Annotated in this window: 54 protein-coding genes and 1 pseudogene (2 of these 55 cut by a window edge); 35 read left to right on the top strand and 20 right to left on the bottom strand. The window is 73.1% G+C overall.

All coding sequences use genetic code 11. The features are described from left to right. The 3 genes from ACIHCL_RS01265 to ACIHCL_RS01255 all read left to right on the top strand — a co-directional run. Positions 1-569: the 3' portion of an ABC transporter ATP-binding protein gene (locus tag ACIHCL_RS01265; protein ID WP_399857083.1), read on the top strand. Its footprint begins 406 nt before the window's first position; the window shows 569 of its 975 coding nt (coding positions 407-975); its start codon lies off the left edge, out of view; the stop codon is at positions 567-569. Positions 570-735: 166 nt separating this feature from the next. After that, entirely contained in the window at positions 736-1,488 is a 753-nt protein-coding gene (locus tag ACIHCL_RS01260; protein WP_399857081.1) for an ABC transporter permease, read from the top strand. Positions 1,489-1,522: 34 nt separating this feature from the next. Beyond that, positions 1,523-2,254, top strand: coding sequence for an ABC transporter permease (locus ACIHCL_RS01255; protein WP_399855499.1), 732 nt, complete (start codon positions 1,523-1,525; stop codon positions 2,252-2,254). A gap of 158 nt (positions 2,255-2,412) precedes the next feature. Here the strand turns inward: ACIHCL_RS01255 and ybaK are convergent, their stop codons facing one another. The 4 genes from ybaK to ACIHCL_RS01235 all read right to left on the bottom strand — a co-directional run bounded on the left by ybaK (position 2,413) and on the right by ACIHCL_RS01235 (position 6,636). Next, a complete protein-coding gene (ybaK, locus tag ACIHCL_RS01250; protein WP_399855497.1) occupies positions 2,413-2,913 on the bottom strand; it encodes a Cys-tRNA(Pro) deacylase in 501 nt (166 codons plus the stop codon). 53 nt (positions 2,914-2,966) lie between these two features. Further along, the gene (locus ACIHCL_RS01245; protein ID WP_399855495.1) at positions 2,967-3,710 is read right to left on the bottom strand and encodes an LON peptidase substrate-binding domain-containing protein; all 744 of its coding nucleotides are present in this window, start codon (positions 3,708-3,710) and stop codon (positions 2,967-2,969) included. Between the two features lie 5 nt (positions 3,711-3,715). After that, entirely contained in the window at positions 3,716-4,750 is a 1,035-nt protein-coding gene (locus ACIHCL_RS01240) for a hypothetical protein (protein WP_399855492.1), read from the bottom strand. Positions 4,751-5,037: 287 nt separating this feature from the next. Beyond that, the gene (locus tag ACIHCL_RS01235) at positions 5,038-6,636 is read right to left on the bottom strand and encodes an oxidoreductase (protein ID WP_399855490.1); all 1,599 of its coding nucleotides are present in this window, start codon (positions 6,634-6,636) and stop codon (positions 5,038-5,040) included. Positions 6,637-6,812: 176 nt separating this feature from the next. On the opposite strand from ACIHCL_RS01235, the gene hisD reads away from it, so the two are divergent. Genes hisD through hisF form a run of 8 tightly spaced genes read left to right on the top strand, consistent with a single transcriptional unit; the run spans position 6,813 to position 12,609 of the window. Then, positions 6,813-8,135 (top strand): histidinol dehydrogenase, encoded by a 1,323-nt coding sequence (gene hisD / locus ACIHCL_RS01230; protein WP_399855487.1) that lies wholly within the window; start codon positions 6,813-6,815, stop codon positions 8,133-8,135. After that, positions 8,132-9,310, top strand: a complete 1,179-nt coding sequence (locus ACIHCL_RS01225) for a histidinol-phosphate transaminase (protein WP_399855485.1) — start codon at positions 8,132-8,134, stop codon at positions 9,308-9,310. The genes hisD and ACIHCL_RS01225 overlap by 4 nt, the downstream gene beginning before the upstream one ends. Beyond that, the gene (gene hisB, locus ACIHCL_RS01220; RefSeq protein ID WP_399855482.1) at positions 9,307-9,909 is read left to right on the top strand and encodes an imidazoleglycerol-phosphate dehydratase HisB; all 603 of its coding nucleotides are present in this window, start codon (positions 9,307-9,309) and stop codon (positions 9,907-9,909) included. Before ACIHCL_RS01225 ends, hisB begins: the two co-directional genes overlap by 4 nt. Next, entirely contained in the window at positions 9,906-10,073 is a 168-nt protein-coding gene (locus ACIHCL_RS01215; protein ID WP_399855480.1) for a hypothetical protein, read from the top strand. The genes hisB and ACIHCL_RS01215 overlap by 4 nt, the downstream gene beginning before the upstream one ends. A 10-nt stretch (positions 10,074-10,083) precedes the next feature. Beyond that, positions 10,084-10,737, top strand: a complete 654-nt coding sequence (gene hisH, locus ACIHCL_RS01210; RefSeq protein ID WP_399855477.1) for an imidazole glycerol phosphate synthase subunit HisH — start codon at positions 10,084-10,086, stop codon at positions 10,735-10,737. Next, complete coding sequence (gene priA, locus ACIHCL_RS01205) at positions 10,737-11,462, top strand: bifunctional 1-(5-phosphoribosyl)-5-((5-phosphoribosylamino)methylideneamino)imidazole-4-carboxamide isomerase/phosphoribosylanthranilate isomerase PriA (protein WP_399855474.1); 726 nt, start codon at positions 10,737-10,739, stop codon at positions 11,460-11,462. Before hisH ends, priA begins: the two co-directional genes overlap by 1 nt. Next, positions 11,459-11,857, top strand: coding sequence for a RidA family protein (locus tag ACIHCL_RS01200; protein WP_399855472.1), 399 nt, complete (start codon positions 11,459-11,461; stop codon positions 11,855-11,857). Before priA ends, ACIHCL_RS01200 begins: the two co-directional genes overlap by 4 nt. Continuing rightward, positions 11,854-12,609 (top strand): imidazole glycerol phosphate synthase subunit HisF, encoded by a 756-nt coding sequence (gene hisF, locus ACIHCL_RS01195; RefSeq protein ID WP_399855470.1) that lies wholly within the window; start codon positions 11,854-11,856, stop codon positions 12,607-12,609. Before ACIHCL_RS01200 ends, hisF begins: the two co-directional genes overlap by 4 nt. An 88-nt stretch (positions 12,610-12,697) precedes the next feature. On the opposite strand, the gene ACIHCL_RS01190 is transcribed toward hisF, so the two are convergent. Next, positions 12,698-13,330, bottom strand: coding sequence for a TIGR03085 family metal-binding protein (locus ACIHCL_RS01190; RefSeq protein WP_399855467.1), 633 nt, complete (start codon positions 13,328-13,330; stop codon positions 12,698-12,700). 84 nt (positions 13,331-13,414) lie between these two features. On the opposite strand from ACIHCL_RS01190, the gene hisI reads away from it, so the two are divergent. The 11 genes from hisI (at position 13,415) to lgt (ending at position 22,882) form a co-directional block, all read left to right on the top strand. Continuing rightward, a complete protein-coding gene (hisI, locus tag ACIHCL_RS01185; RefSeq protein ID WP_399855464.1) occupies positions 13,415-13,798 on the top strand; it encodes a phosphoribosyl-AMP cyclohydrolase in 384 nt (127 codons plus the stop codon). Between the two features lie 11 nt (positions 13,799-13,809). Continuing rightward, complete coding sequence (locus ACIHCL_RS01180) at positions 13,810-15,303, top strand: anthranilate synthase component I (protein ID WP_399855462.1); 1,494 nt, start codon at positions 13,810-13,812, stop codon at positions 15,301-15,303. Positions 15,304-15,387: 84 nt separating this feature from the next. Further along, positions 15,388-16,035 (top strand): TIGR02234 family membrane protein, encoded by a 648-nt coding sequence (locus ACIHCL_RS01175; protein ID WP_399855459.1) that lies wholly within the window; start codon positions 15,388-15,390, stop codon positions 16,033-16,035. Positions 16,036-16,330: 295 nt separating this feature from the next. After that, positions 16,331-16,579: an HGxxPAAW family protein gene (locus ACIHCL_RS01170; RefSeq protein ID WP_399855456.1), complete on the top strand. Its 249-nt coding sequence runs from the start codon at positions 16,331-16,333 to the stop codon at positions 16,577-16,579. An 80-nt stretch (positions 16,580-16,659) separates the two neighbouring features. After that, positions 16,660-17,175 carry a DUF2752 domain-containing protein gene (locus tag ACIHCL_RS01165; RefSeq protein ID WP_399855454.1) on the top strand — a complete coding sequence of 172 codons (516 nt, stop codon included), beginning with the start codon at positions 16,660-16,662 and terminating at the stop codon, positions 17,173-17,175. A 114-nt stretch (positions 17,176-17,289) separates the two neighbouring features. Then, on the top strand, positions 17,290-18,099 hold the full coding sequence (gene trpC, locus ACIHCL_RS01160; RefSeq protein WP_399855452.1) for an indole-3-glycerol phosphate synthase TrpC: 810 nt from the start codon (positions 17,290-17,292) through the stop codon (positions 18,097-18,099). Positions 18,100-18,107: 8 nt separating this feature from the next. Continuing rightward, positions 18,108-18,374, top strand: a complete 267-nt coding sequence (trpM, locus tag ACIHCL_RS01155; protein WP_399855449.1) for a tryptophan biosynthesis modulator TrpM — start codon at positions 18,108-18,110, stop codon at positions 18,372-18,374. 132 nt (positions 18,375-18,506) lie between these two features. After that, positions 18,507-19,787 (top strand): tryptophan synthase subunit beta, encoded by a 1,281-nt coding sequence (trpB, locus tag ACIHCL_RS01150; RefSeq protein ID WP_399855446.1) that lies wholly within the window; start codon positions 18,507-18,509, stop codon positions 19,785-19,787. Continuing rightward, positions 19,784-20,596, top strand: a complete 813-nt coding sequence (gene trpA, locus ACIHCL_RS01145; RefSeq protein WP_399855441.1) for a tryptophan synthase subunit alpha — start codon at positions 19,784-19,786, stop codon at positions 20,594-20,596. Before trpB ends, trpA begins: the two co-directional genes overlap by 4 nt. 114 nt (positions 20,597-20,710) lie before the next feature. Next, complete coding sequence (locus tag ACIHCL_RS01140) at positions 20,711-21,691, top strand: thioredoxin domain-containing protein (protein WP_399855439.1); 981 nt, start codon at positions 20,711-20,713, stop codon at positions 21,689-21,691. Positions 21,692-21,916: 225 nt separating this feature from the next. Next, entirely contained in the window at positions 21,917-22,882 is a 966-nt protein-coding gene (gene lgt, locus ACIHCL_RS01135; protein ID WP_399855435.1) for a prolipoprotein diacylglyceryl transferase, read from the top strand. Positions 22,883-23,011: 129 nt separating this feature from the next. Here lgt and rbsK read toward each other — a convergent pair whose 3' ends face one another. The 3 genes and pseudogenes from rbsK to ACIHCL_RS01120 form a co-directional block, all read right to left on the bottom strand. Beyond that, on the bottom strand, positions 23,012-23,896 hold the full coding sequence (gene rbsK, locus ACIHCL_RS01130) for a ribokinase (RefSeq protein ID WP_399855432.1): 885 nt from the start codon (positions 23,894-23,896) through the stop codon (positions 23,012-23,014). 78 nt (positions 23,897-23,974) lie between these two features. Then, a complete protein-coding gene (locus ACIHCL_RS01125) occupies positions 23,975-25,216 on the bottom strand; it encodes an ADP-ribosylglycohydrolase family protein (protein WP_399857079.1) in 1,242 nt (413 codons plus the stop codon). Positions 25,217-25,660: 444 nt separating this feature from the next. Further along, positions 25,661-26,761, bottom strand: a pseudogene (locus ACIHCL_RS01120) (ADP-ribosylglycohydrolase family protein); the annotation flags it as partial. Positions 26,762-27,023: 262 nt separating this feature from the next. Between ACIHCL_RS01120 and ACIHCL_RS01115 the strand changes: the two are divergent. The 3 genes from ACIHCL_RS01115 (at position 27,024) to ACIHCL_RS01105 (ending at position 34,526) form a co-directional block, all read left to right on the top strand. Next, on the top strand, positions 27,024-27,758 hold the full coding sequence (locus tag ACIHCL_RS01115) for a VIT1/CCC1 transporter family protein (RefSeq protein ID WP_399855430.1): 735 nt from the start codon (positions 27,024-27,026) through the stop codon (positions 27,756-27,758). Between the two features lie 653 nt (positions 27,759-28,411). Then, positions 28,412-33,004, top strand: coding sequence for a glutamate synthase large subunit (gltB, locus tag ACIHCL_RS01110; RefSeq protein ID WP_399855428.1), 4,593 nt, complete (start codon positions 28,412-28,414; stop codon positions 33,002-33,004). Further along, positions 32,997-34,526, top strand: a complete 1,530-nt coding sequence (locus ACIHCL_RS01105) for a glutamate synthase subunit beta (RefSeq protein ID WP_399855425.1) — start codon at positions 32,997-32,999, stop codon at positions 34,524-34,526. The genes gltB and ACIHCL_RS01105 overlap by 8 nt, the downstream gene beginning before the upstream one ends. Positions 34,527-34,706: 180 nt before the next feature. Here ACIHCL_RS01105 and ACIHCL_RS01100 read toward each other — a convergent pair whose 3' ends face one another. Then, the gene (locus tag ACIHCL_RS01100; protein WP_399855423.1) at positions 34,707-35,630 is read right to left on the bottom strand and encodes a rhomboid family intramembrane serine protease; all 924 of its coding nucleotides are present in this window, start codon (positions 35,628-35,630) and stop codon (positions 34,707-34,709) included. Between the two features lie 138 nt (positions 35,631-35,768). Between ACIHCL_RS01100 and ACIHCL_RS01095 the strand changes: the two genes are divergently transcribed. Both ACIHCL_RS01095 and ACIHCL_RS01090 read left to right on the top strand, forming a co-directional pair. After that, on the top strand, positions 35,769-36,515 hold the full coding sequence (locus ACIHCL_RS01095; RefSeq protein WP_399855421.1) for a vWA domain-containing protein: 747 nt from the start codon (positions 35,769-35,771) through the stop codon (positions 36,513-36,515). Positions 36,516-36,627: 112 nt separating this feature from the next. Further along, positions 36,628-37,143 carry a pyridoxamine 5'-phosphate oxidase family protein gene (locus ACIHCL_RS01090; protein WP_399855418.1) on the top strand — a complete coding sequence of 172 codons (516 nt, stop codon included), beginning with the start codon at positions 36,628-36,630 and terminating at the stop codon, positions 37,141-37,143. A 181-nt stretch (positions 37,144-37,324) separates the two neighbouring features. Here the strand turns inward: ACIHCL_RS01090 and ACIHCL_RS01085 are convergent, their stop codons facing one another. The 3 genes from ACIHCL_RS01085 to ACIHCL_RS01075 are packed head-to-tail and all read right to left on the bottom strand — an operon-like array spanning position 37,325 to position 40,415. Then, positions 37,325-38,320: an acyl-CoA dehydrogenase family protein gene (locus tag ACIHCL_RS01085; protein ID WP_399855413.1), complete on the bottom strand. Its 996-nt coding sequence runs from the start codon at positions 38,318-38,320 to the stop codon at positions 37,325-37,327. Continuing rightward, positions 38,320-39,465 (bottom strand): acyl-CoA dehydrogenase family protein, encoded by a 1,146-nt coding sequence (locus ACIHCL_RS01080; RefSeq protein ID WP_399855411.1) that lies wholly within the window; start codon positions 39,463-39,465, stop codon positions 38,320-38,322. Before ACIHCL_RS01080 ends, ACIHCL_RS01085 begins: the two co-directional genes overlap by 1 nt. Next, complete coding sequence (locus ACIHCL_RS01075; RefSeq protein ID WP_399855408.1) at positions 39,465-40,415, bottom strand: enoyl-CoA hydratase; 951 nt, start codon at positions 40,413-40,415, stop codon at positions 39,465-39,467. The genes ACIHCL_RS01080 and ACIHCL_RS01075 overlap by 1 nt, the downstream gene beginning before the upstream one ends. A 98-nt stretch (positions 40,416-40,513) precedes the next feature. Between ACIHCL_RS01075 and ACIHCL_RS01070 the strand changes: the two genes are divergently transcribed. The 4 genes from ACIHCL_RS01070 (at position 40,514) to ACIHCL_RS01055 (ending at position 43,709) form a co-directional block, all read left to right on the top strand. After that, positions 40,514-41,296 (top strand): SDR family oxidoreductase, encoded by a 783-nt coding sequence (locus ACIHCL_RS01070; protein WP_399855406.1) that lies wholly within the window; start codon positions 40,514-40,516, stop codon positions 41,294-41,296. Between the two features lie 63 nt (positions 41,297-41,359). Further along, on the top strand, positions 41,360-41,971 hold the full coding sequence (locus ACIHCL_RS01065; RefSeq protein ID WP_399855404.1) for a TetR/AcrR family transcriptional regulator: 612 nt from the start codon (positions 41,360-41,362) through the stop codon (positions 41,969-41,971). Between the two features lie 48 nt (positions 41,972-42,019). Then, positions 42,020-43,177: an acetyl-CoA C-acetyltransferase gene (locus ACIHCL_RS01060; RefSeq protein WP_399855401.1), complete on the top strand. Its 1,158-nt coding sequence runs from the start codon at positions 42,020-42,022 to the stop codon at positions 43,175-43,177. Positions 43,178-43,505: 328 nt separating this feature from the next. Continuing rightward, a complete protein-coding gene (locus tag ACIHCL_RS01055; RefSeq protein WP_399855398.1) occupies positions 43,506-43,709 on the top strand; it encodes a cold-shock protein in 204 nt (67 codons plus the stop codon). Between the two features lie 232 nt (positions 43,710-43,941). Here the strand turns inward: ACIHCL_RS01055 and ACIHCL_RS01050 are convergent, their stop codons facing one another. The 4 genes from ACIHCL_RS01050 to ACIHCL_RS01035 form a co-directional block, all read right to left on the bottom strand. Further along, positions 43,942-45,018 (bottom strand): NAD(P)H-dependent flavin oxidoreductase, encoded by a 1,077-nt coding sequence (locus tag ACIHCL_RS01050; RefSeq protein ID WP_399855396.1) that lies wholly within the window; start codon positions 45,016-45,018, stop codon positions 43,942-43,944. After that, positions 45,018-45,725 carry a CoA-transferase subunit beta gene (locus ACIHCL_RS01045; RefSeq protein ID WP_399857077.1) on the bottom strand — a complete coding sequence of 236 codons (708 nt, stop codon included), beginning with the start codon at positions 45,723-45,725 and terminating at the stop codon, positions 45,018-45,020. The genes ACIHCL_RS01050 and ACIHCL_RS01045 overlap by 1 nt, the downstream gene beginning before the upstream one ends. An 89-nt stretch (positions 45,726-45,814) precedes the next feature. After that, positions 45,815-46,669, bottom strand: coding sequence for a CoA transferase subunit A (locus tag ACIHCL_RS01040; protein ID WP_399857075.1), 855 nt, complete (start codon positions 46,667-46,669; stop codon positions 45,815-45,817). 125 nt (positions 46,670-46,794) lie between these two features. Further along, positions 46,795-47,544 carry an enoyl-CoA hydratase family protein gene (locus ACIHCL_RS01035; protein ID WP_399855393.1) on the bottom strand — a complete coding sequence of 250 codons (750 nt, stop codon included), beginning with the start codon at positions 47,542-47,544 and terminating at the stop codon, positions 46,795-46,797. Between the two features lie 100 nt (positions 47,545-47,644). Between ACIHCL_RS01035 and ACIHCL_RS01030 the strand changes: the two genes are divergently transcribed. Then, on the top strand, positions 47,645-48,610 hold the full coding sequence (locus ACIHCL_RS01030) for an SDR family oxidoreductase (protein ID WP_399855390.1): 966 nt from the start codon (positions 47,645-47,647) through the stop codon (positions 48,608-48,610). 127 nt (positions 48,611-48,737) lie between these two features. On the opposite strand, the gene ACIHCL_RS01025 is transcribed toward ACIHCL_RS01030, so the two are convergent. Then, the gene (locus ACIHCL_RS01025; protein ID WP_399855387.1) at positions 48,738-49,661 is read right to left on the bottom strand and encodes a hypothetical protein; all 924 of its coding nucleotides are present in this window, start codon (positions 49,659-49,661) and stop codon (positions 48,738-48,740) included. 331 nt (positions 49,662-49,992) lie between these two features. Here ACIHCL_RS01025 and ACIHCL_RS01020 point away from each other — a divergent pair, with 331 nt between their 5' ends. Then, on the top strand, positions 49,993-50,769 hold the full coding sequence (locus ACIHCL_RS01020) for a S1 family peptidase (protein WP_399855385.1): 777 nt from the start codon (positions 49,993-49,995) through the stop codon (positions 50,767-50,769). A 284-nt stretch (positions 50,770-51,053) separates the two neighbouring features. On the opposite strand, the gene ACIHCL_RS01015 is transcribed toward ACIHCL_RS01020, so the two are convergent. Beyond that, complete coding sequence (locus ACIHCL_RS01015) at positions 51,054-52,880, bottom strand: glycoside hydrolase family 35 protein (protein WP_399855383.1); 1,827 nt, start codon at positions 52,878-52,880, stop codon at positions 51,054-51,056. 391 nt (positions 52,881-53,271) lie between these two features. Here ACIHCL_RS01015 and ACIHCL_RS01010 point away from each other — a divergent pair, with 391 nt between their 5' ends. After that, positions 53,272-54,165 (top strand): helix-turn-helix domain-containing protein, encoded by an 894-nt coding sequence (locus tag ACIHCL_RS01010; RefSeq protein ID WP_399855381.1) that lies wholly within the window; start codon positions 53,272-53,274, stop codon positions 54,163-54,165. Between the two features lie 99 nt (positions 54,166-54,264). After that, the gene (locus ACIHCL_RS01005; protein WP_399855378.1) at positions 54,265-54,615 is read left to right on the top strand and encodes a chorismate mutase; all 351 of its coding nucleotides are present in this window, start codon (positions 54,265-54,267) and stop codon (positions 54,613-54,615) included. 55 nt (positions 54,616-54,670) lie between these two features. On the opposite strand, the gene ACIHCL_RS01000 is transcribed toward ACIHCL_RS01005, so the two are convergent. Together ACIHCL_RS01000 and ACIHCL_RS00995 are read right to left on the bottom strand one after the other, a co-directional pair. After that, positions 54,671-55,150, bottom strand: coding sequence for a GNAT family N-acetyltransferase (locus tag ACIHCL_RS01000; protein WP_399855375.1), 480 nt, complete (start codon positions 55,148-55,150; stop codon positions 54,671-54,673). A gap of 127 nt (positions 55,151-55,277) precedes the next feature. Further along, positions 55,278-56,417 carry the 3' portion of a long-chain fatty acid--CoA ligase gene (locus tag ACIHCL_RS00995; protein ID WP_399855373.1) on the bottom strand. 438 nt of this gene lie beyond the right edge of the window, so only the last 1,140 of its 1,578 coding nucleotides appear in the window; the start codon falls outside the window, past its right edge — the gene reads right to left on this strand; its stop codon occupies positions 55,278-55,280.

Genomic DNA, 56,417 nt, shown 5'->3' with positions numbered 1-56,417 from the left:
GGATCGCAGGGCGCCCGCTGAAGAAGCTCTCCGGCGGACAGCGGCGGCTCGCCTGCTTCGCCGCCGCGCTGGTCGGCGAGCGGCCCGTGCTCGTCCTGGACGAGCCGACCACCGGAATGGACCCCGTCGCGCGGCGCGCCGTCTGGGCCGCCGTGGACCGGCGCCGGGCCGAGCGCGGCACGACGGTCCTGCTGGTCACCCACAACGTCATCGAGGCGGAGACGGTCCTCGACCGGGTCGCGGTGATCGAACACGGCCGGGTCATCGCCTGCGACACGCCGAGCGGGCTCAAGGAACGCGTGGCCGGTGAGGTCCGGGTGGAGCTGATGTGGCGCGAACGGGCGCCGATGGACGTTCCCGAGGTGGCCGCGCTGCGCGCCTCGGCGCAGGAGTCCGGGCGGCGCTGGGTGCTGCGGCTCGGGCCCGACGAGGCACGCGCCGCGGTCGCCGCGGTGACCGGGGGCGCGGCGTTCGCCGCCCTCGACGACTTCACCCTGGCGACGCCCAGTCTGGAGGACGTCTACCTCGCGCTCGGCGGGGACGTGGCCAGGGGACTGGTGAAGGCGTGACCGGGGCGGCCGTGACGGGCGGGACGCCCGGGCACGCCCCCGTGGCCGGGCAGCGAGTGGACAGGAGCAGCGCCAGGTGACGAGCATCGTTCCCGCACAGGCGGTGACCGGGCCGGCCGGGCCCGCCGCCGACCGGGCCGGCGGTGGCCACGACGGGGCGGCCCCGGTGCCGCTCGCGCCGCGGGCCCGGCTGTTCCCCTCGCTCGCGGCCGTGTACCGCGCCCAGCTGTCCCGGGCCAGGGTGGCCCGGATCCCGCTGCTCTTCGTCGCGACGTTCCAGTCCATCGGGATCATGGTGCTGATGCGCGGGGTCGTCGACGGCGGCTCCGAGGCGCGGGCGGTGGTCGCCGGGTCCAGCGTCCTCGTGGTGGCGTTCGTCGCGCTCAACCTGCTCGCCCAGTACTTCGGGCAGTTGCGGGCCGGGGGCGGACTCGACCACTACGCCACCCTGCCGGTGCCGCCCGCCGCGGTGGTGCTGGGGGCGGCCGGGGCGTACGCCTCCTTCACCGTGCCCGGCACGATCGTCACCGCGGTGGCGGGCAGCGTGCTGTTCGGGCTTCCGCTGACGCATCTGTGGGTGCTCGTCGCCGTCATCCCGTTGTCCGGGGCGGCGCTCTCCGGGCTCGGCGCCGCGCTGGGGCTGCTCGCGCCCCGTCAGGAACTGGCCACGCTGCTCGGCCAACTGGGCATGTCGGCGGCGCTGCTGCTCGGCGTCCTGCCGGCCGAACGGCTGCCCGCACCGGTCGGCTGGGCGCGCGATCTGCTGCCGTCGACGTACGGGGTCGAGGCGCTCGCGCGGTCCTTCGACGCCCACCCGGACTGGGCCGCCATCGCCCTGGACCTCACCGTCTGCGCGGCCGTCGGCGTGCTCTCGCTGGCCGTGGCCACCTGGGCGTACCGCAGGGCGGCGGTCCGGTGAGGCGACGCACCGGGACGCCTGGCACCATGGCACGGTGACCGCACCCCTGACGCCGCCGCACCGGCCCTCGTCCGACGACCCCTGGCAGACCCCGCCGCAGTGGGACGGTCCCGGGGAAGAACGTTCCGGATCCACGCTCGCCGCGGGCGGGGCAAAGGACACCGGCCCGGAGCTGCTGCGTGCGGTGGTCGTCGCCCTGCTCGTGACCGTCTCCGGCGTCGGGCTCGGGGTCCTGTGGGTGTGGCTCGCGCCGAGGGTTCCGCTGATCTCCGACGGCACGGCCGTCTTCCTCCGGGACAGCGAGGGCGAGGAGGCGATCGGCGCCGACGGCACGTTCGTGCTGCTGGCCCTGGGCTTCGGGATCCTCTCCGCCGCGCTGGTCTTCTGGTTCCGGCGCCGGGGCGGCATCGCCGTGGTGGTGGCGCTCGCGGCGGGCGGGGTGCTGGGTTCCCTGCTGGCCTGGCGGCTCGGGGTGTGGCTCGGGCCGGAGCAGGACGTGGTCGCGCACGCGCGTGCGGTCGGCAGGGGGGTGGTCTTCGACGCGCCGCTCCAGCTGAGGACCGCGGCCGCGGCCTGGCTGGCCTGGCCGGTGGCGGCGATGGTGACGCATCTCGTGCTGACGGCGCTGTTCGGCCCGAGGGACCCGGAGCCGGAGTGGGGCACCTTCCCGGGGTGGGCGGCCGGCGGGCCGGTCCCGGGCGCGGAGCACGGGGCCCCCGGCCCCGGGACGTCCCCCGGCGGGAGCGCGCCGTCGGCCGGGTCGTAGGCCGCGTACGGCACCTCCGGACCGGCGCGCGGCCGGCACGGGTACCCGCCGGGCCACGGGGGCCGTCCGAGTACGTCCAGTACGAGGGTTTCCGGCCGGCACACCGAGAGCACGCACCGGACGCGCTCCTTGACGGGCAAACGTTGCCTGCCGCGGCACTAGCCGCGGCCGATCTCCGCGAACACCGCTCCCGTCAGCGACGCCAGATCATCGGGGGACAGCTCGACCTCCAGCCCGCGGCGGCCGGCCGAGACGCAGATCGTCGGGTGCGCCCGCGCCGACGCGTCCAGCACCGTGCGCAGCCGCTTGCGCTGGCCCAGCGGCGAGATGCCGCCCCGTACATAACCGGTGGTGCGTTCCGCCGCCGCCGGGTCGGCCATGGCGGCCCGTTTGCCGCCGACGGCGGTGGCCAGGGCTTTGAGGTCGAGGGAACCGGCCACCGGCACGACCGCGACGGTGAGGGTGCCGTCCACGTCGGCGACCAGGGTCTTGAAGACCCGGTCGGGGGAGACGCCCAGGGCCTCGGCCGCCTCCTCGCCGTAGGAGGGGGACGCCGGATCGTGTGCGTAGGAGTGCACGGTGAACGCCGCCCCCGCCGCGGTCAGCGCGACCGTGGCGGGGGTCCCGCCGGACTGCTGCTTCTTCGGTTTCTTCGCCACGGTGAGGGTTCCTCGGGGGTCGGTCCGCCGGCCGTACCGGGCCGGTCCGCCGGTCAGTTGGGGTGGGTCGGGGCGCGCGTCAGTTCCACGGCGGGCAGTGACGGGAGATGCCGTATGACGGCGGTCTCGGCGCGCAGCATCGTGAGTTCCTCACGCAGCCTGGTCGCGGTGTCGGGCGCCTGGAGCAGCCGCTGCTTCGTCGGGACGTCGAGCACGGCCGCCGCCGCGACGAGGTACGAGACGACCGAGGGGTCGTCGGGCAGCTCCGCCCCCGTCGTCAGGGACCGTCGGCTCGCCCCCGCCAGACGCTTCTGGTAGCCCCGGAACGCCCGCAGCACGCCCTCGGCGAGCGCGCCCGCCTCCTCGCCCGGCTTCTCGTCCAGTTCCCGGAGCTCCGCCGTCAGATAGGGGCCGCTCGCGTCGACGGAGAGCAGTTCCACCCGGGTGGTGCCGGTCGCGAGGACCTCGAAGGTGCCGTCCGCCCGTTCCCGGATCTTCGCCGCATCGGCGACGCAGCCCACCGGGTGGAAGGCCCGGATCGGGTCGGGGCCGAAGCCGTCCGCGGCGTCGCGGACGGCCCAGGCGCGCTCCGCCTCCGGCATCCCGGTGGCTGTCGGGGCGACCTCGTGGCCGTCCCGGATCGCGACGACCGCGAAACGGCGGGGCTCGTCCTCGTCGGTGCGGAGCAGTTCGCGCATCATGGCGCGATATCGCTCCTCGAAGACGTTCAGCGGCAGCACGAGGCCCGGGAAAAGCACCGCGTTGAGCGGGAACAGGGGCAGGCGAGCGGTGGTCACAGCGGTCAAGCGTAATGGCCGCGCGGACGGCCCCGGCGGGCCCGCCCCCGCAGGGGCGCCGTACCGGCCGCCCGGGCCCCCGCTTCCCGGCGCACTTCGAGGAACCGCCCCAGCGGGTCGTCGGAGACCGAGGCCCACGGGAACGACGTCGCATGGGGCCCGATCCGCCGGAACTGCTCCAGCGCCGCGTCCCAGCGGCCCCGGGCGGCCAGCACGAACGCCAGCAGGTTGCGGACCTCGGCGGGCCAGGGGTCGCCCGGCGCGAACGAGGCGGACAGGGTGATCGCCAGGTCCGCCGCCGCGTCGATCCGGTCCTCCGGCACCGAGGTGGTCCGTGTCCCGGGCCCCTCGGTCAGCAGGGCGTACGCCGCGCGCAGGGGCAGCGCCCGCACCAGCGAGCCGGGCAGCGCGTCCCCGGCGGCCCGCTCGGCGAAGTCGAAGCACTCGCGGTGCGAGCCGTGCCAGGCGTCGGAGAGGTACCGCAGGGCCGCGACGTGGCAGCCGTAGTGGTGCGAGGAGCGTCGCACCGCCTGCTCCCACAGCGCCTCGAAGGCGGTGTGCGCGGCCCGGGTGCCACGGGCGTGGTCGAGCGCGAGCCGCCATGGCACCGGATCGCGCGGATCGGCCTTTGCCGCCGCGGTGACCAGCGGTGTCACCTCGCGCAGCCGTTCGGCCCGTACGGGCGACTCCCAGGCCCTGCGGACCGCCACCTCGGCCTGGACCAGCAGCGCGTCGGGGTCGTGCGGGGCGGCGGCCAGCCACGCGGTCAGCCAGGCGTCGCGGTTGCGGGCGAACGCGACGATCCGGCCGAGGTACCGGTCGCGGTTCTCCCATTCGGCGCCGGACCGGGTGGCGGCGAGGAGTTCCGCCGCGGGCCCGTACGCCCCGAGGGCTGCGGCGACGAGCACGGGGGAGAGCCGCTCGTCGGGGGCGTCGAGCAGCACCGCGGCGTCGGCCATCAGCCCGGCGACCTCCTGGGGGAGGGCCGGGACGCGCGCGGTACGGAACAGGGAACGGAGGAGTGACATGGTGCGGACCATTGAAAAGCGCTGGTCGGGACGGCGCCAGTGGGGGGCTGTGAAGCTTTGGTGCCGAGTGGACGGGATGTGTCGGACGGGGCGCGAAGAAGTGCGGGGAGTGCGGGGAACGCGGGCGAGGAGCGCGGGGAGCCGGGGTGTTCCCGCCGCCCGGCCGGTGGCGCCCGGCGCCACCGGCCGGGCGACCGGACCTCTGGCCCGGCCGGCCCCGCCGACGCCCCCCGCTCCTTCGCGCTCGTGCGTCTTCCCGCGCCCCGGCCCGGCCCCGGCCGTCCGGCCCGGCGTACGGCTCAGCCCCGGCGCAGCAGCCGGGTGGCGCCGGTCGCGACCGTCGTGGCCAGGATCCAGCCCAGCAGGATCAGCACGGCCGACCCCCACTGCCAGCCGTCCTTCATCCGCCAGTAGCCGTCCTGGCCGAGGTTGATCACCGGGATCAGCAGATCGAGCGCGTACAACGCGGGGTTCCACTCCGGGTACTCGTCCTCCTTGATCGGTGCCGGGGCGTGCCGCGAGAAGGCCAGGGTCCCCGCCGCCCACAACACCGCCATCCACACCGCCGCCCGCCCCGGCCGGTAGCCGTACGCCACCGTCCAGTCCTGGAGGAAGCCCCAGAGCTTCGCGGCGAGCGGCAGCGTCTCGCGCCGCCGACGCTGCTTGGCCAGCAGCACCTCGCGGGCGTCGGCGTCCTCCCCGCAGCTGCGCAGCACCGCCGCCAGGCGCTCATAGGGCTCCGGCACGTACTCCGGGGTCGCGGCGGCCACCCACTCCAGGCGGCGGGCGAGCGGGAAGTGCCCGTACGGGACGAGGCTCTCGTACACGAACCCGCCCATCACCAGACCGCCGGGCCCCGGCCAGCTGGTCGACACGTCGATCAACGTGACCACGCGCGCGCCGTTCAGCACGACCCGGCCCTCCTCCGGCCGCTCCGCGTTGAACCGCAGCTCCGGGGTGACGATCCGGCGCAGCGACAACTCCTCGTGCCGGGCCAGCACGAACCGCGCCTTGTGCAGGTCGACCGCGTCCCCGAACCGCCCGTCGTCCAGTCGCACCCCGCCCCGGCACTCGAAGATCTGCGAACGCGTGCCGCGCGCCGGGGTCGGCGCCATGACGATGCCGTATGGGGGAGTGGTGCCCTGGATGCCGGTGTCGACGCTCACCCACGCCTCGCTCATGTACAGCGACCGCTCCACCGTGAGCTGCGGCGCGTTCAGCGCGCGCCGTCCCTCCCGGCCGCGCAGCCGGCTGCCGCGCAGGCTGAGCGAACCGCCCACTTTCGCCCCGCGCAGACTCAGCTCGCCCCGCGCCTCCACCAACTCCGCCTGGAGGTCCTGGGCGACCGCGAGACCGTCGCCGGCCAGCGCCCGCCCATGGCGGTCGGGGCCGATCTCGATCTGGTTGATCAGCAGGTCGGTGCCGATCTGGGCGTCGGTGAGCCTGATCCCGCGGCGGACCCGGCAACGGGGCAGATGCAGATCGCCCTCGGTCCGCAGCCGGGCCGCCTCCAGCCGGGGCAACGCGCAGCCGACGATCCGCAGTGTCGTGAAGTGGCATTCGGGGAACACCACCTCGTTCTCGAAGCGGCAGCCGGTCAGCTCGACATACGGCGCGACACGCCCGCCCGCCAGATCCAATGTGCCGGAGATCCGCACCCCGCGGAGCTTCAGCGCCGCGACCCGTCCGGGACGCGGCGGCGGCCCGGACAGCAGCAGCCGGGCGACGACACGCCCGTCCACACTCCGTTCCGGACCCCAGACGCACGGGGCGAACGGGTCGTCCCGCGCGGGGTCGCGGGCCCGCAGATCGTAGGTGCTGCCGTTCCGGAACGCCTGCCACATGCCCAGCTCCGCCGCGCTGAGACCGTCCGGGAAGTCGCCGTCATGCTCGGTCACGGGTGTTACCCCCTTCCGCTCGGAGCTGTTCTTCCCTCTGCGTGACGACGTGAACGCTATTCGTCAGCGGTGATGGCCGGGACGCGTATCAGCCGATGAAGCGGTGACGGGCGGGACACGTATCAGCCAGTGATACGGACAGCGGGACGGCGGGTGCGGTCTGCGAGAATTGCGATGTGATCTCTCGAATCGATCTGCGCGGCGACGCCCTCCCCGGGGGTCGAGCCCTGCGCGCCCTGCTGCCCCGTGCCGAGTTCGACGTGGAAGCCGCCCTGGAGAAGGTGCGGCCCATCTGCGAGGACGTGCATCATCGGGGCGACGCGGCGCTGATCGAGTACGCGGAGAGGTTCGACGGCGTGCGCCTGGACCGGGTGCGCGTCCCCGCCGCCGCGCTCACCGACGCCCTGGCCGGACTGGACCCGCTCGTCCGGGCGGCCCTGGAGGAGTCGATCGCGCGCGCCACCCGCGTCCACGCCGAGCAGCGCCGCGCCCCGCACGCGGTCCGGGTCGTGCCCGGCGGCACCGTCACCGAGAAGTGGGTGCCGGTGGAACGGGTCGGCCTCTACGCGCCCGGCGGCCGGTCCGTCTACCCCTCCTCCGTGATCATGAACGCCGTGCCCGCACAGCAGGCCGGCGTCGCCTCCGTCGCGCTGGCGTCCCCGCCGCAGAAGGAGTTCGGCGGCCTGCCGCACCCGACGATCCTCGCCGCCTGCGCCCTCCTCGGCATCGACGAGGTGTACGCGGCCGGCGGCGCCCAGGCCGTCGCGATGTTCGCGTACGGCACCGAGACCTGTGCGCCCGCCAACATGGTCACCGGCCCCGGCAACATCTGGGTCGCTGCGGCCAAGCGCCACTTCACGGGACGCATCGGCATCGACACCGAGGCCGGACCGACCGAGATCGCCGTCCTCGCCGACGACACCGCCGACCCGGTGCACGTCGCCTCCGACCTCATCAGCCAGGCCGAGCACGACCCGCTCGCGGCCGCCGTGCTCGTCACCGACTCCGAGGAGCTCGCGAACGCGGTCGCCAAGGAGCTGGAGCCGCAGATCGCCGCCACCAAGCACGTCGAGGACCGGATCGTCCCGGCCCTGAGCGGCAAGCAGTCCGCGATCGTCCTGGTCGACGGCCTCGACGAGGGACTGCGCGTGGTCGACGCGTACGGCGCCGAGCACCTGGAGATCCAGACCGCCGACGCCGCCGCCGTCGCGGAGCGCGTGAAGAACGCGGGCGCGATCTTCGTCGGCCCCTGGTCCCCGGTCTCGCTCGGCGACTACTGCGCGGGCTCCAACCACGTGCTGCCGACCGGCGGCTGCGCCTGCCACTCCTCCGGGCTCTCCGTGCAGTCCTTCCTGCGCGGCGTCCACGTCGTCGACTACTCGCGCGACGCCCTCGCCGACGTGGCGCACCACGTGGTCACGCTCGCCGAGGCCGAGGACCTGCCCGCCCACGGCGCGGCCGTCAAGGCCCGCTTCGGATGGAAGGTGCCGAACCGGTGAGCGCGTCCCCCGAACGTTCCGTACGCATCGACGACCTCCCCGTCCGGGACGAGCTGCGCGGCAAGTCCCCCTACGGGGCGCCGCAGCTCGACGTGCCCGTACGGCTGAACACCAACGAGAACCCCTACCCGCTGCCCGAGGCGCTCGTCGACCGGATCGCCGAACGCGTCCGCGAGGCCGCCCGCGACCTCAACCGCTACCCCGACCGGGACGCCGTCGAGCTGCGCACCCAGCTCGCCCGCTACCTCAGTCGGACCGCCGGGCACGAGGTCGGACCCGCCCACGTCTGGGCCGCCAACGGCTCCAACGAGGTGCTCCAGCAGCTCCTCCAGACCTTCGGCGGCCCCGGGCGCACCGCGATCGGCTTCGAGCCCTCGTACTCCATGCACGCCCTCATCGCCCGCGGCACCGGAACCGGCTGGATCTCCGGACCGCGCAACGAGGACTTCACCATCGACGTCGAGGCCGCCCGGAAGGAGATCGCCGAGCGTCGGCCCGACATCGTCTTCATCACCTCGCCCAACAACCCCACCGGCACCGCCGTCGACGCCGACACCGTCCTCGCCCTGTACGAGGCGGCCCAGGAGGCCAAGCCGTCGATGGTCGTCGTCGACGAGGCGTACGGCGAGTTCAGCCACCATCCCTCGCTGCTCCCGCTGATCGAGGGCCGACCGCACCTGGTGCTCTCACGCACCATGTCGAAGGCGTTCGGCGCCGCCGGGCTCCGCCTCGGCTACCTCGCCGCCGACCCGGCCGTCGTCGACGCGGTCCAGCTCGTGCGGCTGCCGTACCACCTGTCCTCCATCACACAGGCCACCGCCCTCGCCGCGCTGGAGCACACCGATACGCTGCTGGGGTACGTCGCCCAGCTCAAGAGCGAGCGGGACCGGATCGTCGAGGAGCTGCGTGCCAAGGGCTTCGAGGTCGTCGAATCGGACGCCAACTTCGTCCAGTTCGGCCGCTTCGCCGACAGCCACACCGCCTGGCGTTGGATCCTCGACCGGGGCGTCCTGGTCCGGGACAACGGCGTACCGGGATGGCTGCGGGTCTCCGCGGGCACCCCGGCCGAGAACGACGCGTTCCTCGACGCGGTCGACGGACTGCTCGACGGACCCGCGGCCGACGCACCCACGGCGTCGGCCGCACGTGAGATCAAGAAGGAGCACGACGCATGACCCGCGCGGGCCGCGTAGGCCGGGTGGAACGCACCACCAAGGAAACCTCGGTGCTCGTCGAGATCGACCTCGACGGCACCGGCACGGTCGACATCTCGACCGGTGTCGGCTTCTACGACCACATGCTCGATCAGCTCGGCCGGCACGGGCTCTTCGACCTCACGGTCAAGACCGAAGGCGACCTGCACATCGACACCCACCACACCATCGAGGACACCGCCCTCGCGCTCGGCGGCGCCTTCAAGCAGGCGCTCGGCGACAAGTCGGGCATCTACCGCTTCGGCAACTGCACCGTCCCGCTGGACGAGTCGCTCGCCCAGGTCACCGTGGACCTCTCCGGCCGCCCCTACCTGGTGCACACCGAGCCGGAGAACATGGCGCCCATGATCGGCACCTACGACACGACGATGACCCGGCACATCCTGGAGTCCTTCGTCGCCCAGGCGCAGATCGCCCTGCACGTCCACGTCCCGTACGGGCGCAACGCCCACCACATCGTGGAGTGCCAGTTCAAGGCACTGGCCCGCGCCCTGCGCTACGCCAGCGAGCGCGACCCGCGGGCCACCGGGATCATCCCCTCCACGAAGGGCGCGCTGTGACCGGTCTCAGCACCATATTGATCGTCGTCGGCCTGTTCCTGGCCGGCGGCGTCTATTCCTTCTCGAAGCAGAAGATGCCCAGGGGCGTCATCGTCCTGCTCGGGCTCGCGTCCGCGATGTGCCTGGTCGCGGGCGTCATGCGGATCCAGGGACTCTGGGACTGAGGTACGACCGGTGAACGACAGCAAGAAGAGCGGGAAGAAGGTCGTCGTCTTCGACTACGGCTTCGGCAACGTCCGGTCCGCCGAACGGGCCCTCGCCCGCGTCGGCGCGGACGTCGAGATCACCCGCGACTACGACGCGGCGATGAACGCCGACGGGCTGCTGGTGCCCGGCGTCGGCGCGTTCTCCGCCTGCATGGAGGGGCTGCGCAAGGCCCGCGGCGAATGGATCATCGGCCGCAGGCTGTCCGGCGGCCGGCCCGTCATGGGCATCTGCGTCGGGATGCAGATCCTCTTCGAACGCGGCATCGAGCACGGCGTGGAGGCCGCGGGGCTGGACGAGTGGCCCGGCACCGTCGGCCCGCTGAAGGCCCCGGTCGTGCCGCACATGGGCTGGAACACCGTGCGTCCCCCCGAGGACTCCCGACTGTTCGCCGGGCTCGACCCGGACGCCCGGTTCTACTTCGTGCACTCCTACGCCGTGCACGAGTGGACCCTGGAGGTCACCAACCCCAGGATCCCCGCGCCCCGGGTCACCTGGGCCACCCACGGCGAGCCGTTCGTCGCCGCCGTGGAGAACGGTGCCCTGTGGGCCACCCAGTTCCACCCCGAGAAGTCCGGCGATGCCGGCGCCCAGCTGCTGACCAACTGGATTGAGACGCTGTAATGCCGAAGCTTGAACTCCTCCCCGCCGTCGACGTCCGCGACGGCCAGGCCGTCCGCCTCGTCCACGGCGAGTCCGGTTCCGAGACCTCCTACGGCGACCCGCTGGAGGCGGCCCTCGCCTGGCAGCGGGCGGGCGCGGAATGGCTGCACCTCGTCGACCTGGACGCCGCGTTCGGCACCGGGGACAACCGGGAGCAGATCGCCGAGGTCGCCCGCTCCATGGACATCAAGGTCGAGCTCTCCGGCGGCATCCGCGACGACGCCTCGCTCGCCGCCGCCCTCGCCACCGGCTGCACCCGGGTTAACCTCGGCACCGCCGCCCTGGAGACCCCCGAATGGGTGGCCAAGGTCATCGCCGAGCACGGCGACAAGATCGCCGTCGGGCTCGACGTCCGCGGCACGACGCTGCGCGGCCGGGGCTGGACCCGGGACGGCGGCGACCTCTACGAGACACTGGCCCGCCTCGACTCCGAAGGCTGCGCCCGCTACGTCGTCACCGACATCGCCAAGGACGGCACCCTCCAGGGCCCCAACCTGGACCTCCTGAAGAACGTCTGCGCCGCCACCGACAAGCCCGTCGTCGCCTCCGGCGGCGTCTCCTCGCTCGACGACCTGCGCGCCCTCTCCACGCTCGTCCCGGACGGCGTCGAGGGCGCGATCGTGGGCAAGGCGCTGTACGCGAAGGCGTTCACCCTCGAAGAGGCGTTGAAGGTGGTCGCGGAATGACCGACTCCGTCAACCGCGTCTCCTCCGGCGCCCCCTGGGAGGAGCGGTTCGGCTACTCCCGCGCGGTCCAGCTGCCGAACGGGCTCGTCCTGGTCTCCGGCTGCACCTCCGTGGAGAACGGCCAGATCTCCCCGGGCGGCCCGTACGAGCAGACCGTCACCTCCTTCAAGGTCGCCTTCGACGCCCTGAAACAGCTCGGCCTGGGCCGCGAGGACGTCGTGCGCACCCGGATGTACGTCACCCACGCCCGGGACGTGGACGAGGTGGGCCGCGCCCACAAGGAGCTGTTCGACGACGTGCGCCCCGCCGCTTCGATGCTCATCGTGGCGGGCCTCGTGGACCCGAGCCTCGTCGTCGAGGTCGAGGTCGAGGCGTACCGGGGAGGCGGGCGATGAGCCTCGCGGTACGCGTCATCCCGTGCCTGGACGTGGACGCCGGCCGGGTCGTCAAGGGCGTCAACTTCCAGAACCTGCGCGACGCGGGCGACCCCGTCGAGATGGCCAAGCTGTACGACGCCGAGGGCGCCGACGAACTGACCTTCCTCGACATCACCGCATCCAGCGGCGACCGGGAGACCACCTACGACGTGGTGCGGCGCACCGCCGAACAGGTGTTCATCCCGCTCACGGTCGGCGGCGGCGTCCGCACCACCGACGACGTCGACAAGCTGCTGCGGGCCGGCGCGGACAAGGTCGGCGTCAACACCGCCGCGATCGGCCGCCCCGACCTCATCCGGGAGATCGCCGAGCGTTTCGGCAGCCAGGTCCTGGTGCTCTCCGTGGACGCCCGGCGCACGCCGACCGGAGGCTTCGAGGTGACCACGCACGGCGGGCGCCGGGGCACCGGCATCGACGCCGTCGAATGGGCGCACCGGGCCGCCGAACTGGGCGCGGGCGAGATCCTGCTCAACTCGATGGACGCCGACGGCACCAAGGACGGCTACGACACCGAGATGATCACGGCGGTCCGCGAGCACGTGACCGTCCCCGTCATCGCCTCCGGAGGCGCCGGCCGGCTCGCGGACTTCGCGCCGGCCATCGCCGCGGGGGCCGACGCGGTGCTCGCCGCGTCCGTCTTCCACTTCGGCGATCTGCGGATCTCCGAGGTCAAGGCGGCGCTCCGGGAGGCCGGACACCCGGTCCGCTGACCGCACCGGCAGCCCGTCGGTCCGCCGTACCGGCCGCGCATCGGCCGGTACGGCGGACCGGGCTCCCGAAGCCGATCCGCCGACGGGGCTACATGCCCAGCTCCGCCGTCCGCAGCCGGGACACCGCCTCCTGGTCGCCGTCGAGCCCCACCTCCGCCGCGTCCTGCCTGCCGAACGCGAAGAGCAGCAGCTCGCCCGGCTCGCCGGTCACCGTCACCACCGGGGCGCCCTTGTGCGCCACCACCGTCTGGCCGTCCGGACGGCGCAGCACCAGTCCCACCGGTGACCTGCGGCCCAGCATCCGCGCCGTCCGCTCGGTCCGTGACCACAGCAGATCGGCGAAGACCGGGTCCAGTTCGCGCCGCGACCAGTCCGGCTGGGCCCGGCGCACGTCCTCCGTGTGGACGTAGAACTCGACGGTGTTGGCGGCCTCGTCGATCTGCTTCAGACCGAACGGGGACATCTTCGGCGGCCCGGTGCGGATGAGCTGGATCAGCTCTTCGTACGGCTTCGCCGCGTACTCGGCCTGCACCCGTTCGAGCCGGTTCTTCAGAACGCCCAGCACCACACCTCCCGCCGCGTCCGGTCGGCGCTCCCGCACCACCACGTGGGCGGCCAGGTCCCGGGCCGTCCAGCCCCGGCACAGGGTGGGGGCCTCCGGTCCCGCCGCTTCCAACAGGTCGGCGAGCAGAAGCCGTTCACGCTTCGCATGGGTCGACATGTCCGCCAGCGTACGACCGCCGCGCCCGGTCCGCCCAGTGGACGGCGCACCGGGCCGACCCCGCGGCCACGGCACAATGGGCGCATGACCAGCGCCCCCGCCCCCGGCACCCCGGCACCGCAGAGCAACCTCGACCCGGCCATCGCCGCCCGTCTCAAGCGCGGCGCCGACGGGCTCTTCCCGGCCATCGCCCAGCAGTACGACACCGGCGAGGTGCTGATGCTCGGCTGGATGGACGACGAGGCCCTGCACCGCACCCTCACCACCGGACGCTGCACCTACTGGTCCCGCAGCCGCCGGGAGTACTGGGCCAAGGGCGACACCTCGGGCCACACCCAGACGGTCAAGTCCGTCGCCCTCGACTGCGACGCCGACACCGTCCTCGTCAAGGTCGACCAGAAGGGCGCCGCCTGCCACACCGGCGACCGCACCTGCTTCGACGCCGACGTCCTCCCACTGGCCCAGTAGGGTTCGGCGCCATGGATCTCGACACGTTCCGCAAACTGGCCATCGAACGGCGCGTCATCCCCGTCAGCCGCAGACTCCTCGCGGACGGCGACACCCCCGTCGGCCTCTACCGCAAACTCGCGGGCGGGCGCACCGGTACCTTCCTCCTGGAATCCGCGGAGAACGGCCGCACCTGGTCGCGCTACTCCTTCATCGGCGTACGCAGCGCCGCCACCCTCACCGCACGCGACGGGCGGGCGCACTGGCTGGGCACGCCGCCCGTCGGCGTCCCCGTCGACGGCGACCCGCTGGAGGCCCTGCGCGCCACCATCGAAGCCCTGCACACCCCCCGCGACCTGGTCGCGGACGCCGGACTGCCGCCGTTCACCGGAGGCATGGTCGGCTACCTCGGCTACGACGTGGTGCGCCGCCTGGAACGGATCGGCGACAGCACGACGGACGACCTCCGCCTCCCCGAGCTGACCATGCTGCTCACCTCGGACCTGGCCGTCCTCGACCACCGGGACGGCAGCGTGCTGCTGATCGCCAACGCGATCAACCACAACGACCTCGCCACCGGCGTCGACGAGGCGTACGCGGACGCCGTCGCACGCCTCGACGCCATGGAACGCGACCTCTCACGCCCCGTCGAGAACGCCCCCGCCGTCCTCCCGCCGTCCGAACTGCCCCCGTACACCGCGCGCTGGGGCGGCGAGTCGTACCAGGACGCCGTCGACGAGGTGAAGGAACGCATCAGGGCCGGCGAGGCGTTCCAGGTCGTCCCCTCCCAGCGCTTCGAGACCCCGTGCGCGGCGAGCGCGCTGGACGTCTACCGGGTGCTGCGCGCCACCAATCCGTCCCCGTACATGTACCTCCTCCGCTTCGACGGCTTCGATGTCGTGGGCTCCAGCCCGGAGGCCCTCGTCAAGGTGGAGGACGGGCAGGCCATGCTCCACCCGATCGCCGGGACCAGGCACCGCGGCGCCACCCCGCAGGAGGACCAGGCCCTCGCCGACGAGCTCCTCGCCGACCCGAAGGAGCGCGCCGAGCACCTCATGCTCGTCGACCTCGGCCGCAACGACCTGGGGCGGGTCTGCGAACCCGGCAGCGTCGAGGTCGTCGACTTCATGTCGATCGAGCGGTACTCGCACGTGATGCACATCGTCTCCACCGTCACGGGACGGGTCGCCGAGGGCCACACCGCCTTCGACGTGCTCACCGCCTGCTTCCCCGCGGGCACCCTCTCCGGAGCCCCCAAGCCCCGCGCCATGCAGATCATCGAAGAACTGGAACCGACCCGCCGCGGGCTGTACGGCGGCTGCGTCGGCTACCTCGACTTCGCCGGGGACTCCGACACCGCCATCGCCATCCGGACCGCGCTGCTCCGGGACGGCACCGCCTACGTCCAGGCCGGGGCGGGCGTCGTCGCCGACTCCGACCCGGTCGCCGAGGACACCGAGTGCCGCAACAAGGCCGCGGCCGTGCTCCGGGCCATCCACACCGCCAACCGCCTGCACGGCGCGTGAGGGGGTGACGGCCCTCGCCGCGGCGGGCGGGGGACCGGGGCAGCGGGACCCCGCGTCCGGCCGCGGACCGGGCCGTGAGGGATAGTGGGGTGCGTGAGCGCTGTCCCCGTACCCCAGCCCCAGGCCCGCACGGCCGCCGCACCCGGCGCCGCGGGAAGCCGCCGCAGCCTGGCCCTCGGCCTGATCCTCGGGGCGGCCGGCGCCGCCGTCGTCCTGCTCGCCTCCGGCCAGACCTGGGCCGAGGGCCGGGCGGCCGTCGGCGGCGGCTCCCTGCCCCTGACCGCCGACGGCCGGGACGTCACCGGCCTCCCGGCAGCCCTCGCCGTCGTCGGCCTGGCCGCCCTCGTCGCCGTCTTCGCCGTCCGCGGCGTCGGCCGGCTGGTCGTCGCCGGGCTGCTCGCCCTCAGCGGCCTCGGCGCCGCACTGAGCGCTTGCCTCGCCGCCTCCGACAGTGCCGCACTGGACGAGAAGGCCGCGCAGACCACCGGCGACACCTCGGCCACCGTCCAGGCCCTCGCCCACACGCCCTGGCCCTACGTCACCGCCGCGGGCGGCCTGCTGATCCTCCTCGCCGGACTGCTCGCCCTGCGCTACGGCCGGCTCTGGCCCGGCATGTCGGGACGGTACGAACGGAACGGCACCCCCCGCCCGCGCCGGGCCGCAACCCTGGACCCGGACCGGCCCGAGGATCTCTGGAAGGCCCTGGACCAGGGCGAGGACCCGACGCGCTAGGAAGGCGCCGGGGCCCCCGGCCGGATCAGTGAGCGGCGTCCGGCCCGTGCGGCCGCACGGCGCCGAAGCGGCCTCATGACGGAGCCATTAGGCTGTTTCGGCAACGCCGCGGAACGCGGGCCAAGAGCCGCGAGCCCGGCCGGACCTCCAGTACCCACCCGGGGCATGCCCCCAGCTCACGTCCTGTTTCCGCGTACGGGACAATGGGCCCGAGCTTTCTGCACAGCGGGACCAACAGCGCCACCAGCTTTGCGTACAGCGACACCAACAGCGCAACACCAACAAGGAGCAACTCATGGCGGGCAGCAGCCACGGACACACCCCGGCCGCCTGGACCGGTGTCATCATCTCCTTCTTCGGCTTCTGCGCCGGAGGCGTCTTCATGGTCGCCGCCAACCCGGTCGGCTTCTGGGCCAGCATCGGCGTCATCCTCCTCGGCGGGATCGTCGGCCTCGGGATGAAGATGGCGGGCCTCGGTACGCCGAAGGAGACGGCGGAGGTGGCTGCCGCCAGGGCGCGCGCCGCCGAGGCGCAGGTCTCCTGACGCACGCGCGATCCCCGCGCACACAAGGCGCGGCCCGGGAACGGGCTGCGCCTTTCCGCGTCAGCGGGGACAATCACCGGGTGGACGCATCGCCGACCCCCGCCGCCCCGCCGACGCGCGGCCCCGGCCCCGCCGGGGCCGGACGCCCGCCGACGCCCGTGCCCCCGTACCTCCCGCCGCCCCCCGCCTCCGGACCGGTCGCCCGACTGCGGCGGCTCGCCGCTCCGGTGGCCACCCTGGCCGTCGTCGTCGGGGCCTTCGGCTACGTCGGCGCCGTCGACCCCAACGAACCGGGCCACTACCCGGTCTGCCCGCTGCTCCGCCTCACCGGCCTGTACTGCCCCGGCTGCGGCGGGCTGCGCAGTGCCCACGCCTTCGCGCACGGCGACCTCGCCGCCGCCCTCGGGTCCAATGCGCTCGCCGTGGCCGGCTATGTGCTCTTCGCCGTCCTCTGGGTGGTCTGGACGGCCCGGGCCGTCCGGGGAAGGCCCATGGCCCTCGCCGCGCGCCCAGCCGTCTGGTGGGGGATCGGTGCCGTGCTGATCGTCTTCTCGGTGGTCCGGAACCTGCCGTTCGGATCGGCGCTGGCGCCCTGACCGTCCGGTCCGTGGGACGTCCACCGGCCGGATTCGGGCCCCGGCCCTCCTGCGGATAGCATTGACGTGGCTGATCCTGTTTCCTCATCACTCTCCCGAAAGGGGGCCGCTCGCGTGAGTGTGCTCGACGAGATCATCGACGGCGTACGAGCCGACCTCGCGGAGCGGCAGGCGCGGGTGGGCCTCGACGAGCTGAAGGAACGCGCGCGGCGCGCTCCCGCGGCCAAGGACGGAGCCGCCGCCCTGCGGGGCGAAGGCGTCAGCGTCATCTGCGAGGTGAAGCGCTCCAGCCCCTCCAAGGGGGCGCTCGCCGCGATCGCCGACCCCGCCGGGCTCGCCGCGGAGTACGAGGCGGGCGGCGCGTCCGTCATCTCGGTCCTCACCGAGCAGCGCCGGTTCGGCGGATCGCTCGCCGACCTGGAGGCCGTCCGCGCCAAGGTCGACATCCCGGTCCTGCGCAAGGACTTCATCGTCACCTCGTACCAGCTCTGGGAGGCCCGCGCCTACGGCGCCGACCTCGCCCTGCTGATCGTCGCAGCCCTCGACCAGGAGGCCCTGGTCTCCCTGATCGAGCGGGCCGAGTCCATCGGCCTGACGCCGCTCGTCGAGGTGCACGACGAGGAGGAGGCCGAGCGCGCCCTCGCCGCCGGGGCGAAGGTCATCGGCGTCAACGCGCGCAACCTGAAGGACCTCACGGTCGACCGCTCCACCTTCGAGCGCGTCGCCCCCGAGATCCCGGACCACATCGTCAAGATCGCCGAGTCCGGCGTCCGCGGCCCGCATGACCTGATCGCGTACGCCAACGCGGGCGCCGACGCGGTGCTCGTGGGCGAGTCCCTGGTCACCGGCCGTGACCCGCGCGGCGCCGTCGCCGACCTGGTCGCCGCGGGCGCCCACCCGGCGCTGCGGCACGGACGGGACTGACCGGGACCATGGCCGCCGACCGTCCCGAGCCGTCCCGCATCCAGGGCCCGTGCCCGGCCGGTGCCGGGGCTGCCCGGAGCCCGCGCGCGCGGTCCGCGCGCGGTCGCTGCCTGGCGGCCGGCTACCCCCAGCCGAGGCGCTGCGCGCCGCCCTTCTGGCACCGCGGCTGCCGCGCCCCCGCGCGCCGGGTGCACGGCCGTCGGGTGCGGTACGCGATCGGCGACGAGCCCGGCCAGGTCAACGGCATGCGATGGCGCCCGGGGACCGCGCCGTAGCGAGCCCCGGCCGCGTACCCGCACCACCTCTGTACGTATGACCGCACCGCCCGACCGCTCCAGGTCGCGGCGGCGTTCGGCTCGCGGCGCATACGGTGAACCCACCTGTTGCGATGTCGAGGAGCACGTCGGATGTCATCTGACTTCTTCATCCCGGACCCGGAGGGTCTGGTTCCCAGCGCCGAGGGGTACTTCGGCGCGTTCGGCGGCAAGTTCATCCCGGAGGCGCTGGTCGCCGCCGTGGACGAGGTCGCCGTCGAGTACGACAAGGCCAAGGCCGACCCGGCCTTCGCCGCAGAGCTCAACGCGCTGATGGTCGACTACACCGGCCGCCCCAGCGCGCTGACCGAGGTCCGGCGCTTCGCCGAGCACGCCGGCGGTGCCCGGATCTTCCTCAAGCGCGAGGACCTGAACCACACCGGCTCGCACAAGATCAACAACGTGCTGGGCCAGGCACTGCTCACCCGGCGCATGGGCAAGACCCGGGTGATCGCCGAGACCGGCGCCGGCCAGCACGGCGTCGCCACCGCGACCGCCTGCGCGCTCTTCGGGCTCGACTGCACCATCTACATGGGCGAGATCGACACCCGGCGGCAGGCCCTGAACGTGGCGCGGATGCGGATGCTCGGCGCCGAGGTCATCGCCGTGAAGTCCGGCTCCCGGACGCTCAAGGACGCCATCAACGAGGCGTTCCGCGACTGGGTCGCCAATGTGGACCACACGCACTACCTCTTCGGCACCGTCGCCGGACCGCACCCCTTCCCCACCATGGTCCGCGACTTCCACCGGGTCATCGGCGTCGAGGCGCGCCGTCAGATCCTGGAGCACACCGGCCGGCTGCCGGACGCCGCGGTCGCCTGCGTCGGAGGCGGTTCCAACGCCATCGGGCTCTTCCACGCCTTCATCCCGGACGCCCGTGTCCGGCTGATCGGCTGCGAGCCCGCGGGGCACGGAGTGGAGACCGGCGAGCACGCGGCGACCCTGACCGCGGGCGAGCCCGGCATCCTGCACGGCTCGCGCAGCTACGTCCTCCAGGACGACGAGGGCCAGATCACCGAGCCGTACTCCATCTCGGCCGGTCTGGACTACCCGGGCATCGGCCCGGAGCACGCGTATCTGAAGGACACCGGCCGCGGCGAGTACCGCGCGGTCACCGACGACGCCGCCATGCAGGCGCTGCGCCTCCTCTCCCGCACCGAGGGCATCATCCCGGCGATCGAGAGCGCCCACGCGCTGGCCGGGGCGCTGGAGGTCGGCAAGGAACTCGGCAAGGACGGTCTGCTCGTGGTCAATCTCTCCGGCCGCGGCGACAAGGACATGGACACGGCCGCCCGCTACTTCGGGCTGTACGACGAGACCGAGGGGGCCGCCGAGGCCGGTGCGGCCGACGGGGAAGAGGAGGTCGCGAAGTGAGCGGCAATGTGGAGTTGCTGAGTTCCACCCTCGCGCGGGCGAAGGCCGAGAACAGGGCGGCGCTCATCGCGTACCTCCCGGCGGGCTTCCCGACCGTCGACGGCGGGATCGCCGCGGCCAAGGAGGTCGTGGCGGGCGGCGCGGACATCGTCGAGGTGGGCCTGCCGCACAGCGACCCGGTCCTCGACGGCCCGGTCATCCAGACCGCCGACGACATCGCCCTGCGCGGCGGCGTCAGGATCGCGGACGTGATGCGCACGGTCCGCGAGGCGCACGAGGCGACCGGGGCCCCGATCCTCGTCATGACGTACTGGAACCCGATCGACCGGTACGGCGTGGAGCGCTTCACCGCCGAACTCGCCGAGGCGGGCGGCGCCGGGTGCATCCTGCCCGACCTGCCGGTCCAGGAGTCGGCGCTGTGGCGCGAGCACGCGGGCAAGCACGGTCTGGCGACCGTCTTCGTCGTCGCGCCCAGCAGCAAGGACGAGCGCCTGGCCACCATCACGGCGGCCGGTTCCGGCTTCGTCTACGCGGCCTCGCTGATGGGTGTCACCGGCACCCGTGAGTCCGTCGGCGAGCAGGCCCAGGACCTGGTCGAGCGCACCCGCGCCACCACGTCCCTCCCGGTCTGTGTGGGCCTCGGCGTCTCCAACGCCCGGCAGGCCGCCGAGGTCGCGGGCTTCGCCGACGGGGTGATCGTCGGCTCCGCCTTCGTCAAGTGCCTGCTCGACGCACCCGACGAGGAGGCGGGCCTGGCCGCGGTCCGCACGCTGGCGGGTGAACTCGCGGAGGGCGTGCGCAAGCGCTGAGTGAGGGTCCGGCCGCGAGGCCCGCGGCCGGATTTTCCGCATCGGGTGTCATCCGAACGAGTGGACCTGGACCGGGGAGGCGCGCGGGCGCCTCCCCGATTCGTTGCTGCGGGTGTGAGCGAGAAGAACGAACACGGAAAAAGGGCGGCGCGCGAACGGCTCGCCCGGCAGCGCGAGCGCGACAAGGCCAGAGAGCGCCGCAGGCGGTCGCTGATCGTCGGCGGGGCCGTGGTGGGTGTGCTGGGGCTGGCCGCCGTCGTCGGCGTGATCGCCGCGAACACGGGCGGCAAGGGGGAGAAGGGCAAGGCGGCGGGCCCCCTCGTCGCACCGTCCGGCGCCACCGGCAAGGACAGCCTGGCCATCCGGGTCGGCCCGGACGAGGCCCCGTCCACGATCACGATCTGGGAGGACTTCCGCTGCCCCGTCTGCGCCCAGCTCGAGAACGTGTTCCGGGACACCTTCCAGGAGCTGGAGCGAGCGGGCCGGATCAAGATCGACTACCACCTCGCCACGATCATCGACGGCAACCTCGGCGGCTCCGGGTCGCTGCGGGCGGCGAACGCCGCGGCCTGCGCGCAGGACTTCGGCAAGTTCGCCCCTTACCACGACGTGCTCTTCAGCAACCAGCCGCAGGAGGCCGTCGACGACTTCGCGGACAACGACAAGCTGATCGGCCTCGCGGGCAAGGTCCCGGACCTCGACACCCCGGCCTTCCGCAGCTGTGTGAACGACGGGAAGCACGACAGCTGGGTCCAGAAGTCGAACACGGCGTTCCGGAACAGTGGATTCAACGGCACGCCGACGGTGCTGCTCAACGGCGAGCCGATCTTCCCGAAGAAGGGGAACGAACCGATCACCGTGGCGAACCTGAAGAAGTGGGTCGCCGAGGCCGAGAAGAGCAAGAAGCCCGCCGCGGCACCGCCCGCACCCACCGCGCCGGGGTCCGCCGAGGCCACATCCACCGCGCCCGGGTCCGCCGCCACATCCACCGCGCCGGGCTTCGCCGAGGCCCCACCCGCCACACCGGGGTCCGCCCCGGCCGTGCCCACCACGCCCGAGTCCGCCGCGCTCACCCCCGCCCCGGCGGGGTCCTGACCGGCGCCCGACGACGGCCCGGGACCAGCCTTCGCTGCCCGGGCCGTGGGGGCCGATCGCCGTCCCGGAGCCGACTGGGAGAGCGGCCCGCGGAGGGCTCGGGCCACGAGGGGGACGGGCGCGCGGCGAGCGGGGCGCGAGAGGAATCGGCGGCGAGCCCGTTACGCAGACGTTGCCGGGTGGCTTGCCCCGGGCCCCACCCCGCAAGGTAGCGTCGACCCTGCCATGGACCTTGCCTACATCCCCAGCCCGTCGACCGGTGTGATCGATCTCGGTCCGATCCCGCTCCGCGGCTACGCGTTCTGCATCATCATCGGTGTCTTCGTCGCCGTCTGGTTCGGCAACAAGCGCTGGGTCGCCCGGGGCGGCCGTGCCGGTACCGTCGCCGACATCGCCGTCTGGGCGGTGCCCTTCGGCCTCGTCGGCGGCCGGCTCTACCACGTCATCACCGATTACCAGCTGTACTTCAGCGAGGGTGAGAACTGGGTCGACGCCTTCAAGATCTGGCAGGGCGGCCTCGGTATCTGGGGCGCGATCGCGCTCGGTGCCGTCGGCGCCTGGATCGGCTGCCGCCGCCGCGGCATCCCGCTTCCCGCCTGGGCGGACGCCCTCGCCCCCGGTATCGCCCTGGCCCAGGCGCTCGGCCGGTGGGGCAACTGGTTCAACCAGGAGCTGTACGGCCGGCCGACGGATGTGCCGTGGGCGCTGAAGATCAGCGAGGGCCCCAACCGCGTCGCCGGTACGTACCACCCGACGTTCCTCTACGAGTCGCTGTGGTGCATCGGCGTCGCCCTGCTGGTGATCTGGGCGGACCGTCGCTTCCGGCTCGGTCACGGCCGGGCGTTCGCCCTGTACGTCGCCGCGTACTGCGCGGGGCGCGGCTGGATCGAGTACATGCGGGTCGACGAGGCCCACCACATCCTGGGTCTGCGCCTGAACGTGTGGACCGCGCTGATCGTGTTCGTCCTGGCGGTGGTGTACATCGTGTTCTCGGCGAAGCTGCGACCGGGCCGCGAGGAGATCGTGGAGCCGGCGGCGGCCGAGGAGGCGGCGCAGGTCGATGCGACGAAGGCCGACGCGGCGCAGGACACGGCGATGCGGGCTGACGCGACGAAGGTCGACGCGGAGAAGGACACGGCGAAGAAGGCCGGGGAGAAGAAGGACACGGCGAAGAAGGCCGAGAACGCCTGAGCCCCGTGCATGGACGTGGGGCCCGGACCGTACACATACGGTCCGGGCCCCACGTCGTTCCCGCCCCGGCCCCCGCCCTCCTCGGCCAGTCCGGCACGCAGACCGGTCGGGGCGGCTGTGCGGGCGCGTTCATGCGGCGTTGATCTCGCTGCGGTACGGCATGGAGACCGACGCTCCCGGCCGCTGCACGCACAGTGCGGCGGCGGACGTCGCCCAGGCCAGTGCCTCGGGCACGGGCCGGTCCTCACCGAGCGCCACGGCCAGCGTGCCGACGAAGGTGTCCCCGGCGCCGGTGGTGTCGACGGCGGTGACCTCGGGTGCGGGCAGGACGACGGGGTCGGCGTCCCGGGCCGCGTACAGGCAGCCCTTCGCGCCGAGGGTGACGACGACCTCGGGGACCCGGCCGAGCAGGATCTGGGCCGCCGCGTGCGGGTCCGCGACCCCGGTCAGGGCGGACGCCTCGTGCTCGTTGGGGATCAACACATCGACGCAGGCAAGGAGTTCGGAGGGGAGCGGCTGCACGGGGGAGGGGGTGAGCAGGGTGCGCACGCCGTGTGCGCGGGCGGTGCGTGCTCCCTCCGCCACCACGGGAAGCGGCAGCTCCAGTTGGAGGAGCAGCAGGTCGGCGATGGCGATCGCGGCCCTCTCGCCGGGGCCGAGCGCGGTGACGGTGCCGTTGGCACCGGGGATCACCACGATGGAGTTGCCGCCCAGATCGTCGACGACGATGTGCGCGGTGCCGCTGGGGCCCTCGACGGTGTGCAACAGATCGGTGTCGATGCCCGCGTGCTCCAGCCCGCTCCGCAGCAGGGCGCCGTACGCGTCGTTCCCGACCGCGCCGATCATCGTCACGTCGCCGCCCGCGCGGGCGGCCGCGACGGCCTGGTTGGCGCCCTTGCCGCCGGGGACGGTGCGGAACTCCCGTCCCGTGACGGTCTCTCCGCGCCGGGGGGCCCGCGCGACGTAGGCGACGAGGTCCATGTTGGTGCTGCCGAGCACCGCGATGCCGGTCATGGGCGGTGTGCCTCCTCGGGGTCGGTCCGGTGGGTCGGCCCGGTGAGTGCGTCGTCGGCGGGCGTTCCCGTGGCGGGATCAGCGGTCGCGGGCGGCGTGCCTCCTGCTCCGGGCCCCGGGGCCGTCGCGACCGTGGTGGATCCCGGGGCGCTCGTGGCCGTCGTGGATCCCGGGAACGTCATGGGACTCGGGAACACCGGGAACGTCATGGGGGGATTGTCCACCCAGGGGCCCTGGTTCCGCGTCTGCCAGCAGCCCGGCGAGTTCGACGAGATCGGTCCCCGCGAGCCGGGGCAGCGCGCACCCGGCGAGGGTGCGGCACGCCTGGCGCCACCCGTCCGGCACGGCGTCGATGCCGCCGAGCACGCCGGTCAGCGCCCCGGCCAGGGCCGGGGCCGAGTCGGCCACCCGCGACAGGCAGGCCGCCGCCGGGACGGCCTCGGCGATCCGGCCGCGAGCGGCGGTGGCGAGGGCGAGGGCGACCGGGACGGTCTCGGCGGCGGCGACCCCGTAGCTGTAGACGTGGTCGACGATCTGGTGCTCCAGCACCGGCACGAGGGAGAACACGCCCGCCCCCTCGTCGACGAAGCCGCGGGCGATCCGCACGGCGTGTGCGGTGTTGCGGGCGATCTCCGTGCCGTCGGGGAGCTGGGCGAGCGCGGCGTCCACCATGTCGTCCACGTCCGCGCCGCCCAGCGCCCTGGCGATCGCGGCGGCCATGGCGCGGGCACCGTGCACCCCGTCGCCGTCCTGGGTGTAGCGCGCGTCGAACTCGGCGAGGTCGGCCGCCGCTGCCGGGTCCCCCGGGTGGGCGGCGGCGAGGACGGCGGCCCGCACACAGGCCGCGTCGTCGAAGTAGTGCGGGTTGTCATGGCCGGTGGCGGGCGGGCGCAGTCCGGCGGCGAGATTGCCGAGCCCGGCCCGCACGGAGATCCGGGCCCGCAGCGGGAGCACTGCCGACTCGACCTCGGGGGCGCGGGCGGCGGCTGCGGCGATCTCGGCCGCCAGCGCGTGCCACGCGGCGTCGACGGCATCGCGCAGCCGCCGCTCCCGGGACGGCCCGTGCGATGGTCCGGCCATCGAGGTGAGCACGGTCCCGGCGGCGAACGCCGCCCATTCGGCGTCGTCGGAGGGGCCGAGCCGCAGGGGCTCGGGCGGCTGGTTGAGCGCGATGGGGACGGGCAGCGTGGTCGTGGCGTTCTGTTCGGCGAAGGTGTCGAGCTCACGGGTGAGACGCCGGGTCCATTCGGGCATCCGGGCCGCCCGGTGGCGTGCGGCCGGCCAGCCCGCGGCGTCCCCGGCGGCGAGCCCGAGCAGCAGCCCCTCGACCCGGGCACGGTGCCCGGGTCGGCTCCCGGCACCGGGTTGGCTCCGCGTGAACGGGGGACGCCGCTCGTCGCGGGCGCCGCGCGGCGCTGTCGCAGGGGACCGGGGCGGGGGAGGGGGTGCGCCCGGGGGAGCGGCGCCGTCCGGAGCCGTGCCGGGGTGGCCCGCGGCGGGTGGCGTGCCGGGGCGGGCGGCGTTGTCCGTCGTTCCTCGGGTGGTGTCCCGTGCTGCGGCGGTCTGCTCGCCGGGAGTGCCGGGCGTGCTGGGCATGCCGGGTGTGCCGGGCGTGCGGAGAGTGCCAGGAGCGCCGGGCGTGCGGAGAGTGCTGGGCGTCGGCGGGGGTGTGTGCGGGAGGTGCGGGTCGGGGGTGGATGGGGTGGCCTGTGAGACGGCAGGGCCGGCCGCCACCCGCGGCCCGTCCGGAGGGGCGGCGCCGTCCGCCGTCGGCGTGCGGCCCGTGTGCCGTGCGCGGGCGCCCCGGCCCGAGCCCTCGCCCGGTGTCCCGTCCGTCGGGGTGAGCAGCTCCGCGATCTCCAGGACGTGGTGGCCCCGCATCGACGGCAGGCAGCTTCCCCGGACCGGGCCGATCGCCTCCGCCCAGTGCCGCGGGATCGCGGACGCCCCGTTCAGAGCACCGGCCAGGGCCCCCGCCACCGCGGCCGTGGTGTCCGCGTCCCGGCCCATGTTGACGGCCGTCAGCACCGCCGTACGGAAGTCTCCACGCGCCGCCGCGAACGCGCCGAAGGCCAGCCCGACCGCTTCGGGTGCCAGGTCCGTCCACGGGTAGCCGCCGACGACCACCGCGGAACGCACGGCGCGCTCCATGGCGAGCCGGTCGGGGTGGGCGCGCCGTGCGGCGGCCTCCGCGCGCCGCAGCGAGCGTGCCGTCCAGGAGTCCGCGGGGACGACGGACAGCGCGGCGGTGATCACCGCTCCGACCCCGGCACCCGTCATCGCGGCGGCCACCCCCGCGGCCACCGCCCGGCCCCCGTAGATGCCCTCCCCGTCGTGGCTGACCTGCCCGTCCACCGAGACCAGCCGCGCCGCCTCGTCCGGCCGGCCCGCCGCGAAGACACCGAAGGGTGCCGCCCGCATGGCCAGGCCGTCGCTCCAGGCGTGCCGGTGCTGGGCCGAGATCGGGGCGGCGAGGCCCCGGCGGAGGTTCTCCAGCGTGCCCCGTTCGCTGAACCCGGCGCCCCGGAACGACCCCTCGTCCAGGTCGGCGATCCACAGGTGCCAGGCCCGTTCCACGTGCGCGACGGTCAGCCCCGAACCGTGCCGGGCGAGCAGCAGCCCGGAGAAGATCGCGTACTCCGTGTCGTCCGTGCCCGCCGGATCGTCCCGCACGAAGCCCTCGATACGGCCCCAGCGGCGGCGGATCTCGGACGGCCGGAGGTTCTCCGCCGGTGCGCCCAGCGCGTCACCGACCGCGAGGCCGAGCAGCGAGCCGCGTGCCCGGTCCGCCAGACCGTCACGGGATTCCCCGCCCGGGGCGCCCCGGGCCCGCGTCCGCGCCGGACTTTCTGAAGACAACTCCATCGTGCGCCGAGCCTCCGCTCGTACCGGGCTGGTTCTGGTACTTGCTCGATCTGTGCCACATCAGGGATCGACAAAGGCCAATTTTCGGGACAAAAGGTCCGGTTGGATGAGAGGGTCCGGATAGCAAGGAAGGCCGTACTTACCTGGTCACACAGCGTGGTAAGTACGGCCTTCCTTGCTGGCGGGAGCCATTTTTCGTGCGTATTTTCGATGGTGCTGGGTGGGGCGGAGCGCGTGGATCCGCCACCGGAAGGGGAGAACCGTGGCCATCATCGAGACCGACGCCGTACTGCACGAGGCCCACCGTGACAACCACACCCACCGGGATGTGAACGGTGGCTGGCTGCGTCCTGCGGTCTTCGGCGCCATGGACGGTCTGGTCTCCAACCTCGCGCTGATGACCGGGGTCGCGGGTGGTGCCGTCTCCCAGCAGACCATCGTGATCACCGGCCTCGCCGGCCTCGCCGCGGGCGCGTTCTCCATGGCGGCCGGTGAGTACACCTCCGTCGCCTCGCAGCGAGAACTGGTCGAGGCGGAGCTGGACGTCGAGCGGCGTGAGCTGCGCAAGCACCCCCAGGACGAGGAGCGGGAGCTCGCGGCGCTGTACCAGGCCCGGGGTGTCGAGCCGGAGCTCGCCCGCGAGGTGGCGCGGCAGTTGTCGCGCGACCCGGAGCAGGCCCTGGAGATCCATGCCCGTGAGGAGCTCGGTGTCGACCCCGGCGACCTGCCCTCCCCGCTCGTCGCCGCCGTGTCGTCCTTCGGTTCGTTCGCGCTGGGCGCCCTGCTGCCGGTGTTGCCGTATCTACTGGGTGCGAGCGCGTTGTGGCCGGCCGTGGTGCTCGCGCTGGCCGGACTGTTCGGCTGCGGTGCGGTGGTGGCCAGGGTGACGGCGCGCAACTGGCTGTACAGCGGGCTGCGCCAACTGGTGCTGGGCGGGGCCGCCGCGGCGATCACCTACGGTCTGGGAATGCTGTTCGGCGTGGCCGTCGGGGGCTGACGGAGCCCTGGCGGGGGAGCGGGCGGGCGCGCGTGCCCGCCCGCGTTCCGTTGCAGGGTCCGCCCGCGTTCCGGTATCGGGTCCGCCCGCGTTCCGTTCATCGCGCCCGCCCGCTTTTCCCCGGCGCCCGCCGCATCTCCCCTGCCGCGCGCATTCTGTCGGCGTTCCGTCCGTCGCGTGCCGCCTGTCCTCCGTCCGTTTCCGCCCGCTGTGCGGCTCGTGTTCTCCTCGCCCATGCCGCTCGCGTTCCTGGTCCGCCGTCCGTGTGAGTTGCCTCGGCCGCCCGTGTGAGGCACATCCCGAAAGCTCTCTCTGGGCGCGCTGGCTCCGCCCGACGTAAAATCGTTCTCCACGACTGAGCTGCACATCAACAGCGGTTACCCGGCGGTTTCGAATTCCTGGCCATCGGGCATGAGCCGTAGGCACCGCAGGCAACGACGCCTGCTCTCTGCGGTCCCCCTCGGGCGCGATCTCCAACTGCGACACATTCCCCCCTCATCGTGTGATCCCTTCATTTCCTCTGAAGGTCCGCATGTTGGAATGGACTTTTCGCCTCTTGAGAAGCGCCCCATCATGTAACGTGCACGCACTTTCGCAGAGGGCCAACGTCGTCCCTCGGCACAGCACATGCCACGACGACGACGGGAGAGCCCATGCGTACCGACGCCTGGTCGCCCATGGACGGTCGCCCCGCCCGGCAGGGCCTGTACGACCCCCGTGACGAACACGACGCCTGCGGCGTCGGGTTCGTGGCCACCCTGACCGGGGTGCCCAGCCATGAGCTGGTCGAACAGGCGCTGACCGTCCTGCGCAACCTCGAACACCGCGGTGCCACCGGATCCGAGCCCGACTCCGGCGACGGCGCGGGCATCCTCCTCCAGGTGCCGGACGCCTTCTTCCGCGGGGAGGTCGCCTTCGACCTCCCCGAGGCCGGCGCGTACGCCGTCGGCATCGCCTTCCTCCCGGCGGAGGAGTCCCCCGAGGCCGTCCGCAAGCTGGAGAAGATCGCCGCGGAGGAGGGCCTGACGGTCCTGGGCCGACGCGAGGTCCCGGTCGCCCCCGACATCCTCGGCAACGGCGCCCGTGCCACCATGCCCGACTTCTGCCAGCTCTTCGTCGCGGACGGCGAGTCCACCGGCATCGCGCTCGACCGCAAGGCGTTCGTCCTGCGCAAGCGCGCCGAGCGGGAGGCCGGGGTGTACTTCCCCTCGCTCTCCGCCCGCACCATCGTCTACAAGGGCATGCTCACCACCGGGCAGCTGGAGCCGTTCTTCCCCGACCTCTCCGACCGCCGCCTGGCCACCGCCGTCGCCCTGGTCCACTCGCGGTTCTCCACGAACACCTTCCCGAGCTGGCCGCTCGCCCATCCGTACCGTTTCGTCGCCCACAACGGCGAGATCAACACGGTCAAGGGCAACCGCAACTGGATGCGGGCCCGCGAGTCCCAACTCGCCTCCGACCTGTTCGGCACCGCCGGCCACGGGCGGAGCGGCACCGCGCGGCTCGACCGCGTCTTCCCCGTCTGCACCCCCGACGCCTCCGACTCCGCCTCCTTCGACGAGGTCCTGGAGCTGCTCCACCTCGGCGGACGCTCGCTGCCCCACGCAGTGCTGATGATGGTCCCCGAGGCGTGGGAGAGCCCCGAGGCCACCGCCACCATGGACGCCGGCCGCCGCGCCTTCTACCAGTACCACTCCACGATGATGGAGCCCTGGGACGGCCCCGCCTGCGTCACCTTCACCGACGGCATCCAGGTCGGCGCGGTCCTCGACCGCAACGGGCTGCGCCCCGGCCGCTACTGGGTCACCGACGACGGGCTCGTCGTGCTCTCCTCCGAGGTCGGCGTCCTGGACATCGACCCCGCGAAGGTGGTCCGCAAGGGCCGCCTCCAGCCCGGCCGCATGTTCCTCGTCGACACCGCCGAGGGCCGCATCATCGAGGACGACGAGATCAAGGCGTCCCTGGCCGCCGAGCACCCCTACCAGGAATGGCTGGCGGCCGGAGTCATCGAGCTCGGCGACCTCCCCGAGCGCGAGCACATCGTGCACACGCACGCCTCCGTCACCCGCCGCCAGCAGACCTTCGGCTACACCGAGGAAGAACTCCGCGTCATCCTCGCGCCGATGGCCCGCACCGGCGGCGAGCCGCTCGGCTCCATGGGCACGGACTCGCCGATCGCCGCCCTGTCCGAGCGCCCCCGGCTGCTCTTCGACTACTTCACCCAGCTGTTCGCGCAGGTCACCAACCCGCCGCTGGACGCCATCCGCGAGGAACTCGTCACCTCACTGCGCTCCTCGCTCGGCCCCCAGGGCAACCTCCTGGAGCCGACCGCCGCGTCCTGCCGCAGCGTCACGCTGCCGTTCCCGGTGATCGACAACGACGAGCTGGCCAAGCTGATACACATCAACGCCGACGGCGACATGCCGGGCATGAAGGCGGCCACGCTCTCCGGCCTCTACCGGGTCGCCGACGGCGCCGAGGCCCTCGCGGCACGCATCGAGCGGATCTGCGCCGAGGCCGACGCCGCCATCGCGGACGGCGCCCGCCTCATCGTCCTGTCCGACCGGCACTCCGACGCCGAGCACGCGCCGATCCCGTCACTGCTGCTCACCTCGGCCGTCCACCACCACCTCATCCGCACCAAGCAGCGCACCCAGGTGGGGCTGCTGGTCGAGGCCGGGGACGTCCGCGAGGTCCATCACGTCGCCCTGCTCATCGGTTACGGCGCCGCCGCCGTCAACCCGTACCTGGCGATGGAGAGCGTCGAGGACCTGGTCCGGGCCGGCACGTTCATCGAGGGCGTCGAGCCCGAGAACGCCCTCCGCAACCTGATCCGCGCACTCGGCAAGGGCGTCCTGAAGGTCATGTCCAAGATGGGCATCTCCACCGTCGCCTCCTACCGCGGCGCCCAGGTCTTCGAGGCCGTCGGCCTGGACGAGGCCTTCGTCGCCAGGTACTTCGACGGCACCGCCACCAAGATCGGCGGCGCGGGCCTCGACGTCATCGCCCGGGAGGTCGCCGCCCGCCACGCCAAGGCGTACCCGGCCTCCGGCATCTCCCCCTCGCACCGCGCGCTGGAGATCGGCGGCGAGTACCAGTGGCGCCGCGAGGGCGAACCGCACCTGTTCGACCCGGATACCGTCTTCCGGCTCCAGCACGCCACCCGCACCAAGCGCTACGACGTCTTCAAGAAGTACACCGAGCGCGTGAACGAGCAGTCCGAGCGCCTGATGACGCTCCGCGGCCTGTTCACCTTCGCGTCGGACCGCGAGCCGGTCCCCGTCGACGAGGTCGAGCCCGTCTCCGAGATCGTCAAGCGCTTCTCCACCGGCGCCATGTCGTACGGATCGATCTCCCGGGAGGCGCACGAGACCCTCGCCATCGCCATGAACCGGCTGGGCGGCAAGTCCAACACCGGCGAGGGCGGCGAGGACCCCGAGCGGCTCCACGACCCGGAGCGCCGCTCCTCCATCAAGCAGGTCGCCTCCGGCCGCTTCGGCGTGACCAGCGAATACCTGGTCAACGCCGACGACATCCAGATCAAGATGGCCCAGGGCGCCAAGCCCGGCGAGGGCGGCCAGCTCCCCGGCCACAAGGTCTACCCGTGGGTCGCGAAGACCCGGCACTCGACCCCGGGCGTCGGCCTGATCTCCCCGCCGCCGCACCACGACATCTACTCCATCGAGGACCTGGCCCAGCTGATCCACGACCTCAAGAACGCCAACCCGGTGGCCCGCATCCATGTGAAGCTGGTCTCCGAGGTCGGCGTCGGCACGGTCGCCGCCGGTGTCTCCAAGGCACACGCGGACGTCGTCCTGATCTCCGGCCACGACGGCGGAACGGGCGCCTCCCCGCTCACCTCCCTGAAGCACGCGGGCGGCCCCTGGGAGCTGGGCCTGGCGGAGACCCAGCAGACCCTGCTGCTCAACGGCCTGCGCGACCGCATCGTCGTCCAGACCGACGGCCAGCTGAAGACCGGCCGCGACGTCGTCGTCGCCGCGCTGCTGGGCGCCGAGGAGTTCGGGTTCGCGACCGCGCCGCTCGTCGTCTCCGGCTGCGTCATGATGCGCGTCTGCCACCTGGACACCTGCCCGGTCGGCATCGCCACCCAGAACCCGGTGCTGCGCAGCCGCTTCTCCGGCAAGGCCGACCACGTGGTCAGCTTCTTCGAGTTCATCGCCCAGGAGGTCCGCGAACTCCTCGCCGAGCTGGGCTTCCGCTCGATCGAGGAGGCCGTCGGCCACGCCGAACTCCTCGACACCGACCGCGCGGTCAGGCACTGGAAGGCGCAGGGCCTCGACCTGGCCCCGCTCTTCCACGTCCCCGGCCTGCCCGAGGGCGCCGTCCGCCACCAGCGGGTGGAACAGGACCACGGCCTCGCCAAGGCCCTCGACAACGAGCTGATCAGGCTCGCCGCCGATGCCCTGGACGCACGGAGCGCCGAGGCCGCCCAGCCGGTGCGGGCCCAGCTCCCGATCCGCAACATCAACCGCACCGTCGGCACCATGCTCGGCTACGAGGTCACCAAGCGCTTCGGCGGCGCCGGACTGCCCGACGACACCATCGACCTCACCTTCACCGGCTCGGCCGGCCAGTCCTTCGGCGCCTTCCTGCCCGGCGGTGTGACGCTGCGCCTGGAGGGCGACGCCAACGACTATGTCGGCAAGGGGCTTTCCGGAGGCCGGATCGTGGTCCGCCCGGACCGGGGCGCCGACCACCTCGCCGAGTACTCCACCATCGCGGGCAACACCCTCGCCTACGGCGCCACCGGCGGCGAGATGTTTCTGCGCGGCCGGACCGGAGAGCGGTTCTGCGTCCGCAACTCCGGCGCCACGGTCGTCTCGGAAGGCGTGGGCGACCACGGCTGCGAGTACATGACCGGAGGCCACGCCGTGGTCCTCGGCGAGACCGGACGCAACTTCGCCGCCGGCATGTCGGGCGGCATCGCCTACGTCGTCGACCTGGACCGTGACCGCGTCAACGCCGGCAACCACGGCGCGATCGAGGCGCTCTCCGACCCCGACCGGCAGTGGCTGCACGACGTGGTGCGCCGCCACCACGAGGAGACCGGCTCCACGGTCGCCAAGAAGTTGCTCGCCGACTGGGACGCGGCAGTGGCCCGCTTCAGCAAGATCATCCCGTCCACCTACAAGGCCGTGCTCGCCGCCAAGGACGCCGCCGAGCTCGCCGGTCTCTCCGAACAGGAGACCACCGAGAAGATGATGGAGGCGGCGACCCATGGCTGACCCCAAGGGCTTCCTGACCACCGAGCGCGAGGTCGCCCGGACCCGCCCCGTGGCCGAGCGCGTCAAGGACTGGAACGAGGTCCACGTCCCTGGATCGCTGCTGCCGATCGTCGGCAAGCAGGCCGGGCGCTGCATGGACTGCGGCATCCCGTTCTGCCACAACGGCTGCCCGCTCGGAAACCTGATCCCCGAGTGGAACGACTACGCCTACCGGGGGGACTGGGCGGCGGCCTCCGAGCGCCTGCACGCCACGAACAACTTCCCGGAGTTCACCGGGCGGCTCTGCCCGGCGCCGTGCGAGTCGGCGTGCGTGCTCGGTATCGACCAGCCGCCGGTCACCATCAAGAACGTCGAGGTCTCCATCGTCGACAAGGCGTGGGGCAACGGCGACGTGACCCCGCGGCCGCCCGAGCGGCTGTCCGGCAAGACCGTCGCCGTGATCGGCTCGGGCCCGGCGGGTCTGGCCGCCGCCCAGCAGCTCACCCGGGCCGGTCACACCGTCGCCGTCTTCGAGCGCGCGGACCGCGTCGGGGGTCTCCTCCGGTACGGCATCCCCGAGTTCAAGATGGAGAAGGCGAACATCAACCGCCGCATCGAGCAGATGCGCGCGGAGGGCACCAAGTTCCGTACGGAGGTGGAGATCGGCCGTGACATCGATGCCGCCGAACTCCGCCGCCGCTACGACGCGGTCGTCATCGCCGCGGGTGCCACCGTCTCCCGAGACCTGCCCGTCCCGGGCCGCGAGCTGAACGGCGTGCACTTCGCGATGGAGTACCTGCCGCTGGCCAACAAGGTGCAGGAGGGCGACCTGACGGTCTCCCCGATCAGCGCCGAGGGCAAGCACGTCGTCGTCATCGGCGGCGGTGACACCGGCGCCGACTGCGTCGGCACCGCCCACCGCCAGGGCGCGCTCTCCGTCACCCAGTTGGAGATCATGCCCCGGCCGGGCGACGAACGCGCCGCCCACCAGCCGTGGCCGACGTTCCCGATGCTGTACAAGGTCACCTCCGCGCACGAGGAGACCGCGTACCTGGCTCGGAAGAGGAAGGGCGTCGATCCGGACGAGGGACCGTCCAGCCCGCAGGAGGACGAGGAGGGGCGGGTCTACTCCGTCTCCACCACCCGCTTCGAGGGCGACGAGGACGGAAACGTCCAGGCCCTGCACCTGATCGAGGTGGAGTTCAAGGAGGGTAAGCTGGAGCCCAGGCCCGGCACCGAGCGGCGGATCCCCGCTCAACTGGTCACCCTGGCCATGGGCTTCACCGGAACCGATCGCTCCAACGGCCTGGTCGAGCAGTTCGGCCTGGAGCTCGACGAGCGCGGCAATGTCGCCCGCGACGCGGACTTCGCCACCAATGTCGAGGGCGTGTTCGTCGCCGGTGACGCGGGACGCGGCCAGTCCCTCATCGTGTGGGCCATCGCCGAGGGCCGCTCGGCGGCGCGCGGTGTGGACCGCCACCTGACCGGGAGCAGCGCACTGCCTGCCCCGATCCGCCCGACGGACCGCGCACTGGCGGTCTGATCGGCCCGAGGATGTCCCGTACAACGGCGTGCGGAACTGAACGCGGCGCCTGCCCGTCCCCGACCCGGACCATCGGCAGGCGCCGCGGCGTGTCCGCGGGCGGGTGACGCGACGCGTCCCGCACGCCGGCGCGGCCCGGGGCCGCCGGTGCCGTACCCGGCGCAGGGGGCGCGGCCCGGCTCACTCCAGCAGCGCGGACGTCTTGAGCACCACCAGCAGCACCAGTACGGCGAGCAGCACCACGCACGCGGCGGCCTGGACCGCCGTACGGCCCTTCGCCGGGGCGTACGCGTACGCGACCGTGACGATGCCACCGGTCAGCAGACCGCCCAGGTGGCCCTGCCAGGAGGTGAACCCGGCCGAGATCAGCATCCAGATCAGGAACCCGGCCATGAACCGGTTGACCGCTGCCATGTCGCGCCCCAGGCGCCGGTTGATGACGTAGAACGCCGCCCCGAGACCGAAGATCGCGCCGGAGGCCCCGACCGTGCCGTCGAACGGCGCGATCAGGTACACGAGGACCGAACCGCCCAGCGCCGACAGCAGATACAGGGCCAGGTACCGGGCCCGGCCCAACTGCTCCTCGACGACCCGGCCCAGGTTCCACAGCGCGTACATGTTGAAGGCGATGTGCAGGATCCCGAACGGCAGCGAGCCGAACGACGACCCGGTCGGTGGGAGGTGCAGGAACGCGCCGGTCAGCAGCCGGTACCACTCACCGTCCACCACCCCGATCACGTCGAAGCCGATGAAGTCGCCGTTCTCGTAGAGGTAGCGGCTTCCGTCCGGCGCGGTCAGCCCAGCGCCCAGCATGGCGAACCGGTCGACGATCTCCGGACGGACCAACTCGCCCAGGTACGCGAGGACGTTGAGGCCGATCAGTACATAGGTGACGAGCGGCACGGCGGTCCTCGACACCACACCGCCGAACACCGTGCGGGCCTGCCGGATCGACCGCTGTCCCTCCTTCACGCACTCCACGCACTGGTGGCCGACGGCGGCCTCCCGCATGCAGTCGGGGCAGATGAAGCGCTCGCAGCGGACGCAGCTCACATATGTCTCGTACGACGGGTGGCGGAAGCAGGTGGTGGCCGCGGTATCCACGGCGGGCTCCTCACGGTGGGCGGACAGGAAGCGGCCGGTGGGGGCGGCGGCGATCAAAATAGCGAACCGCCTCCGTCGGGGGTGCACACGGGTGGCCTAAGCTCGGGAGTCCGGCGCGTCGAAGATCGGAGCACCCGCATGGTCGGCTCGTCCAGCACCGCAGGTCCGGCCATCGGTCTCCGGCAGATCGAGCAGACCGCACCCGCCCTGGTCAGCCTCTACAAGAGCGCTTCGGTCTCCCTGACGAAGAACGGCATGAGCGGGGTGCGGGCCGCGGTCTACCTCGTGCTCGACCACTCCGGCTCCATGCGGCCGTACTACCGGGACGGCAGTGTCCAGGCCCTGGCCGAGCGGGTTCTGGGCCTCTCGGCACACCTGGACGACGACGGCCGGGTGCCCGTCGTCTTCTTCTCCACCGGCATCGACGCCGTCGCCGACATGGCCCTGGACAACCACCGAGGCCGGATCGACACCCTCGCGGCGGGTCTGGGGCACATGGGGTTGACCAACTACCACCTGGCCATGGACGCGGTCATCGACCACTACCTGGACAGCGGGTCGACCGCCCCCGCACTGGTCGTCTTCCAGACGGACGGCGGCCCGACCAGCAAGCACGCGGCGGAACGCTACCTCTGCAAGGCCGCCAAGCTGCCGTTGTTCTGGCAGTTCATCGGCTTCGGCAACCAACGCAGCAGCCAGTTCGACTTCCTGCGCAAGCTCGACGAACTACCCGTCCCGGACCGGCGTCCCGTCGACAACGCGGGCTTCTTCCACGCCGGACACAAGCCGAGCCGGATGCCGGACGCCGAACTGTACGACCGGCTGATCGCCGAGTTCCCCCAGTGGCTGGCCGCTGCCCGGGCCCTGGGGATCGTCAACGGGTGACCGGCCGCGGTCTTCCGGTGGCTCCGGACGCGTCCACCACGCGGCGGAATCCGACCGGATGTCCCCGCGAAAGCGGACAGGAGATGTCGGGTTTCCCGGGTTCCATGACCTCATGACAACGAGTTCGTCGAGTTCTTCGCGTTCCTGGGAAGCGTTCCGGGCGGCACAGCCCGCCTTCGCCGACACCGTCCGGGCCCGTTTCGGGCTGTACCGGCACCACGTCCTGGCCACCCTCCGCAAGGACGGTTCGCCCCGGGTCACCGGCCTGGAGGTGGACTTCCGCTTCGGTGAGCTGCTGCTCGGCATGATGCCCCATTCGCGCAAGGCGCTGGACCTGCTGCGCGATCCGCGCTTCGCCGTGCAGGCCAATCCGGGGCCGGACGCCGAGATGGCGGACGGCGACGCCCGGATCTCCGGCCGGGCGGTGGAGGTGACCGACCCCGGGTTCCTGGCCCGTTTCACCCAGGAGGCGAAGCCGCCGGAGCCGTTCCAGCTCTTCCGCGCGGAACTGGACGAGGTGGTCCTGACCACCCTGGGCGCCGGTGAAATGGTGCTGCGGGTGGGGCGGCCCGGCGCTCCGGTGCGCACCATCCACCGGCCCGCCGACGGCACCCCGTACGAGACCTGACCCGGCAGGCGCTGCCCCGGGCTCCTCCCGCCCGCCGGAGGGACGAGCCCGGGGCACGCTACCCGAGCCCCGCGGACCCCGCCGGCCGCTCAAGCCCTTCCGGCTCCACCGACCCCGCCGGCCCTGCCAGGCCCCCAGGCCCTGCTGGGCTCCCGGCCCCCCTCCAGGCCCCCAGGCCCCGTCAGGCCCCGAGCCCCGACAGCACCAGGGCCCGGCAGGCCGACGGCGTCCCCCACGCGTCCCGCAACGGCCGCGCCTTCCGCAGCCAGAGCGACAGGTCCAGCTCCTCCGTGTAGCCCACCGCGCCGTGCAGTTGCAGGGCCGCCCGCGCCGCCGCGTATCCCGCCTCACCCGCCGCCACCTTGGCCGCGGCCACCCGCGCACCGGCATCCGGGGCCTGTTCGGCGAGCGCGAGCGCCGCCCCGTAGAGCAGCGGACGGGAGAACTCCAGCCCGGTCAGCACATCCGAGAGCCGGTGCTTGACCGCCTGGAAGGACCCGATGACCGCCCCGAACTGGGAGCGCCGCTCGACGTGATCGACGGTGGCCCGCAGCAGCGCCTCGCCCGTGCCGAGCGCCTGCGCCGCGGTCGCGAAAGCCGCCCAGTCCGCGGCGCGTGCCGCCGCCCGGACCACCCCGGGCCCGGACGCCAGCGACTCCCCGCCCGGCTCCGGACACAGCAGCCGCCGAGCCGGGTCCGACGACGGCCGCAGCACCCCGGGGCCGGGCGCCAGCCGTAACGTCCCATCCGTCACCGTGAACACCGCGTCCGCCGCGTCCGCGTCCAGCGCGTACGGCCCGTACCCGTCCATCCGCAGGGTCGCCGACGCCGCCCCCGACGCCAGGCGCGGCAGCCACTCCTTCGCCGCCGCGCCGCCCGCCCCCGCCAGCAGCACCCCGGCCGCGACCGTCTCCACCACCGGCCCCGGCACCGCGTGCCGGCCCAACTCGGTGAACGCGACCGCGAGTTCGACCGGAAGCGGTCCCACGCCCCCGTGCTCCCCGGGTACGGCGAGGGCGAACACCCCGGCCTCCGCCAGGCGCGCCCACAGCCTCCGGCCCGGCCCGAAGTCCCCCGCGGCCCAGGACCGTACGGCCGCCGGGGTGCCGGCCGCCGTCAGCATCGCGTCCAGCGAGCGGGCGAAGTCCCGTTGCGCGTCGTCCAGGAGAAAACGCATCAGCGCCGTCCCTTCGGCAGGCCCAGCAGGCGCTCGGCGATGATGTCGCGCTGGATCTCGTTGGTGCCCGCGTAGATGGGGCCCGCGAGCGAGAAGACGTATCCCTCGGCCCATGCGGAGTCCGCCCGCTCCGCGTCCGGGCCCAGCAGATCGAGCGCCGTCTCGTGCAGCGCGATGTCGTACTCGGACCAGAAGACCTTGTTGAGGCTCGACTCGGCGCCCACGGCCGACCCCGCAGCGAACCGGGACGCGGCGGCGCAGGTGAACAGCTGGTACGCGCGCGCCCCGATCACCGCGTCCGCCACCCGGTCGCGCAGCGCCGTGTCCGACGGGTCGCCCCGCTCGCGCCACAGCGCGGTCAGCCGGTCCGCGGCGGCCAGGAAGCGACCGGGGGAGCGGAGTGTCAGCCCGCGCTCGTCACCCGTCGCCGCCATGGCGATGCGCCAGCCCCGGCCCGGCTCGCCGATGACGTCCTCGTCCGGCACGAACACCTCGTCCAGGAAGAGCTCGGCGAAGGCGGGCTTGCCGTCCAGCCGCCCGATCGGCCGCACCGTCACCCCCGGCGCCGACAGGTCGAACATCAGATACGTCAGCCCGTGGTGCGGTTTCGCGGCCCCCGGGTCCGTGCGGAAGATGCCGAAGGCCCGGTCCGCGAACGCCGCGCGTGAGGACCAGGTCTTCTGCCCCGAGAGCAGCCAGCCGCCCTCCGTGCGCACCGCACGCGACCGCAGCGACGCCAGGTCCGACCCCGCCTCCGGCTCGGACCACGCCTGTGCCCAGATCACCCGCCCGCTCGCCATCGGCGGCAGGATCCGGGCCCGCTGCTCCTCGGTGCCGTGGTCGAAGAGGGTCGGGGCGAGGAGGCTGATGCCGTTCTGCGAGACCCGGCCGGGGGCGCCCGCCGCGTAGTACTCCTCCTCGAAGACCAGCCAGTGGAAGAGGCCGAGGCCCCGTCCGCCGTACGCGCGCGGCCAGGAGACCACCGACCAGCGGTCCGCGTGCAACCGCTCCTCCCACGCCCGGTGCGCGGCGAAGCCCTCGGCGGTCTCCAGCGACGGCAGCGGCTCGGCGGGCACGTGGTCCCGCAGCCATGCCCGCGCCTCGGCCCGGAACGCCTCCTCCTCGGCGGTGTACGACAGGTCCATCAGCCCGCTGCCCGCCCCGCCCGGTCCGCGGTCTTCGCCGTGCTCGCCCGCTTCATCGAGGCGACGTCCATGCCGCCGAGCGGGTCCGCCGCCGTTTCCGCGTTGTGCGCGTGCGCGAGGTGGTGCAGCCCGAAGACCGAGTCGAGACCGGTGTGCAGCCCCTGGAGGTCCTCGGCCTGGTTGACGGCGCGCTTGGCGAGCGCCAGTCCCATGCGCGGCATCCGCGCGATGTCCAGGGCCAGCTCCCCGGCCGCGGCGGCGAGTCCGGCGCGCTCCACCACCTTGTTCACCATGCCGATCTCGTAGGCGCGCCGCGCGCTCATCCGGTCGCCGGTGTACAGGAACTCCTTGGCGATCCGGGGCGGCATCACCCACGGGTGGGCGAAGTACTCGACGCCGGGGATGCCCATCCGGACCACCGGATCGGCGAAGAAGGCGTCCTCGCTCGCCACGATCAGGTCGCAGACCCAGGCGAGCATCAGCCCGCCGGCCACGCACGCGCCCTGGACGGCGGCGACGACCGGCTTCGGCAGCTCGCGCCAGCGTCGGCACATGCCGAGGTAGACCTCCGACTCGCGGGCGAAGCGGCTCTCCGCGCCGGCCTTGTCGCAGTGGTCCCACCACAGGCCCGCCCGGCGCTCGAACGGCAGATGGGCGTCACGCCCGGGGGAGCCGATGTCGTGGCCCGCCGAGAAGTGCTCTCCGGCGCCGCCGAGCACGACGACCTTCACCTCGGAGTCCTCGGCGGCCCGGTAGAACGCGGCGTCCAGGGCGTAGGTCATCGCGGAGTTCTGCGCGTTGCGGTAGCGCGGGCGGTTCAGCGTCACGTACGCGACCGGGCCCCGGCGCTCGTACAGCACGACCTCGGCGTCGGAGCGGTCACCGGACGGGGCGTGGGCATCGGGATCGGTGTCGGGACGACCGGCGGACGGGGCGTGGGCATCGGGCATCGGCTCATCCTTCCCTAACAAGTGTTTGGTAGGTTAACGTACGGGGTGAGCAGCGTCGAGAACCCCGCGAACCGGGACAGCCCTTGGGAGGCACGGGCGTGAGCGCACCGCAGTACGTACCCGCGCACGGACTGCTGGCCGGCCGGAGCGCCGTCGTCACCGCCGCCGCGGGCACCGGGATCGGCGGTGCCACCGCCCGCAGGTTCCTGGAAGAGGGCGCCCGCGTCGTCATCGGCGACGCGCACGCCCGCCGCCTGGGGGAGACCGCGCGCGCCCTCGCCGAGGAGTTCGGTGCCGACCGCGTCGCCGCACTGCCCTGCGACGTCACCGACGCATCCCAGGTCCAGGCCCTTCTCACGCTCGCCGAACGCACCCACGGCGCCCTCGATGTCGTCGTCAACAACGCCGGGCTCGGCGGCACCGCCCCCCTCACCGAGATGACCGACGAGCAGTGGACCAAGGTCCTCGACGTCACCCTGAACGGCACCTTCCGCTGCACCCGCGCCGCCCTGCGCTCCTTCCGGGCGGCGGGGCGCGGCGGCGTCGTCGTCAACAACGCCTCCGTCGTCGGCTGGCGCGCCCAGAGCGGCCAGGCCCACTACGCCGCGGCCAAGGCCGGTGTCATGGCTCTCACCCGGTGCGCCGCGATCGAGGCGGCCGAGTACGGCGTGCGCGTCAACGCCGTCGCCCCCAGCCTCGCCATGCACCCCCACCTGGTGAAGGTCACCTCCGCCGGACTCCTCGACGAACTGACGGCGAAGGAGGCGTTCGGCCGGTACGCCGAACCGTGGGAGGTCGCCAACGTCATCGTCTTCCTCGCCAGCGGCTACTCCTCGTACATGACGGGCGAGGTCGTCGCGGTCAGCAGCCAGCGTGCCTGAGCGGACGGACGCCGCGGGGCCCGCGGCGTCCGGGGCCGGGGGCGGCGGACGGAGAATGGGCGGGTGCCTACCAAGAAGAAGCCCCAGGTGACCCCCTCTCCCGCGCGCCGCCGCGAACTGCTCGACACCGCCGCCGAGGTGTTCGCCGCGCAGGGATACAACGCCACCACCGTCCGCAGGATCGCGGATGCGGCGGGGATGCTCGCGGGCAGCCTCTACTACCACTTCGACTCCAAGGAGTCGATGATCGACGAGATCCTCTCGACCTTCCTCACCGAGCTCTGGGAGGGCTACGACGCGGTGCTCGCCGCCGGACTCGGCCCCCGGGAGACCATCGAGGCCCTCGTCACCGAGTCCTTCAGGGAGATCGACCGGCACCGCGCCGCGGTCGCCATCTACCAGAAGGAATCCAAGCACCTGGCGGTCCAGCCGCGCTTCCGGTACCTCGTCGACTCCCAGCGCAAGTTCGAGCAGGCGTGGCTCGGCACGCTGGAGCGCGGCGTCGCCGACAAGTCTTTCCGTGACGACCTCGACATCCGCCTGACCTACCGGTTCGTCCGCGACACCGTCTGGGTCGCGGCGTCCTGGTACCGGCCCGGCGGGCAGCACAGCCCCGAGGAGATCGCCCGTCAGTACCTCTCCATGGTCCTGGACGGCATCGCCCTGGACACCTGACCCCGAGAAGACCACCGTGAAGAAGACCACCGTGAAGGAGTGGCAGTCATGGCCGAGGCATACCTGGTCGAAGCGGTACGCACCCCGGTCGGCAGGCGCGGGGGCGGACTCGGCGGGATCCACCCCGCCGACCTCGGCGCCCACGTCCTCAGGGCCCTTGTCGAACGGGCCGGGGTCGACCCGGCGGCCGTCGACGACGTGGTCTTCGGCTGCCTCGACACCGTGGGGCCGCAGGCCGGCGACATCGCCCGCACCTGCTGGCTGGCGGCCGGACTGCCCGAGGAGGTCCCCGGCGTCACCGTCGACCGACAGTGCGGTTCCTCCCAGCAGGCCGTGCACTTCGCCGCCCAGGGCGTCCTCTCCGGCACCCAGGACCTGGTCGTCGCGGGCGGCGTCCAGAGCATGACGCAGATCCCGATCGCCTTCGCCTCCCGTCGGGCCGCCGAACCGCTCGGCCTGACGGAGGGGCCGTACGCGGGCAGCGAGGGCTGGCGTGCCCGGTACGGCGACGCGCCGGTCAACCAGTTCCACGGTGCCCAGCTCATCGCCGAGAAGTGGGGCATCAGCCGCCTCGACATGGAGGAGTTCGCCCTGCGCTCCCACCGGAGCGCGGTGCGTGCCATCGACGAGGGCCGTTTCGCGCGCGAGACCGTCGCCGTGGGCGACGTCACCACCGACGAGGGCCCGCGCCGCGACACCACCCTGGAGAAGATGGCCGCGCTGAAGCCGGTCATGGCGGGCGGCACGATCACCGCGGCCTGCTCCTCGCAGGTCTCCGACGGGGCCGCGGCCGTGCTCCTCGCCTCCGAACGCGCCGTGGCCGAGCACGGCCTCACCCCGCGCGCCCGCGTCCACCACCTCTCCGTACGCGGCGAGGACCCGATCCGCATGCTGTCGGCGCCGATCCCGGCCACCGCCCACGCGCTGGCGAAGGCCGGCATGACCATCGACGACATGGACCTGATCGAGATCAACGAGGCGTTCGCGCCGGTCGTCCTGGCCTGGCTGAAGGAGACCGGTGCCGGTGCCGACCGGGTGAACGTCAACGGCGGTGCGATCGCCCTGGGGCACCCGCTCGGTGCAACCGGCGCGAAATTGTTGACGACGCTGCTGCACGAACTGGAGCGCACCGGAGGCCGCTACGGGCTCCAGACCATGTGCGAGGGCGGCGGCCAGGCGAACGTGACCATCATCGAACGGCTCTGAGTCCGCCGGCCGAACGGCTCCGGGCCCGCCGCACGGGCCCGGAAGCCCTCCGCCGGGGCCCGGACCCCCGGTCCCGGGCCCGTGGACCGTCCGCGCGGCCCCGGAGATCCGCCGGTCGGCGGTACGGCACGCTCCCACCGCGGCCGACGGAACGTGCTACGGTTTTCGCGTTGCAGTTTTGGTACCCATGGACATGATGTGCGCCTGACGGGAATGCTTCGTCGGGCGCATTACTGTTTTCCGGTCTTTCTCCGGATGGGGCTCAATGCGGCGACTCGGAATCCGTGACCTGCGGATGTCCGGCACTGCACCTGTTGAGGAGATTGGCATGGCCACCGGAACCGTAAAGTGGTTCAACTCGGAAAAGGGATACGGGTTCATCGAGCAGGACGGCGGCGGCGCCGACGTCTTCGCCCACTACTCCAACATCACCTCGAACGGTTTTCGTGAGCTCCACGAGGGCCAGAAGGTCTCGTTCGACGTGACGCAGGGCCAGAAGGGCCCGCAGGCGGAGAACATCGTTCCGGCCTGATCCGTCGGACGCGCGCCCTACGGCCGGGGCCCGTGCCTTCACGGTGCGGGCCCCGGCCCGCGCTGTTTCCATGGCCCCGGGCCGGGCGTCCCGTGCAGCTCCGGGCCGGGCCCGCGACCGGGTCCGGAACCAGGCCCGCGACCGGGCCCGGGCGCCGGGGCGCCGGCCGGTCGCGGCGGCCGACGGGCCGAGCGGCCGTGCCCGCCGCCGTTCCGCCGCCCCTCGACGGCGCTCACCGGGGCGGCACCTCCGGGGACGCGGCCAGGGCGCGTGACACCGTACCCAGGGCCGCCTGTGCCTCCGCCATCACCCGCTCCACCAGCTCCGCACAGCTCGGCAGGTCCTCGATCACCCCGGCCACCTGCCCCGACGCCATCACACCGAGATCGGTGCGGCCGTCGACCATGGAGGCTTTCAGCAGCATCGGGGTGTTGGCGGCCAGCAGGACCTGGCTCCAGGACAGGTCCCTGCCGCGCCGCATCGCGAGACCGTCGCGCACCATCCGGGACCAGCCGAGGCCGGAGACCCGCCGGAAGCCCGCCGCCCGGCGCACAGCCTGGGCCAGGGCCCGCACGCGGCCCGCGCCCTCCAGCGCGGCGACCATCTCGGTGCGCAGCATCCGGTGCGGCAGCCCGTCCACCGCGGTGGTCACCGCGATGTCCCTGACACCCGCCGCCAGATAGCGCGCCTTCACCGCGTCCGGCACCGTCGAGTCCGAGGTCAGCAGGAACCGGGTGCCCATGGCGATGCCCGCCGCCCCGTACGCCAGCGCCGCGACCAGACCCCGCCCGTCGTGGAAGCCGCCCGCCGCGACCACCGGGATGTCCACCGCGTCGACCACCTGCGGCAGCAGCACGGTGGTCGCGACGTCGCCGGTGTGGCCGCCGCCCTCGCCGCCCTGCACGATCACCGCGTCCGCACCCCATGCCGCGACCTTCTCCGCATGGCGCCGGGCGCCGACCGACGGGATGACGACCACCCCCGCGTCCTTCAGCTCGGCGATGAGGTCCTTCGAGGGGGCCAGCGCGAAGGACGCCACCCGCACGCCCTCGTCGATGATGATCCGTACCCGCTCCCGGGCGTCCCCGGCGTCGGCGCGCAGATTGACCCCGAACGGCTCGTCCGTACGGGACCTGACCTCGCGCACCGCCGCCCGCAGCCGCTCCGTGGTCATCGTCGCGGACGCCAGGATGCCGAGCGCCCCGGCACGGGCCGTGGCGGAGACCAGCCGGGGGCCCGCCACCCAGCCCATAGCGGTCTGGACGACGGGGTGACGGACGCCGACGAGGTCGGTGAGCGCGGTCCGCATCAGACCCGCACCTCGCGGTCGCGGGCCCCCTCCGGATCGATGACCTCGCGGATCAGGCGCAGCTCCACGGCGGTGGGCTCCCGGGTGGTCGGGACGCCGCCGTCGGCGACGGCGAGCGCGAAACCGGTGGCCGCGCGGACCTGTTCGACGGTGACCCCGGGATGCAGCGAGGCCAGGCGCATCGAGTGGTCCGGGGTCGCGAAGTCGAGGACGGCGAGATCGGTGACCACGCGCCGGACGCGGTGGTGGCGCAGCGCCGGGGGGCCGGCCGCGGCGGCACGGTCGTACCCCACACCGCAGACCATGTCGACGCGTTCGACGAAGACCCTGGGGGAGTGCCGGGGAACCCAGTAACTGACCGGATTATTGATGGAGTTGACCGGGGCGCCGCGTACCCCGAGCAACTGGCGGTGGGGCCGGTGCCAGTCTCCGATGCAGGAGATGTTCTGGTTGCCGTACCGGTCGAGTTGGCTCGCGCCCATCATCACATGGCGCCTGCCGCCCGTGACCATGGCGAGGTGTTGCCGGTAGGGCAGCCAGCCCTCCGTCACGCCGTCCGGGCCGACGATCAGTGCCTCGCCGTCGGTCAGCAGCAGATCGGGGGCGAAGGTGAGCCGGGCGAGCCGTGCGCCGATGGACGGGACGACCCCCATCGGGCTGGCCAGCACCTCGCCGTCGCCGCGCCAGGTTTCGGCGCAGGCGATCACGCAGTACTCGGCCCGGTCGGCGGGGGAGCCGTCGGCGGCGGTAGGGGCGGTGGCGCGGTCTGCGGCGCGGTGCGCGGTGCGGTCGTTGGTCACTGGTGCTCCTCGTGCCAGGTCCGGACGGCTTCCCGGTAGCTCTTCTCGTCGCCGTGCGCGGGCAGGAAGCGGTGGGTGAACTCGGCCCAGGCGGCGGGATCGGTGGCGGCGGTGGCGTAGGCCTTCTGGAACGCCTCGTCGCGGGGGTGGTCGGGGGCGCAGGAGGTGAAGTGCGCGCCGTGCGGGGTCTCGACGACCCCGGTGACGTAGTGCCGCTTCACGAGCAAGGTCTGCGGGGCGGCCTCCTGCGTCAACTCGGCCGTGTCCACGAGGCGTTCGCAGGAGACATAGGCGGTTTCGGCGGCCTCGCAGAACAGGTCGTCGAAGTACGGGTCGGGGCCCAGGTACTGGCCGTTGCCGAACCGGTCGGCGCGGTTCACGTGGACCAGCGCCGCGTCCATCCGCAGGGCGGGCATCGCGACGAACTCCTCGCCGTCGTCGTACGGCGAAGCGACCGTGCGCAGACCGGGGTTGACCCGCATCACGTCCGAGCCGATACCGGCCCGGACCGGGAGGAACGGCAGCCGGTTCGCGGCGGCGTGCAGCCCCCACATCAGCATGGCCTCGTCGAGCTCCATCAGTTCGAACGCGCCGCGCCGGCGGGCCGCCCCGAAGTGCGGTTCGAGCGGGATCGAGTCGAGCGTCACGAACGCCGTGACCAGCCTGCGGATCCTCCCGGCGGCGGCGAGCAGGCCGACGTCGGGGCCGCCGTACGCGACCACGGTGAGGCCGGTGACCTCGGAGCGCAGCAACTCCCGGACCAGGGCCATGGGTTTGCGGCGCGAGCCCCAGCCGCCGATGCCGATCGTCATTCCGCTGGAGAGGCGGGAGACGACCTCGCGCGCGGTCATGGTCTTGTCGGTTCTCAGGTCGGAGCCGGCGGTGGTCACGGCCTCGGTGCCGGTGTCCGTCCTGATTCCGTCTCCGGTTCCCGTTCCCGCCCTGGCTCCGGTCACGGTGTCGGTTCGGGTGTCGGTCACGGTCGTTCCTCCCTGCCGAAGGTGTCGCGGATCCGGTCGGCGACCCCGCTGAGACCGGCCTCGAAGGTGAAGCCCTGTTCGAAGCGGTAGCTGCGGCGGACGTCGACGGGGTCGATGCCGTTGATGGCGGCCTTGGCCAGCCGGATCAGCCGTCCGTCCTTGGCCGCGATCTCCTGGGCCAAGTCCATCGCCGCGTCCAGCAGTTCGCCGCGCGGGACGACCTTCCATACCGATCCGTGGGCCTGCAACTGGGCGGCGGTGACGGTGCGCGAGGTGTAGTACAGCGCGCGCATCAGATGCTGCGGCACGAGCCGGGCGAGATGGGTCGCCGCGCCCAGAGCACCCCGGTCCAGCTCGGGCAGGCCGAACGTGGCGTCCTCGCTCGCCACGATCGCGTCCGCGTTGCCGACGAGGCCGATGCCGCCGCCGAGGCAGAAGCCGTGCACCGCGGCGACGACCGGGACCTCGCACTCGTACACCGCCGAGAACGCTTCGTAGCAGCCCCGATTGGCGCCGATCAGGGCGCCGTGACCGGGATCGCGCTGCATCTCCTTGATGTCGACCCCCGCGTTGAACCCGCGCCCCCGGGCGGCCAGCACGATACAGCGGGCCCCCGGGTCGCGGCCCGCCGCACGCAGGGCGTCGGCGAGCTCGTACCAGCCGCGCACGGGGAGCGCGTTGACGGGCGGGTGGTCGACCGTGACGAGGCGGACGCCCTCGGCCGGATCCGTGGTGGAGACACCCATGAGCCGATCAGCTACCTTTCCACCAAACATTTGTTAGGTGTGGAAGGTAGCAGCCGACCTCCGCATCGCCAACAGGCAACCGCCGGCAGGGAGATGTGTGATGACCACAAACAGGGGTGGGGACGGGGACGGTGGGGCACGGTCCGGGGGAGCGGGCGGGGGGCTGTGCGCCGGACGGGTGGTGGTCGTGACCGGTGCCGGCCGCGGCCTCGGCCGGGCCCATGCGCTCGCCTTCGCCGCCGAGGGGGCGAAGGTCGTGGTCAACGACCTCGGCGTCGGCGCGGACGGGGCGGGAGGATCGGACGGACCGGCCCGGCGGGTGGCCGACGAGATCACGGCGGCGGGCGGCGTGGCGGTCGCCCACACCGGCGACATCGCCACCACGCACGGTGCCGCCTCACTGGTCGCCACCGCGCTGGACGCCTTCGGGCGGCTGGACACCCTGGTCAACAACGCCGGGTTCCTGCGCGACCGGATGCTGGTCAATCTGGACGAGGACGACTGGGACGCGGTGATGCGGGTCCATCTCAAGGGCCACTTCCTGCCGCTGCGGCGGGCGGCCGCGCACTGGCGGGCGGAGGCGAAGGCGGGCCGCGCGCCGGAGGCCCGGGTGATCAACACCGCTTCGGGCGCGGGGCTGCTCGGCAGCGTGGGTCAGGGCAACTACTCCGCCGCGAAGGCGGGCATCGTGGGGCTGACCCTGGTCGCCGCGGCGGAGTTGGGGCGGTACGGGGTCCAGGTCAACGCGATCGCCCCGGCGGCCCGGACCCGGATGACCGAGCGGACGTTCGCCGAGACCATGGCGGCGCCGCCGGAGGGGGAGTTCGACGCGATGGCGCCCGAGAACGTGTCCCCCCTGGTGGTGTGGCTCGGCTCGGCCGCGAGCGACGGGGTGACCGGGCGGGTCTTCGAGGTGGAGGCCGGGCGCATCACGGTCATGGAGGGCTGGCGGCCCGGCCCCACCGTGGACCTGGGGGTCCGTTGGGCGCCGGTCGAGGCGGGAGGGGCGGCACGCCGGCTCCTCGCCCGGGCGGAGGCGCCGCGTCCGGTGTACGGGGCGAGGTAGGGCCACGGGCCGCACCCGCGGACGCGCGGGGCCGGCGCACCGGTCCGGCCCCGTACGGGCGGTGGCTGGGAGACCGCGGGAGGTGGGGGCGCGGGCCGGGTACGAGCCTCCGTACGGCGGGTGGAGCTCAGGTGTCGCAGTCCAGGACCGTTCGGCACAGCCCGCAGCGGGCTCGCATCCGGCCGCGCACCGGAACACGGATGCGCTGGTGGCAGGCCGGACACGGGAAGGAGACCCGTACGCCCCGCGGATCGTGTTCGAAGGTGTACACGGCGGCGGGGGCCGGCGGTGGGGGCGTCCCCGAGGACTCCAGGGCGTCACGCCGGTCCCTGGCGTAGCGGCGACGGGCCGCCCATGGAGCGGCGGCGAGGGGCGGTTGCCTCAGGTCGCGCAGGGCCTGTGCGCGCCCTTTCACGTAGGCCGTGTACGCCTGCGGGCTGGTGAACCACGGGGAGGGGTCCTCGTCGAAGGCGAACGCCCGTTTGGCGAGGACGTACCCGAACTCCTCCGGGGTGAGGTAGCCGAGCTTCTGGCTGGAGAGGGCGTCCTCGCGGAAGGCGTCCAGCAGCAGCCAGCCGGCGCCCAGGTACGTCGTCACGGTGTCGGTGAGGATCTCGTTGTCCGGCGTCTGCGGGAACTCCAGGCCGAGACGGTGCAGCAGCACATGCGTGATCTCGTGCGCGAGAGCGGCGCCGACATCCCTGCGATGGGTGCGGAAGCGGTCGTTGAGTTCGATGAAGTACTCGGGCCCCGCGGTGAGTTCGACGGTTGCCGCGTGTTCCGTCGTGCGGAAGGCGACGATCATCCGGGCATCCGGCAGGCGCAGGTGCTGGACCACGGCCCGGGCCACCCGCTGGGCCCCGAGGTGCAGGTCGTCGTGGTCGAAGAAGGCGACATCGACCGGGGCCAGACTCGTGGCGTAACTCCGCACCCCGTCGTACGACAGCCTCCGGTACAGCGCCGTGATCGCGGACCGCACGGTGCCGAGATGGGGAAAGCCGTGGACGACCGGGCCGCCGGCCCGGCCACCGCGCCGACCGTTGTCCGCCACGTGCCACCCCCGTCCGCCACGGGTCTGTTTCCCGCCCGCCGTGGGCCCGCCCCGGTCCGGGCGCGTCCGACCGGCCTCCACTGTAACCGCGAGGACACTGCTGATCTTGGCCGAAAAGCGAGCCTTGTGGAGGTCGTGATCGCTTCTCGATAATCCCCAAGCACGCCTTTGTCGGGAGCATGACCATCCGGGTGTCCTCGCCCGTGTGCGCCGGACCCCGGGCGAGGGCGGCACACCCCGCGAGATCCCGGGGAGGTCCCTCACGGACCCCTCGGTGAGAGCACCCCACAGGCACCCCCCACAAGCACCCCCCACGAAAGAAGGCATTCCCTTGAAGCAGCTTCTGCGTGCCCTGAAAAGATGTTCCGTCATGGCCGCCGTGGCCCTCGCGGCCTTCAGCCTCCAGCCCGCCGGAGCCTCGGCGGCGCCCGCGCCCGTCGTCGGCGGGACCCGTGCCGCCCAGGGCGAGTTCCCGTTCATGGTCCGGCTGTCGATGGGCTGCGGCGGCGCTCTCTACGCCAAGGACATCGTGCTCACCGCCGCGCACTGCGTGGACGGATCGGGCAACGACACCTCCATCACCGCCACCGCCGGCGTCGTCGACCTGCAGTCGTCCAGCGCCATCAAGGTCAGGTCCACCAAGGTCCTCCAGGCCCCCGGCTACAACGGCATCGGCAAGGACTGGGCGCTGATCAAGCTGGCCAAGCCGATCGACCTGCCCACTCTCAAGATCGCCACCAGCACCGCGTACAACAACGGCACCTTCACCATCGCGGGCTGGGGCGCGGCCACCGAGGGCGGCGGGCAGCAGCGCTACCTGCTCAAGGCCACCGTGCCGTTCGTCTCCGACGCCCAGTGCCAGGCCGCGTACGGCGGCGACCTCGTCCCCGGCGAGGAGATCTGCGCCGGCCTGGTCGACACCGGCGGCGTGGACACCTGCCAGGGCGACTCCGGCGGCCCCATGTTCCGCAAGGACAACGCCGGGGCCTGGATCCAGGTCGGCATCGTCAGCTGGGGCAACGGCTGCGCCCGGCGCGGCTACCCGGGCGTCTACACCGAGGTCTCGACCTTCGCGTCCGGCATCGCCTCCGCCGCGTCCACGCTCTGACCCGGATCCTGGATCCCGGCTGCCGGAGCACGGTGGCCGGGGCCTGGGGCGCGACGGTCGGAGCCTCCTGACGGGGGTCGGAGCCTCCGGACGGGGGTCGGAGCCTCCTGACCCGGAGCCTGTGACTCCGGGCCGGGAGGCGGGACTCCGATCCGGTCCCGCCGGAACCGGCCCGGACCGGTGCGACCGGTCCGGTGAACCGGCCCCATGCCCCCTCGGGGCCGGTTCACCGTCCGGTCCGGTGCGGCGCCCCGTCCGGTCCGGTTCCGCGTTCCGGACCCGGCTCACACCCGGGCGTCCCCGGGGGTGCCCGCGGTACGGACGGGCACCCCCGGACCCAGTTCCGCGTACGGGGCGCCCGCGTCCTCCAGTTCCAGCACCCACACCTCGTTGGCGCCCTCCCGCAGCACCGGGCCCGGCACATACAGCGTCCGCTGTGGGCCGACCGACCGGTAACGCCCCAGGCCGAAGCCATTCACCCACACGAACCCCCGCGCCCAGCCCGGCAGTTCGAGCCCCGCGTGCCCCGTGCCCGCCGCGTCCGCGACCTCGAACGTTCCCCGGAACAGCCCGGTACGACCCGCCTCCCCGGCGTCCCCGGCCGACCGGACGTCCTGGAAGGCCACCCCGGCCGGCGCGTCCGGCTCCTCGAACGCCTCCAGCCGCAGCGCCCGCGCCCGCACCCCGTGCAGGTACTGCCGCTCGTGCAGCACCCCGCCCGTGATCCCCTTGGGCTCGCCGAGCCGCGGCCCGTAGTTGACGCGGCCCAGCGATTCCACCCACAGCTCGATCTCGGCGGGCCCGGCCACCGGCTCGTCCAGGGCCGTGTTCTCCTCGCTCAGCACCCCCGCCCGGACACCGTCCACGTACACCACGGCCCGGTCCCGGAGCCCCACCGCCGCCAGGGCGTACGGGATGCGCGGACCCGGCACACCGACCCGGTAGCGCACCAGACCCCGGTCGACCCCGAGCTCCTCGAACGTCGGCGGAACCCCCGACGGTGCCGGCTCCTCGTCGCCCAGCGCCTCCAGCACGGCGGAGAGCGGGGCCCATTCGGTCAACTCCGCGCGCACCGGGGCGGCCAGCGGGGTGGGCTCCGGCGGAAGCTCCGGAAGCGGCCCGTCCGCGTACTCGGCCAGCACCTCGCGGAACCGCCAGAACTTCTCGGTGGGGCGGCCGTACTCGTCGATCGGCGCGTCGTAGTCGTACGACGTCACCGTCGGCAGGTAGCCCTGGTCCTGGAACGGACCGGAACGGTTGGCCCCGGCCCACCCGGCGAAGTTCGTCCCGCCGTGCGCCATGTAGATGTTCACCGACGCCCCGCACTCCAGGATCTCCCGCAACGCGCGGGCGGACTCCTCCGGATCGCGCACGACCGGCTCGGCACCCCAGTGATCGAACCACCCGCACCAGAACTCCATGCACATCAGCGGCCCCTTCGGCTGATGGCGGCGCAGCACCTCGAAAGCCTCGCGCGCCCCCGAACCGAAGTTCGCCGTGGCGAGCAGCCCCGGCACGGAACCACCGGTGAGCATGTGGTCCTCGGGCCCGTCGGAGGTGAACAGGGGAACGGCCACCCCGTGCTCGCGCAGCATCCCGGCGATCCGCCGGAGATAGACCTGATCGGTGCCGTAGCTCCCGTACTCGTTCTCCGCCTGAACCATGATCACCGGGCCGCCGCGGTCGATCTGCCGTTGCACCACCTGCGGCAGCAGCATCGAGAACCACCGCTCCACCGCGGCCAGGTACTCCTCGTCACGGGTCCGCACCCGGCGCCCGAACCGCCCGGTCACCCAGACCGGCAGCCCCCCGTTCTCCCACTCCGCGCAGATGTACGGGCCCGGGCGGACGATCGCCCACAGCCCGGCCCGCCGCGCCGCGTCCAGGAACCGGCCCAGCGTCTCCACGTCCCGGTAACGGCCGGGACGCGGCTCGTGGAGGTTCCACGGCACGTACGTCTCGACGCAGTTCAGCCCCATGGCCCGCAGCATGGCCAGCCGGTGGTCCCACTGGGCCTCGTGGACCCGGAAGTAGTGCAGGGCACCCGACAGCAGCCGTACGGGCTTCCCGTCGAGCCGGAAGTGGTCGTCCCCCACGGTGAAGTCAGCCATCGTGCTCGTAGTCTCCTGTGCGTGCGGTCCCGGCGAAGCGCGCCGATCGTCGCACGAGGGCACGCGCCACGGAGCGGGCGAACCCGGGAGGAATGTCGCAGCCCAGCATCGCCCCCTGGTGCGCGGCCGGTCCATGGACAAAGATCAGGGCTGTTTGGACACAATTGTTCGGACCGGTGCTCGACCAGGCAGGATGTCCGACCAGGCACGATGTCCGGACGGGCCCGAAGCCGGACGGGCCGGGACCGGGCCCCGGACCGGAGACGGAAACGGGACCGGCCCCGGACCGGACCGGACAGAACCGGGACCGGGACCGAACGGAAAAGGGACCGGACGGAGGCGGCGGGAACGACCGGACAGGCAGCACGAGAGGGGGAGGAAAGAAAGGCCGATGTACCACACCTGGATGCGCTTCTTCACCCCCAGCCCGCTCCACCACCGGCTGGGGCTCGTCTGCCTGGGCGTGGGGCTCCAGCACGGAGCCCTGCCGACGGTCGGCCCGCGCACCCTGGACCATCATGTGGCCGTCGTCGTCCACTCCGGCAGCGGCTGGTTCGGCGGGCCCGACGGCCGCCGGATACCCGTCGTCGCGCCCAGCCTGATCTGGCTGACCCCCGGCACCCCGCACCACTACGGCGCCGACCCGGGCACCGGCTGGGACGAGAGCTTCGTCGACTTCACCGGCCCCGCCACCGCCACGTACACCGAACTCGGCTACATCGAACCCGAGCGCCCGCTCGTCCCGCTGGCCGACACGGCCGGGCCCCGCGCGGCGGTGGGCCGGATGGTACGGGCCGCCCGGCGCGACAACCCGCTGCTGGAGGTCGAGACCGGCGCCGCCGTCCATGAACTCCTCGTCTCCCTGCGCCGGGCCCGCGCCGACGTCAGCCCCGACGGCGACCCGGTGCTCCAGGCCCTCGCCCGCGACGCCTTCCAGCCGCTGTCCGTGGCCGAGCACGCCGCCCGGCACGGGATGACACCCGCCGAACTGCGCACGGCGGTGCGGCGCGGAGCGGGCTGCAGCCCCAAGGACTACCTCCTCGGCATCCGGCTCGGGCGCGCCAAGGAACTCCTCGTCGCCACGGACCTCCCGGTCGCCGCGGTGGCCCGGCGCGTGGGCTACGACGACCCGGCGTACTTCTCCCGGCTCTTCGCCCGAAGGGTCGGCGTCGCACCGGTCCGGTTCCGCGAACAGCAGGGCCGCAACGTGCCGGGCGGCTGGAGCGACCAGGTGCCGGATCCCGGGAACGTGCCGAGGATCCCCCCGTTCGGTTCGGCGCGCTGAGCCCCGCCGGCCGGCCCGCGGCGCGGTGCCGGGGCGGAGCCGTACGGCTGGTGAGACGGGGCGGTCCGCCCGGGGGAGGCCGGGCTAAGCTCGCTGACCATGACCATGAAGGACATCGACGAGTCCGTGAGCGCGGAACTGAACCGGCTGCGCGAGAGCATCGACAACATCGACGCGGCGGTCGTCCACATGCTCGCCGAGCGCTTCAAGTGCACCCAGCAGGTCGGCCGCCTCAAGGCCGCCCACCAGATGCCCCCGGCCGACCCGGCCCGTGAGAGCCGGCAGATCGCCCGGCTGAGGCAGCTGGCGGAGAGCGCGCGGCTGGACCCCTCCTTCGCGGAGAAACTGCTGAACTTCATCGTCGCGGAGGTCATCCGCCACCACGAGCGGATCGCGGATGAATCGGCGAACCTCGCGGGCGAATCGGCGAACGGCGGCACGCGGGCCTGACGGGCCGCATCCGGTGCGCGGGCCTGACCCGTCCGCACCCGGTGCGCGCGGCGGGTCAGTGCGGCATGTCGTCCAGGGCGGTGGAGACCTCGGTGACCCGCGAAGGCTCCACCACCATCAGGGTCACGGTGCGTTCGCGCAGATCGGCCTCGGCGACCGGACGGAAGTGCCCCGCGGCGTACCGCTCCAGGGCGGGGACGTCGTCGGCGTCCGGGGCCGCCATGACGCGACGGCAGCGCGGATCGGCGCCGAAGAGCGCCCGGGCGAGCGCGTCCAGCAGCGCGGCCGCCTCCGGCTCGGACCGCGCGGAGAGCGGCAGGAGAGAGAGCAGCAGGTCACGGGCGCCCACCGGGTAGCAGCCGCGCAACGGATGGCTCAGCACCCGCTGGACCTCCACCCGGAACGCGGGTGCGGACCCGCCGCGCAGTACGGAGTACGCGCGGGCGGTGGCGGGCAGCGGAAGGCCGCCGTCCACGGGTGTGGACGGTGCGGGCCGCAGCGTCCACCCGCCGACGGCGGCGGGAAGAGCGGGCACCGGCTCCGGGCTGTGACTCGTGCTGTGGGGGAACATCGGCGGCCTTCCGCGGGGGACAGGGAAACGGGGGCGGGCGGGCGTGGAGCGGCGGCGGGCGCACCGGCCGCCGTTCCACCCGACGCGCGGATCAGTCCGGAACGTCCGTGGTCCGGTGGAGGACGAAGTCGCGCACCCGGGGCTTGAGCAGCTTGCCGCCCGCGTTGCGGGGAAGCTCCGGGGCGACCATCAGACGGGTGGGCAGTTTGTACCGGGCCAGCTGACGGCCGGCGAAGTCGCGCACCTCCTCCAACGACGGCTCGACGCCCGCCTCACAGACCAGGACCGCGACGACGGTCTCGCCCCACTTGGGGTCCGGCACCCCCACGACGGCGACTTCGAGGACACCGGGAAAGGCGCTGAGCACCCGCTCGACCTCGGCGGGATAGACGTTCTCCCCACCGCTGATGATCATGTCCTTGAGGCGGTCGACGATGAAGTAGTGGCCGTCCTTGTCCCGGTAACCGATGTCGCCGCTGTGGAACCAGCCCGCGTCGTCGAAGGCCTCACGGGTGGCCGCCTGGTTGTTCCAGTAACCACTGACGACGTTGGGGCCACGCACGCAGATCTCACCGCGCACCTCGGGCTCCTCGATGACTCCGCCCCGCCCCGGAGCCATCAGGCACACCTCCGTGTAAGGCATCGGAAGCCCAGCCGAACCGGTCTTCTCCAGAGTGAGCGCCGCCGGGAGGTAGGTGGCGAACGGTGCGGTCTCGGTCAGGCCCCACGCCTGCTGGAGAAGCACCCCGTGGGCGTGGGCGTAGTCCTTGATGAGCTGCGGCGGTACGGCCGCGCCCGCCACGATGACCGCCCGCAGCGCGGAGAGGTCCGCCTCGGCGAACCCCGGCACGTGGGTCATCGCCGCGAACATGGCGGGCACCGCGAAGATGCTCGTCACCCGGTGCTCCACCAGGTCGGCCAGACACTGCGCGGGGTCGAAGGCACGACGCACGACGACCGTGCCGCCACGGGTGAGGGCGCGCAGCGTGAGGGCGTTCAGCCCGCCGATGTGGAACAGCGGGGCGACGGCCAGGTTCACGTCGTCGGGGCGGGTGTCGACCATGGAGTCCACGTTGACCGCGTTCCACCACAGATTGCCGTGCGTGAGCATGACGCCCTTGGGACGGCCCGTCGTCCCCGACGTGTACATCAGCGCCGCCAGGTCGTCGTCGCACAGTGGCACGGCGGTCGGCCGTCCCGCGTCGGCCGACAGCAGTTCCGACAGCAGCGT

Source organism: Streptomyces sp. NPDC052042 (assembly GCF_044548345.1).
Lineage (GTDB): Bacteria > Actinomycetota > Actinomycetes > Streptomycetales > Streptomycetaceae > Streptomyces.
Note: the sequence above shows the minus strand (reverse complement) of the source record. Positions and strands in the feature narration are given on the sequence as shown.

What these genes read in the sequence shown, in the direction of transcription:
- ACIHCL_RS01240 (WP_399855492.1), bottom strand. Translation starts at nt 4,750, where the DNA reads ATGGTCCGCACCATGTCACTCCTCCGTTCCCTGTTCCGTACCGCGCGC.
- hisB (WP_399855482.1), top strand. Translation starts at nt 9,307, where the DNA reads ATGACCCGCGCGGGCCGCGTAGGCCGGGTGGAACGCACCACCAAGGAA.
- priA (WP_399855474.1), top strand. Translation starts at nt 10,737, where the DNA reads ATGCCGAAGCTTGAACTCCTCCCCGCCGTCGACGTCCGCGACGGCCAG.
- ACIHCL_RS01200 (WP_399855472.1), top strand. Translation starts at nt 11,459, where the DNA reads ATGACCGACTCCGTCAACCGCGTCTCCTCCGGCGCCCCCTGGGAGGAG.
- hisF (WP_399855470.1), top strand. Translation starts at nt 11,854, where the DNA reads ATGAGCCTCGCGGTACGCGTCATCCCGTGCCTGGACGTGGACGCCGGC.
- ACIHCL_RS01190 (WP_399855467.1), bottom strand. Translation starts at nt 13,330, where the DNA reads ATGTCGACCCATGCGAAGCGTGAACGGCTTCTGCTCGCCGACCTGTTG.
- hisI (WP_399855464.1), top strand. Translation starts at nt 13,415, where the DNA reads ATGACCAGCGCCCCCGCCCCCGGCACCCCGGCACCGCAGAGCAACCTC.
- ACIHCL_RS01180 (WP_399855462.1), top strand. Translation starts at nt 13,810, where the DNA reads ATGGATCTCGACACGTTCCGCAAACTGGCCATCGAACGGCGCGTCATC.
- ACIHCL_RS01170 (WP_399855456.1), top strand. Translation starts at nt 16,331, where the DNA reads ATGGCGGGCAGCAGCCACGGACACACCCCGGCCGCCTGGACCGGTGTC.
- trpM (WP_399855449.1), top strand. Translation starts at nt 18,108, where the DNA reads ATGGCCGCCGACCGTCCCGAGCCGTCCCGCATCCAGGGCCCGTGCCCG.
- trpB (WP_399855446.1), top strand. Translation starts at nt 18,507, where the DNA reads ATGTCATCTGACTTCTTCATCCCGGACCCGGAGGGTCTGGTTCCCAGC.
- lgt (WP_399855435.1), top strand. Translation starts at nt 21,917, where the DNA reads ATGGACCTTGCCTACATCCCCAGCCCGTCGACCGGTGTGATCGATCTC.
- rbsK (WP_399855432.1), bottom strand. Translation starts at nt 23,896, where the DNA reads ATGACCGGCATCGCGGTGCTCGGCAGCACCAACATGGACCTCGTCGCC.
- gltB (WP_399855428.1), top strand. Translation starts at nt 28,412, where the DNA reads ATGCGTACCGACGCCTGGTCGCCCATGGACGGTCGCCCCGCCCGGCAG.
- ACIHCL_RS01105 (WP_399855425.1), top strand. Translation starts at nt 32,997, where the DNA reads ATGGCTGACCCCAAGGGCTTCCTGACCACCGAGCGCGAGGTCGCCCGG.
- ACIHCL_RS01095 (WP_399855421.1), top strand. Translation starts at nt 35,769, where the DNA reads ATGGTCGGCTCGTCCAGCACCGCAGGTCCGGCCATCGGTCTCCGGCAG.
- ACIHCL_RS01090 (WP_399855418.1), top strand. Translation starts at nt 36,628, where the DNA reads ATGACAACGAGTTCGTCGAGTTCTTCGCGTTCCTGGGAAGCGTTCCGG.
- ACIHCL_RS01085 (WP_399855413.1), bottom strand. Translation starts at nt 38,320, where the DNA reads ATGCGTTTTCTCCTGGACGACGCGCAACGGGACTTCGCCCGCTCGCTG.
- ACIHCL_RS01080 (WP_399855411.1), bottom strand. Translation starts at nt 39,465, where the DNA reads ATGGACCTGTCGTACACCGCCGAGGAGGAGGCGTTCCGGGCCGAGGCG.
- ACIHCL_RS01075 (WP_399855408.1), bottom strand. Translation starts at nt 40,415, where the DNA reads ATGCCCGATGCCCACGCCCCGTCCGCCGGTCGTCCCGACACCGATCCC.
- ACIHCL_RS01060 (WP_399855401.1), top strand. Translation starts at nt 42,020, where the DNA reads ATGGCCGAGGCATACCTGGTCGAAGCGGTACGCACCCCGGTCGGCAGG.
- ACIHCL_RS01055 (WP_399855398.1), top strand. Translation starts at nt 43,506, where the DNA reads ATGGCCACCGGAACCGTAAAGTGGTTCAACTCGGAAAAGGGATACGGG.
- ACIHCL_RS01050 (WP_399855396.1), bottom strand. Translation starts at nt 45,018, where the DNA reads ATGCGGACCGCGCTCACCGACCTCGTCGGCGTCCGTCACCCCGTCGTC.
- ACIHCL_RS01040 (WP_399857075.1), bottom strand. Translation starts at nt 46,669, where the DNA reads ATGACCGCGCGCGAGGTCGTCTCCCGCCTCTCCAGCGGAATGACGATC.
- ACIHCL_RS01035 (WP_399855393.1), bottom strand. Translation starts at nt 47,544, where the DNA reads ATGGGTGTCTCCACCACGGATCCGGCCGAGGGCGTCCGCCTCGTCACG.
- ACIHCL_RS01030 (WP_399855390.1), top strand. Translation starts at nt 47,645, where the DNA reads ATGACCACAAACAGGGGTGGGGACGGGGACGGTGGGGCACGGTCCGGG.
- ACIHCL_RS01015 (WP_399855383.1), bottom strand. Translation starts at nt 52,880, where the DNA reads ATGGCTGACTTCACCGTGGGGGACGACCACTTCCGGCTCGACGGGAAG.
- ACIHCL_RS01010 (WP_399855381.1), top strand. Translation starts at nt 53,272, where the DNA reads ATGTACCACACCTGGATGCGCTTCTTCACCCCCAGCCCGCTCCACCAC.
- ACIHCL_RS01005 (WP_399855378.1), top strand. Translation starts at nt 54,265, where the DNA reads ATGACCATGAAGGACATCGACGAGTCCGTGAGCGCGGAACTGAACCGG.